Raw genomic sequence first — 57376 nt, forward strand, 5'->3', positions numbered from 1 at the left:
GGCGTCGATCCAGCGGCGGGCGATGCGGGTGAGGAAGTCCGGGTCGTACTCGGTGGCGGTGGCGGTCAGGGCGTGTTCCATCCGGGTGCTGGTCCCGGGGTCGGTGACGGGCCGGACCCGGTCCAGGGCCTGGCTGATGATCGTGGCGGACCGGGAACCAAGGACGCCCGCGGCGAGGGCGGCGCCGAGTTCCTCGTGCCGGGGTGCCAGGGGCTGGCCGGTGGTCCCGGTGCCGGGCAGCACGGTCCCGGCGAGAGCCAGCCGGCGGTGGGCTTCGGTGGCGCTGATATGCAGGCGGGCGCGGAGGAAATCCCCGGCCCGCCGGTACCCGTCATCCAGGACCGGGTCATGGGTGGCAGCGGCGTCGGTGCGGGTGCGTTCGACCGCTGCCGCAGCGATGAGTTGCAGGTACTCCACGGTCCGGGAGATCTCCTCGACCCGGGCCGCGAACTCCGCGGCCTCCCGCACCCCGAACAACGCGGCGTCCGCGGCCGCCGTGACACTCAACCCCCGCAAGTCCTCCAGCACACCACCCAACACCGCACCGCCGGCAAGCTCACAGCCCTGCGCACCGCGCCGATCACCGTCCGGCCCACCAGCCGGACGAAACGCGAGAGCTGCACCGCTTCCCATAAACCAAGTCTCCCAAGGGGGTACGACAAAATAGCGACCACCACCTACGCGAACCCGCCACCGAACACGCCGCGCCGCTGCCGCGCCGCCACCGAACACGCCGCGCCGCCACCGAACACGCCGCGCCGCTGCCGCGCCGCAGTTGCAGCAATCGAAGCACCCCCGCAACCGACCACCCGCCCGCTTCGCCATGGCCGCCGGCGTCATACGGACACAATCAACAACCCCGGCCCGAAAGCACGCGCCGTGCCCGGTGCCGCCAGGGATTTCTACCGCGGCCCACCAGCGGAATCAGTCGCCTAGGACCGTGCCGTATTTCAGATCGGTAACGCTAGCTCCTATGCTTAGCTGGAGCCTTTGTAAGGATTTGGGGGCGAGTAGTCGTGAGGAAACTGGTAAATGAGTAGTGTTCTGACAATCCGCGGAGGCGTCCCGCTGACCGGCCGCGTCACCGTTCGCGGGGCCAAGAATCTTGTCCCCAAGGCGATGGTCGCTGCCCTGCTGGGCAACGAGCCCTCCGTGCTGCGCAACGTGCCGGAGATCAAGGACGTTGAAGTTGTCACCAGCCTGCTCCAGCTCCACGGCGTCACAGTGGACAAGGACCCCGTCACGGGCGACCTGACCCTGGATCCGACCAACGCCAAGACGGCCTCGCACACGGCCATCGACGCGCATGCCGGCGACTCCCGCATCCCGATCCTGCTGTGCGGTCCGCTGATCCACGCCATCGGTGAGGCTTTTATCCCGGACCTTGGCGGCTGCAAGATCGGCGACCGCCCCATCGATTACCACCTCAACGTCCTGCGCCAGTTCGGTGCCGTCGTTGAGAAGCGCCCGGGCGGCATCCACATCTCCGCTCCGCATGGCCTCAAGGGCGCCAAAATCGCCCTGCCGTACCCGTCCGTCGGAGCCACCGAGCAGGTCCTGCTCAGCGCCACCCGCGCCGAGGGAATCACCGAGCTTTCCGGTGCCGCCACGGAACCGGAAATCGTCGACCTCATCGCCGTGCTGCAGAAGATGGGCGCCATCATCAGCGTCCAGACCGACCGCACCATCCGGATCGAAGGCGTGCAGGACCTGGGCGGCTACAACCACCGCGCCCTGTCCGACCGCAACGAATCGGCGTCGTGGGCCTCGGCAGCGCTGGTGACCCGCGGCGATATCTTCGTCGAAGGCGCCACGCAGCGCGACATGATGACCTTCCTGAACACCTACCGCAAAGTGGGCGGCGGCATGGACATCGGCGAGGACGGCATCCGCTTCTACCACCCGGGCGGCAAGCTGAACCCGCTGGTGCTCGAAACCGATGTACACCCCGGGTTCATGACTGACTGGCAGCAGCCGCTGGTGGTCGCCCTGACACAGGCCGAAGGCGTGTCGATCGTGCACGAGACCGTGTACGAAAACCGGTTCGGTTTCACTGACGCCCTCATCCGGATGGGCGCCAACATCCAGGTGCACCGCGAATGCCTGGGCAGCGTTCCTTGCCGGTTCGGCCAGCGCAACTTCCTGCACTCCGCCGTCATCTCCGGGCCCACGCAGCTCAAGGGCGCCGACATTGATGTGCCGGACCTGCGCGGCGGCTTCAGCCACCTCATCGCAGCCCTCGCCGCCACCGGCACCTCAAAGGTCACCGGCATCGACATCATCAACCGCGGCTACGAGCGCTTCACCGAGAAGCTCGCCGGCCTCGGCGCCGACTTCGACATCACGTCGGCCCGGTAGCGGGGACCACCGTGAAGGAAACCGCCAAGAGCCACATCACCTTTGTCATCACGGCCGGAATTGTCCGACCGGTGATGAACCTGCTGATGAACAAGAAGTGGGAGGGCCTTGAAAAGCTCCCCGCGGGCGGCTTCATCGCCGTGCCCAACCACTGCACAGAGATCGACCCCCTGGTGATCGGGCACATGCTCTACAACCAGAACCGGATGCCGCACTTCCTCGCCAAGGGCAGCCTGTTCAAGGTCCCGGTGCTGGCTTCGGTGCTGCGCAACACCAAGCAGGTCCCGGTGGAACGTTCGACGGCGGGTGCCAACCGTTCGCTTCAGGTCGCCAGGGAAGTCGTGGACGAGGGCGGAGCCATCATCATTTATCCGGAGGGTACGCTGACGCGTGACCCGGACCTGTGGCCGATGAAAGGCCACACGGGGGCGGCCCGGATGGCGCTGGAAAGCGGTATCCCCGTGGTCCCGATGGCCCACTGGGGGGCGCACGAGGTCTTCCCCCGCTACGCCAAGCGTTTCCACATCTTCCCCCGGAAGACGTCCCGTGTGCTGGTCGGCGACCCCGTGGACCTGAGCGCCTTTGCCGGCCGCCCGCTGGACAAAGCGACCCTCACCGAGGCCACCAACGTGATCATGGACGCCATCACTGAACTGCTGGCCACCCTGCGCGGCGGCCAGCCCCCGCTGGTCCGCTGGGATCCGTCGGCCCACAACCAGTCAGCCCACGGGCGCTTCGTCGAACGCGGCGGCAGCACCTCGAACAGCGCGGGCGCCGGCGCCGCAGCCACTGCCCCTGGGTCTGGTACCGCGCCGGAGACCGGCGCCGCGCCTGTCACCAACACTGCAACGGACGCCGACGCCGGTAGCGCCGCGGACGGTACCAAGTGACGGCCGGACACCACACAGACGCCACCGGTTCTGCCCTGAACGTCGCGGTCCTCGGCGCTGGTTCCTGGGGGACCACGTTCGCGAAAGTGCTCGCCGACGCCGCTGCTGCCTCCGGCGTCGACCGCCAGATCCGCCTCTGGGGCCGGCGCGCCGCCGTCGTCGACCAAATCAACACCGCGCACCGCAACGAGCAGTACCTCAAGGACATTGCGCTGCCCTCCAGCATCACGGCCTCCACCGACGTCGCCGAAGTCGTGGACGGAGCCGACCTCGTCGTTCTGGCCGTTCCCGCCCAGACGCTCCGGCTTCAGCTGCGCGAATGGTCGTCCCTCATCGGACCGGAGGCCATGGTGGTGTCCCTGATGAAGGGCCTGGAACTGCACACCGACGCCCGCATGAGCGAGGTCATCAGCGAAGAGCTGTCCATCCCCGCCGAGCGCGTCGCCGTCGTGTCCGGACCCAATCTCGCCATGGAGATCGCCCGGGAAGAACCGACAGCCTCAGTAGTGGCCTGCACCGATGACGCGGCCGCCGGCTGGATCGCCCGTACCTGCACGGCACCCTACTTCCGGCCGTATACGACGTCGGACGTGGTCGGCGTCGAAATCGGCGGGATCGTCAAGAACATCATTGCCCTGGCGGTCGGCATCTGCGAAGGCAAACGCATGGGGGACAACACCAAAGCCTCCGTCATTACCCGCGGCCTCGCCGAGACGTCCAGGCTGACGCTGGCGCTGGGCGGCGAAGCGCGGACCATGGCGGGGCTGGCAGGACTTGGCGACCTCGTCGCGACCTGCTCCTCGCCGCTGTCCAGGAACCACACGGCCGGCCGCCTGCTTGGCACCGGCCTGACCCTCGACCAGGTCACCGCCGAGATGACGCAGACCGCAGAAGGCATCAAATCGGCCCAGGCCGTGCACGAACTGGCCGGCAAGTCCGGCGTCGAGATGCCCATCACGGCCGCCGTCGTCGCCGTGCTGGCCGGAAAACTGTCCGTTGACGAACTGGGACCGCTCCTGTTGTCCCGGGACCTGAAATCCGAAGGCGATTACTAAGAGTGTCTGAGATCAACGCATCAACAGAAGCTTCCGCGAGCCGGTCGCGTCCCCGGGTGGCCGTGCTCTTCGGCGGCCGTTCCAGCGAACACGCGGTCAGCTGCGTCACGGCGGCCGGCGTCCTCGGCGCCATTGACCAGGCCAAATATGAGGTGATCCCGATTGGAATCGCCAAGACCGGCCAGTGGGTCCTCGCCTCCGGCGACACCGCCCAGTGGTCGCTGTCTGCGACCTCCCTGCCGGAAGTGGCCCCGTCGGACCAGACCGTGACCCTCGCGGAGATCGGCGGGGAGCACCAGCTGATTGTGGCCGCCCCGAACCAGGTGCCGCAGGAACTGGGCTCCGTGGACGTCGTTTTCCCGCTGCTGCACGGGCCGTTTGGCGAAGACGGCACGGTCCAGGGTCTCCTGGAACTGTCCGACACGCGCTACGTCGGCGCTGGCGTCCTGGCCTCGGCCGTCGGTATGGACAAGCACTTTATGAAGGTGGTCTTCGAGTCCGCCGGGCTGCGGGTCGGGCCCTACATCGCCGTCACGGACCGCCAGTGGCTCACCGATCCGGAACTGGTGCGGAAACGTGTGGACGCCCTCGGGTTCCCGGTCTTCGTCAAGCCCGCCCGGGCCGGCTCCTCCATGGGCATCTCCAAGGTCGATTCGCTCGAGGGCCTCGATGCCGCAATCGAGGCGGCCAGGGAGCACGACCCCAAACTCGTCATCGAAGCCGGCATCGTCGGCCGGGAAATCGAATGCGCCGTGCTCGAAGGCCGGGGGACCGACGCCCCGCGGACGTCAATGCCCGGGGAGATCTCCGTGGCCGGCGGCGGCCACGACTTCTACGACTTCAACGCCAAGTACGTGGAGGACGACGCCGCCGCGCTGAGCTGCCCGGCCGACCTCCCCGATGAGGCAATCGCCCGGGTCCGCGAGCTGGCCGCTGTAGCGTTCGACGCCGTCGGCGCCGAGGGCCTCAGCCGGGTGGACTTCTTCTACACCCCGGACGGCGAACTGATCATCAATGAGATCAACACCATGCCCGGCTTCACGCCGAAGAGCATGTACCCGCAGATGTGGAAGGCCTCGGGCCTGGGTTATGCGGAACTGATCGACGAACTGATCCATCTGGCCCTGCACCGCCGGACCGGACTGCGCTAGTCCCCACCGGCTCCCTAACCTCGCTCCGCTTCGGCCAGGGAACCCTGCCGGCGTGGGCCCCACCGGCAGCTAATGCTCGCTCCGCGTCGGCCAGGGAACCCTGCCGGCGTGGGCCCAACCGGCGCCTAAGGCTCGCGCCGCTTCGGCCAGGGAACCCTGCCGGCGTGGGCCCAACCGGCGCCTAAGGCTCGCCCCGCTTCGGCCAGGGAACCCTGCTTTACTTGCCGGTCGGCAGGTTCGGCAGGTCTTCCTGGCCAACGCACTTGCGCGCGGCCTTGATCTTCGACGCCGGCGAGGCGAGCTCCGCCAGGACCGTCGCCGAGCTGATCTTGTTCGGGTCCATGAGGATTTCGGTGGCGGGTTCGCGCCCGAACGTGGTCAGTGTCCACACCGGGTTTCCCTCTTTGATGACCCAATCGACGCCGTTGACGCTTACACAGCGGTCAGTGGTGGGGCCGGGGACATTGACGCCGCAACGCAGGACGACGACGGACGGGTCACCCCACGCCGCGGTGGCCTGGCTGTTGGTCTTGCGCAGCTTCGCGTCGCCGAGGCTGTCCGGCAGCGCCAGCATCATGGGCGCGCACGCGGCGTTCGCCGCGTCCTTGGCCGGAGTGACGTCGACGACGGGGGAGCAGGCACTCAGGACGAGCCCGGCAGCGGCCGCCGTGGCCAGGAAACGAAGCGGACGAAGGAAGCCGGACGGGCGGAACTGCTGCATCCATCCAGCCTATCCCGGCCGGGGGAGCCGTTTGGCCGCCGCGGAGCTGCAGCCCGCCGTCGTTGTCGCCCCCTCGCGGTAGCGTAGGGCTGTGCCCGAACCACTGACGCAAAAGTCCCCAAAGCCCGAAGAGTCCGGGTCCCTCACCGTGGCCCAGCTCTCCGAGTCGGACCTCCTCGCCCGGATCTTCCCGCGGCTGCACGGCGGAGACACCAGCGCCCTGTTGCTGGGTCCCGGCGACGACGCCGCCATAGTCGCGGCGCCGGACGGCCGGACTGTGGTCAGCATCGACACTCAGGTGGCCGACCAGGACTTCCGGCTCAAATGGAACAACGGCTACCGCACGTCCGGCTACGACGTCGGCTGGAAGGCCGCTGCCCAGAACCTCAGCGACATCAACGCCATGGGCGCCCGCGCCACCTCCATGGTGGTCAGCCTCACCATGCCCCCCGAAACACTCGTGTCCTGGGTCGAGGACTTCGCGGACGGCCTCAGCGCGGGCATCCGCGAACTCGGCGCGCCCGGCTGTGCCGTGGCCGGCGGAGACCTGGGCCGTGGCCGCGAACTGGCCGTCAGTGTCGCCATCCTGGGCACCCTCGACGGGGCCGCCCCTGTGCTGCGCTCCGGTGCCGCCGCAGGGGACACCTTGGCACTCGCAGGTACCGTGGGGCGCGCCGCCGCCGGCCTGGCCCTGCTGGAATCCGCCACCCCGGTGGCCGAGCTGACCGCAGAACAGCGCGGCCTGATGGACAGCCAGTGCCGCCCGGCGCCTCCGCTCGCGGCCGGTCCGCTGGCCCGCGAGGCCGGCGCCACTGCCCTGATGGACATCTCCGACGGACTGGTCCGCGACGGCCAGCGGATGGCAGCAGCCAGCCACGCCGTCCTGGACCTGGATCCGGCCGCACTAAAAGAACTCGGCGACGACCTGCTGCCCGCGGCCGCACTGCTGGGCGCGGACCCGATGGCATGGGTGCTCGGCGGAGGAGAGGACCATGGCCTGCTTGCAGCCTTTCCAGCCGGCATTCAGCTGCCTCAAGGTTTCACTGCGATAGGCTCGGTAGTGGCCTCTGCACCAACGGACAGCACGGGCGTCACGATAGCGGGCCGGCCCGCGGACACCGTGGGATGGGATCACTTTGCAGACTAAAATTGCCGCCAACGCGCAAGCGATGAAGCGGTGGTTGGGCAAGGCGGAGACAACGCTTGGAAACCACAGCGACCGCCTGAACGCCATCAATATCTTTCCCGTCGCCGACGGTGACACCGGCACCAACCTCTACCTGACGGTGCGCGCCGCTGCCCGGGCCCTGCAGGACGTCCCTACTGAGACTGCCACGCTGCCGCAACTGAACCCGGGCACCCCGGTCCACGTGGCCGGTCCGCCGGACGCGGTCCAGAACGACGTCGGCGCCGTCCTGGCCAAGGCGGGCCAGGCAGCCATTGAGCAGGCACGCGGTAACTCCGGCACCCTCTTCGCCGTTTTCCTGTGTGCCGCGGCGGAGCCCCTGGCCGGGCACCCGCGGCTCAGCTCGCCCCTGCTGGCAGCCGCTCTCAACCGCGCCCAAATCAGGGCCTGGTCGGCGCTAAGTGACCCGGTACCGGGCACCATGCTTTCCGTGATGGAGGCAGCGGCCCGGGCGGCCGCCGCTGTGGACGCGGAGCACGACGGCGACGACAGTAACCACACGCTGGGGCTGGCGCTCGACGCCGCGGTCGAGGCCGCCCTGGCCGCCGTCGTCCGCACCGAGGATCAGCTCGAGGCCCTGCACTCCGCCCGCGTGGTGGACGCCGGCGGCGTCGGGATGCTGCTGGTGCTGGACTGCCTGCGCTCCGCCGTGCTGGGCGAGGAACTGCAGGACCAGCTGCTGGACGGACTGCACGGGTACGACGTCCAGGACCCCCACATCCACACGGACATGCCCCGGGACGACGGCGTGGAAGTCATGTGCACCATCACCCTCTCACCCCTGGACGCCGCCACCATGCGGCAGCGGCTCGATGAAATGGGGGAGTCCGTCATCATGAGCCAGGTGGGTGGCGAGGCCGACGCCAACGGCGCCTACCGGTGGCGGGTCCACGTCCACGTGCCCGACCCGGCGCCCGCCGTCGCCCTCATCCGCTCGCTGGGTGAACCCTCGGACTTCAACGTCAGCGACCTCGCGTTGCCCCGGGACCCCTCGGAGAGTTCCTCGGCGGGAATCCCGGACCAGGGTCCTGATACCGGGCCCGGCACCACGGACCTCGACGGACATGAACGCTGAACTTGAGCTGGGCCTGGAGCGCCGGATCGGCAAGCGCTCCGCAGCCGTCATCGAAAAGCACCTTGGCATCAGCACCGTCGGCGGCCTGCTGAACTACTTCCCCCGGCGCTACCTGAGCCGCGGCGAACTGACCCCCATCAGCGAGGTCCCGCTGGACGAGGAAGTGACGCTCATTGCGCGGGTGGTCTCCAACAGCACCCGCGCCATGCGCGCCCGCCGCGGTTCGCTAACCGACGTCGTGATTTCCGACGACGCCGGCACCGGCGTTCCCGGAACCCTCAAGGTCAGCTTCTTCAACGGCTTCCGGGCCAAAGCGGAACTCCAGCCGGGCCGGCGCGCGATGTTCTCCGGCAAGGTCACCCGCTATGCAGGATCGCTGGGCCTGACCAACCCGGACTTCCTGCTGCTCGACGAGGACCCCGACACTCCCGGGATGGACCCGGAAAAGCTCGCCGCCATGCCCATTCCTGTGTATCCCGCGACGGCGAAACTAACCAGCTGGTCCATCCAAAAGGTGATCACCACGCTGCTGGACACCGTGGAGCTCGGGGATCTGGATGACCCCCTCCCTGCGGACATCGCGGCCCGCGAGAAGTTCCTGCCGGTGGCCGACGCCTACCGACTCATCCACGCCCCGCAGTCGCCCGCCGACTGGCAGCGCGCCCGCGACCGCTTCCGGTACCAGGAAGCCCTCGTCCTGCAGTCCGCCCTGGCCCGGCGCCGGGCCCAGCTGGCGGCCGAGGAGGCGACGGCCCGCCGGCCGGCCACCGACGGCCTGCTCACGGCTTTCGACCGGCAGCTGCCCTTCACCCTGACCGCCGGCCAGGCCGCCGTCGGCAAGACCCTGGCCGGGGAACTGGCACAGGACTCGCCGATGAACCGGCTGCTCCAAGGCGAGGTGGGTTCGGGAAAGACGATTGTTGCCCTGCGCGCCATGCTGCAGGTGGTCGACGCCGGGGGACAGGCCGCACTGCTGGCGCCCACCGAAGTGCTCGCGGCCCAGCATTATGAATCCATCCGCCGCACTTTGGGCCCGCTCTCCCGGGACGGGCTGCTGGGCGGATTCGGCCCCGACGCCGTCCAGGTCACGCTGCTGACCGGCTCGATGCCCACGGCCGCCCGGAAACAGGCCATGCTCGACGCCGCCGCCGGGACCGCCGGGATCGTGATCGGCACGCACGCCCTGCTGAGCGACAACGTCTCTTTCTACGACCTCGGGCTCATCGTGGTGGACGAACAGCACCGCTTCGGAGTCGAACAGCGCGACGCGCTCCGCGCCAAGGCCAGCAAACCGCCGCACCTGCTGGTCATGACGGCCACGCCCATCCCGCGCACCGTGGCCATGACCGTGTTCGGTGACCTCGAAACCTCCATCCTCGACGAACTGCCGGCAGGCCGTGCGCCCATCTCCACCCACGTGGTGGGCCTGGCCGAGCATCCGGCCTGGGCCACCCGGATCTGGTCACGTTCGCGCGAGGAGATCGACGCCGGACACCAGGTCTACGTGGTCTGCCCCAAGATCGGAGCGGACGACGACGGTGACTTCAGCCCGGGGGAGGCCGAACCCACCGATGCCGACCTCGCGGAGACCGGAGGCCGGGAGCTCGCGTCGGTTACCGGCGTCGTCGAACTGCTTGGCGACGAACCGGCCCTCGCCGGGGTGCCCGTCGCGCCGCTGCACGGCCGCCAGGACCCGGTCCTCAAATCCGAAACCATGGCCTCATTCACGGCAAACCAGACCAAACTGCTGGTCTCCACCACCGTGATCGAGGTAGGTGTGGACGTGCACAACGCCACACTGATGGTGATCCTGGACGCGGACCGCTTCGGTATTTCCCAGCTGCACCAGCTCCGAGGCCGTGTGGGCCGCGGCGGCTTGCCGGGAACGTGCCTGCTGGTCACCACCCTGGAACCGGAGCATCCCAGCCGGCGCCGCCTGGACGCGGTGGCGGCGACCACGGACGGCTTCGAGCTCTCGCAGGAGGACCTCAAGCTCCGCCGCGAAGGTGACATCCTCGGCGCTTCGCAGTCCGGCGGCAGGTCGACGCTGAAGCTGCTGCGGGTCCTGGAGCACGAGGACGTCATCGCCCGGGCGCGGCAGGACGCCCAGGCCATTGTGTCCGCCGACCCGAACCTGGCCCGGCACAGTGTGCTCGCCGCGGCAATCGACGACTACCTCAATCCGGAGAAGGAGGCGTTCCTTGAACGCGGCTAGAACACAAACCATGGGCGGCGCTGCCCCGGCCCGGCGGGACGTACTGGCATGAGCCGTATCATCGCGGGGGCCGCCGGCGGCACACCGTTGGTCAGCGTCCCGGGTTCCCTAACGCGCCCCACCACGGACCGGGTCAAGGAAGCACTCTTCTCCCGGCTGGACGCCTTCGAGGTCATCGCCGACGCTCGGGTGCTGGATCTGTATGCAGGTTCCGGCTCCCTCGGCGTGGAGAGTGCCAGCCGTGGCGCGGCCGCCGTGGACCTGGTGGAGTTCGACGGGAAAGCTAGCGAGGTCTGCCAGCGCAACGCCGACCTCGTCAACACCGTCGCGCGGCGCAAGGTGGTGTCCGTGCACCGCTCCAAGGTCGAATCCTTCCTGGACCGGGCCGCCGACGCGACGCTCTGGGACCTGGCGTTCCTGGACCCGCCGTACCCGCTTGATGACGTGGCGCTGGCGGCCGTGCTCACCAAGCTGCTCCCGCACCTGGCCCCGGGCGGCGTCGTCGTGGTGGAACGGTCCGCCCGGACGCCGGAGCCTTCATGGCCGGAGGGTATGGAGCGTTTCGCGGAGAAGAAATACGGCGAGACCCGGCTGTGGTTCGCCGAACCCGGCGTTGATGAACCCCAGGCCGTGTCGGCACCGGACCCGGCGGGGGACAAGGACTAGTCCGACAGCACGTCCAGTTCGACACCGGCCAGCACTCTGGCAGGGTGCGGACCCCGAGCCGTGAGGGCCGCAGTCCACGCGGCGGGCCAGGGGACCTGCGTGCCGGTCAGGATGATGTTGCCGGGATGCCGGCCGGCGAACATACCGGTCTCGGCGAAGGCAGCCACATCCGCCATCGCTCGGCGCAGCGCGGCCACCTGGCTGCGCACCAGCGTCAGCCCCGGTTCGTCGCCGACGTTGACGATCAGCACCCCGCACGGGGTCAACCGGGCGGCCGCCTCCCGGTAGAAGTCAGTGCAGGCGATGTGCTCCGGCGCTTCCGGTCCGGAAAAGATATCCAGGATCACGACGTCGAAGCGCAGCCCCGCAGGCAGCTCGGCCAGGGACTCCCGGGCGTCGCCGATCAGGGTGTGCAGCTCGGTGCCCTGCGGCATCGGCAGCTGCTGGAGGACGAAATCCAGCAGCTCCCGTTCAAGCTCCACCGCGTACTGGACGGAGCCCGGCCGGGTCGCCTGGATGTACCGGGCAAGCGTGAGGGCACCGGCACCGAGGTGCAGGGCCGTAATGGGTTCACCCCACGGCGCAGCAAGATCCACCACGTGGCCGATCCGCCGCAGGTACTCGTAGAAGATGTCATCCGGCTCGGCCAGATTTACGTGGGATTGCTCGGCCCCGCCGATGCTCAGGACGAATCCGCCGTCGGTGAATTCGTCCGGCTCGATCACGGCGTGCTGACCGGTGGTGCGCAGGAACCGGGTGGCCGTGGGGCCTCCCGCCGGAGCTCCAGCGTTCCCGGCCGGACTGGCCGCCGCGTCCCCGGCGCTCACAGCCTGTCCCGGAGGGTGGAGAGCCGTTCGGCGGCTTCTTCGAGCACGTGGGTCTTTTTGCAGAAAGCGAAGCGGAGCAGGCTCCGGGTCCGCTCGGCGCCCTCCGCATGGCAAAAGACCGGCACCGGGATGGCCGCAACGCCCACCAGTTCGGGCAGACGGCGGGCCAGGTCCACGGAATCGGAGATCCCCAGCGGGGCAGTATCAACATTGACGAAGTAGGTCCCTTGCGGTGTGTAGACCTCCAGCCCCGCCGCGCGGAGCCCCTCGCTGAGGATGTCCCGCTTGAGGCGCAGCGTGTCGGCAATCCCGGTGTAGAACTCCTCCGGCAGGCCCAGGCCCACCGCGATGGCGCTCTGGAACGGGGTGCCGGAACTGTAGCTAAGGAACTGCTTGACCGTCCGGGCCGCTGACACGAGGTGCTCGGGGCCGCTGAGCCAGCCGATCTTCCAACCGGTGAAGGAGAAGGTCTTTCCGGCCGAGGAGATCGTCAGGGTCCGTTCCGCCGCGCCCGGCAGGGTGGCGATGGGCACGTGCTCGGCGCCAAAAGTGAGGTGCTCGTACACCTCGTCGGTGATGATGACGGCGTCGTGCCGGGCGGCGAGCTCCACCACGCGTTCCAACACCTCACGGGGGAAGACCGCGCCCGTGGGGTTGTGCGGATTGTTTACCAGCACCACCTTGGTGCGGTCGCTGAACGCCGCAGCCAGCGCGTCGAGGTCCGGCATAAAGTCAGGGGTCAGCAGCGGCGCTGTCACGTGCCGGGCGCCGGACAGCCCAATGATGGCGCCGTACGAGTCGTAGAACGGCTCGAAGGTCAGCACCTCATCCCCGGGCCCCACCAGCGCCAGGAGGGCGGCCGCGATCGCCTCCGTCGCGCCCGTGGTGACGACGATTTCCGTCTGCGGATCGGGAGTGAGGCCGTAGAACCGCTGCTGGTGCAGGGCGATGGCTTCCCGGAGCTCAAGAATCCCCTTGCCCGGGGCGTACTGGTTGGCGCCGGCGGCGATCGCAGCCTGGGCGGCATCCTTGATCTCCGCCGGGCCGTCCTCATCCGGGAAGCCCTGGCCAAGGTTGATGGCGCCGGTCTTGAGCGCCAGCGTGGTCATTTCCTCGAAAATGGTCACGCCGAGATCGCCCGAGGGCGAGAGCAGGTTCGCGCCGGTGGCTGCGCGCTGCCAGGGCGACAGCGGCTGCCCGCTCACAGGGTTTCCGCCTTACCGGTCCGTCCGGTGAATTTGTCCATGGTGGTGTAGATGCCGAAGACCGTTCCGCCGACGAAGTCCCAGGCCCGGACCGGCAACAGCCCGCGCAGTACCTTCCCGAGTTGAGCCATCGCCGGTGCGATCAGCTGCGGCCGGCCGGCCACCATGGCACCCCAGGCGCGCTCGACGGCGTCGTCGGGGTTCATCAGCGGAGTCAGCAGCGGACCCCGAGCCCCGGCGAACATGCCGGTGGAGACGTAGCTGGGGCAGAACGTGGTGACCTTCAGATGGTCATGGCCCTGCTGTTCCAGTTCCAGCCGCAGGGAGTCGCTCCAGCCGATCACCGCCCACTTGGAGGCGGCATAAACGCTCATCCGCGGATTGGAGACCGTACCGGCGGCAGAGGCGATGTTCAGGATCCGGCGCGGCCGGCCGCCGTCGGCCATCATGGCCGGAAGGAAGGCGTGGGTGACGTACATCGGGGCGAGCGCGTTGATGTCCATGGTCAGGGCGATGTCACGCTCTGGGTCGTGCTCCCAGAAGAGGGCGCCCCGCACAATCCCGGCGTTGTTGACCAGCAGCGTCAGCGGGCCCTCGGACGCTGCCTCGGCGGCGGCCTCCATAATGGACTCCCGGCTGGCCAGGTCCACACGACGGACGACGGCGCGCGCCCCCAGCGCGGTGACCTCGCCGGCCGTGCTGGCCAAGCCGTCGGCGTCGACGTCCCAGAGAACCACGACGGCGGCCCCCTCCCGGGTGGCGCGCAGGGCGTACAGGCGGCCCATGCCCATGGCGGCACCGGTCACGAGGACCACGCCTCCCGAGACAGTGAAGGGCGCGGAAGGAGAATTCCCGGAAGCTGACATTCCGCCATGCTATCCCGGCCCGCAAGTCCCATGCGGTAGGTTCGGAGCATGAGACGCGCTGTATGCCCTGGCTCCTTTGACCCTATTCACAACGGCCACCTGGAAGTCATCGCCCGGGCGGCCAGCCTCTTTGACGAGGTCATTGTGGCCGTGTCCACGAACTACGCCAAGAAGTACCGGTTCGGCCTCGAAGAGCGCCTCGACATGGCGCGGGAGACCCTGGCGTCCCTGCGTGGAATCGTGGTCGAACCCGTGGGGGAGGGCCTCCTTGCGGAGTACTGCCGGCAGCGCGGGGCATCGGCGATCGTCAAGGGCCTTCGCTCGTCCTCGGACTTCGACTACGAACTGCCGATGGCCACCATGAACCGGCAGCTCACCGGCGTTGAGACCGTGTTCATCCCGGCCGAGGGCCACTACCTGCACCTGTCCTCCACGCTGATCAAGGAAGTCTTCACCCTTGGCGGTGATGTCTCGGAGTTCGTGCCGAAGTCAGTACTGAAACGCCTCCGGACCGGCGAGCCGGGCCAGGATCCGTCCCGCAGAGGGTAAGCTTGATCGGTACTCGGCGGCCTGCTGCCGGGAACGCGGCCCCCGCCGGGCCGGATCGTGGCGCCGAAACGCGCCCTGCCGCCCGGTTTGAGTCCGTCCGGAAGTTCAGGCTAAGATGGTACGTCGGTCATATGTTCAACAGGAGTTCTCATTAAACGAGATGCTAGTTCGCCCCTGGCGTTCGACGTCAAGGACCTCGGACGCAGTCCGGGAAGCATGCGGACACTGACGGAACATGTACCCGCACCAAGTGACCTTGGTGTGGCGCTCATTGGTGTGCAGGAAGGCTCGGATGTCGAGCTGGATCTGCGCCTGGAGGCCGTACACGAAGGAATTCTGGTATCAGGTACCGCGAACGTCGAAGTAACCGGCGAATGCGGTCGATGCCTGGATCCCCTTGCGTATGACCTTGAGGTCAATGTGCAAGAACTTTTCTTCTACGGGGATGCTGAATTCCCGGATGAGGAAGACGAACAAGAGCAACGTCGAGTCGAGCACGATCTGATCGATCTTGAGCCGGTGTTGCGGGACGCAGTTGTTACCATGCTGCCGTTCCAGCCGGTGTGCCGGGAAGACTGCCAGGGCCTTTGCTCCGAATGCGGAGTACGCCTGGAAGACGAGCCGGGGCACCACCACGAGGTCGTAGATCCTCGCTGGGCTGCCCTAGCTGATCTGGCTAAGCCTGACCGGCAAAACTGATTTGTAAGTGTTGGACTAGAGAGAAATGAGTTAGCCGTGGCTGTTCCCAAGCGGAAAATGTCTCGCTCGAATACCCGCGCCCGCCGCTCCCAGTGGAAGGCAACCGCCCCCCACCTGGTGAAGACCGTGGAAAACGGACAGGTTGTTTACAGCCTGCCGCACCAGGCAAAGGTCGTTACCGACTCGGCTGGCACCGCGCTGTTCCTTGAGTACAAGGGCCGCAAGGTCGCAGACGTCTAATCCGCCAACAGGCTGACTAAGATGTCTTCAACTGAAGAGCTTCTGAAGCGTCTCGGTGTCACTATTGACGCCGGGACGCTTCGTCTTGCTCTGACACACCGTTCCTACGCCTACGAAAACGGCGGCATCCCCACCAACGAACGGCTTGAGTTCCTGGGTGACTCCATCCTAGGCTTTTCCGTCACCGACGCCCTGTACCGCGACAACCCTGATCTGCCGGAGGGGGAACTGGCCAAGCGCCGGTCCGCCGTCGTCAGCACCAAGGCGCTTGCCGGCGTCGGCCGCAGCATCGGCCTGGGGGAGTACATCTACCTGGGCCAGGGCGAGAAGCTGACCGAAGGCAAGAACAAGGCCTCCATCCTCGCGGACACCATGGAAGCGCTCATCGGCGCGACCTACCTGTCCAACGGACTGGAGACTGCACGCCAGCTGGTCATGCGGCTTGTTGGGCCGCTGCTCAAGGACGCCGCTGCCCTCGGTGCCGGCACCGACTGGAAGACCAGCATCCAGGAGCTCGCGGCCAGCCGTCAGCTCGGCACGATCAACTACGCGGTGGAGGGCTCCGGCCCGGACCACGCGCGGTCGTTCGAAGCCATCCTGCGGATCGGCGGCAACGACTACGGCACCGGCTCGGGTAACTCCAAAAAGGAAGCCGAGCAGGAAGCCGCGGCCGACGCCTGGCGCCGTCTCTCGGCACCCGAGCCCGCCGCGCAGTCCCAGACCGGCAGCTAGGTCCTTCAGTGCCTGAACTGCCTGAGGTGGAGGTGGTCCGGCGCGGCCTGGTCAACTGGGTGCGCGGCCGGACCATCACTTCCGTCGAGGTGCTGGATCCCCGCTCGATTCGCCGGCACGCCCTCGGCACCGAGGACTTCGCCGGCAACCTCGACGGGGCACGGGTGCTGGACGTGGTCCGGCGCGGCAAATTCTTGTGGCTCCCGCTCTCCGACAAGCCTGACGCTGCCGGAGGCACTGAGCCCGCGCCGTCGGTGGCCCTGATGGCCCACCTCGGTATGTCCGGGCAGCTCCTGATGCAGGACGCGGCCGTCGCGGACGAGAAGCACCTGAAGGTCCGGCTGCGGCTGAGCCCGGCGACGGGCATGCCCGAACAACTCCGCTTCGTCGACCAGCGGATCTTCGGCGGCCTGTTCCTCACCACCCTCATCCCCACCGCGGACGGCGGCCCGGGCGGCCTCGCGGAGACACCGCTGCCGTTGATCGCCGAAGAGGCCTCACATATCGCCCGGGACCCGCTGGACCCGCGGTTCTCTTTCGACGAGTTCTTCCGACGCCTCCGGGCCCGCCGCACCGGCCTCAAGCGGGCCCTGCTGGACCAAGGGCTCATCTCCGGGATCGGCAACATCTACGCGGACGAGGCCCTCTGGCTCGCAAAACTCCACTATGCGAGGCCCACCGACACCCTCCGGCGTTCCGAAGCGCACCGGGTGCTCGACGCCGCCCGCCAGGTCATGACTGATGCCCTCGCCGCCGGGGGCACCAGCTTCGACTCCCTGTACGTCAACGTCAATGGCGCCTCCGGCTACTTTGAACGCTCACTCAACGCCTACGGGCGCGAAGGACAGGAATGCCGGCGCTGCGCCGGGAACGGAATCGTCAGCGTGATGAAGCGGGAACAATTTATGAACCGTTCCTCCTACACCTGCCCCGTCTGCCAGCCGCGACCACGGAACGGCCGCTGGTAGCGCGCACGTCCGCGAACCAGGGCACCGCACTCCTCCCACCCCGTCGATTGCTCCTTAAGTCCCGTGTGAGGCCTCAAATGGGCAGTTACGGAGCAGCGGATGCCGGAAGGGGCCCCGGGAGCCCAAATCCGCGGGATTCCGCCAAGCCACAGTAGATTTAGGGTAGGAAACCCCGCCATGCCGCCATCCAGGAGACCCGGAACACTTTGCACCTCAAAAGCCTGACCGTCCGCGGATTCAAGTCGTTCGCCTCCGCGACGACGTTTGAATTCGAACCCGGCGTCACCGCCGTGGTGGGTCCCAACGGCTCCGGCAAGTCCAACGTGGTGGACGCACTGTCCTGGGTGATGGGCGAACAGGGCGCCAAGACACTGCGCGGCGGCAAGATGGAGGACGTCATCTTCGCCGGCACCTCGGGGCGGCCCCCGCTGGGCAGGGCCCACGTCTCGCTGACCATCGATAACAGCGACGGCGCCCTGCCGATCGACTACAGCGAAGTCACCATTTCCCGCACCCTTTTCCGCACCGGCGGCTCGGAATACGCCATCAACGGGGTCGGTTGCCGGCTGCTGGACATCCAGGAGCTGCTCTCCGATTCCGGGCTGGGCCGGGAAATGCACGTGATTGTCGGGCAGGGCCAGCTGGACAAGGTCCTGCACGCCACCCCCGAGGACCGCCGCGGCTTCATCGAGGAAGCCGCCGGCATCCTCAAGCACCGGCGCCGCAAGGAAAAGACGGTCCGCAAGCTCGAAGCCATGCAGGCCAACCTCGCCCGGCTCAGCGACCTCACCGGGGAAATCCGCCGTCAGCTCACGCCGCTGGGCAAACAGGCCGAGGTGGCCCGCCGGGCCCAGACCGTCCAGTTTGAGGTCCGGGATGCCCGGTCCCGGCTTCTCGCCGACGAACTCGTCCAGCTTCAGGCGGTCCTTGACCAGGACGTCGCGGACGAGACTGCGCTCAAAGCCCGACGCGGCGTTGTCGAAAAGGAACTCGACAGCGGACGCCAGCGGCAGGCGGCCCTCGAACAGCTCGCGGCCGAGGCTACCCCTAAGCTCAATGCCGCCCGCGACAACTGGTACCAGCTCTCCTCCGGCCGCGAACGGCTGCGATCCCTCGGATCTCTCGCAGAGGAACGCCGCAGGCTCCTCGGGGCCTCCGACGAGGCGCCGGACACGGGCCGCGATCCCGAGCAACTCGACAAGCAAGCCGCAAGGGTCAGGGCGGAACAGGCCGTGCTGGAGCAACAGATCGAGCAGAAGGGCCACGCCCTGGAGGCCGCCACTGCCGCCAAGCAGGAGGCTGAAAGCGCCTCCGCGGCGGAAGACAAGCGCCTCGCCACACTGCTCCGGGCCGCAGCGGACCGGCGCGAGGGCCTGGCCCGGCTGGCCGGGCAGGTGGGAGCCGCGCGGTCCAGGGTGGAGTCGGCGCAGGCGGAACTCGGCCGGCTCCGGGAGTCCCAAAGCGCCGGCGAGGAACGGCGCAGGGTTGCCCAGAGCGAATTCACCGCCCTCGAATCGCAGGTTGCCGGGGTCGAGGACGGCGAGGAAACGCTTGACGCCGAATACGAAGCAGCCAGCGAGGCCCTCGACGCCGTCATCGCCGACATCGACGCCCTCAAAGCGGCCGAACGCGACGGCGAACGGGAACGCGACGCGCTGGTTGCCCGGCGGGACGCCCTCCAACTTGGCTTGAACCGAAAAGACGGCTCCGGACACGTGCTGGCCGCCGGGCTGCCGGGGGTGCTGGGCGCTCTCGCCGGCATGCTGACGGTGGAGCCGGGCTACGAGGCCGCCGTCGCGGCGGCGCTGGGCGGCTGCTCGGACGCTGTGGTGGTCGACGACCCCTCCGCGGCCTCAGCGGCCGTGCAGCTGCTGAAGGACGACGACGCGGGGCGCGCCTCGCTGCTGCTCGCCGTCACGGACCTCCAGCCGGCCGTGGAGCCCGACGGCGATCTTCCCGCCGGTGCCCGCTGGGCGGCCTCACTCGTCACCCCGGTCGGTGACGCGCAGCCGGGTGCCGCCGGTCTTCCGCTGGGGCTCCTGCTGAATGGCGCCGTCGTCGTCGAGGACCTCGACGCGGCCGCCCGCCTGGTCGCCGCCCGGCCGGAACTGACCGCGGTGACCCGGACCGGAGATGTCTTTACGTCCCTGAGCGTCACCGGCGGCTCGGCCACGGCGCCGTCGCTGCTGGAAGTCCAGGCCGCCGTCGACGAGGCCTCGGCACGGCTCGCCGACGTCACGGCAGGGCTGGAACGGAACCGCTTCGCCCTGTCCGCCGCCGAGTCGCGACGCGCCGCAGCGCAGGAGCGGGCCGACACCGCGCTGGACAAGCTGCATGACTCGGACGCCCGGCTTGCCGCCGTGGCCGAGCGGCTTGGCCACCTGAACTCGGTGTTGCGCAGTGCCGTCGGCGAAAGCGACCGCCTCGCGGCGTCCCTGGCGCGCGCCGAGGCGAACATCCTCAGCGAGCAGGAGACGCTGGCCGCCGTTGCCGCGCGGCTGGCTGCCGCCCAGGAAGCACCCACGGAGGACGAACCGTCGTCGGAACACCGCGACGCCCTGGCCCTGGCCGCCTCGGCAGCGCGCTCTGCCGAGATGGAGGCCCGGCTCACCCTGCGCAGCGCCGAGGAACAGCTGACCGCAACCCGGAACCGCGCGACGTCGCTGGAACGCGCGGCCGCCACCGAACGGCGCGCCCGCGAGGAGGCCGCCGAACGCGCCCGCCGCCGCCGGCTCCAGGCCGCCCGCGCCGCCGCCGTAGCCGCCGCCGTCGGGCAGGTGACCGGCTTCGTGGACGTATCCGTGGAACTGGCCCGCCGCGAACGGGACAGCGCCGAGGAGCGCCGCGAGCAGATGGAACGCGAACTCGCCGAGGTCCGTACCGGCAACGACGCCCTGGCCCGTGAACTGGCCGAGCTGACCGACTCGGTGCACCGGGACGAACTGGCCCGCGCACAGCAGCGCCTCCGCATCGAGGCCCTCGAACTGCGCAGCGTCGAGGAATTGGGCCTGACCGCGGACCAGCTCGTGGCCGACTTCGGCCCGGACAAGCCGGTCCCCGTGCCGGCAGGGGAGACCGGTGACAAGTGGGCCGCGCTCCGGGCCGCCGTGGACGACGACGGGCAGGAGATCGTCGAGGGCAAGCCCTTCGTCCGCGAGGAGCAGGAGAAACGGCTCCGCAAGGCAGAACGCGACCTCTCCGCCCTGGGCCGGGTGAACCCGCTCGCGCTCGAGGAATTCGCGGCCCTGGAAGAACGGCACCAGTTCCTCAGCACCCAACTGGAGGACCTCAAGTCCAGCCGCAAGGACCTGCTGGACATCATCAAGGAAGTCGACGACCGGGTGCAGAAGGTGTTCGCCGAGGCGTTCGAAGACACCGCGGCGCAATTCGTCAGGGTCTTCGCCCGGCTCTTCCCCGGCGGCGAAGGGCGGCTGGTCCTGACCGACCCGACGGACATGCTGACCACCGGCATTGAAGTGGAGGCCCGTCCCGCGGGCAAGAAGATCAAGCGGCTTTCGCTGCTCTCCGGCGGTGAACGCTCCCTGACGGCGGTTGCGCTGCTGGTGGCGATCTTCAAGGCCCGGCCCTCGCCGTTCTACGTGATGGACGAGGTGGAAGCAGCCCTGGACGACACCAACCTCGGCCGGCTGATCACCATCTTCGAGGAACTGCGCGAGTCCAGCCAGCTGATTGTCATCACACACCAAAAACGCACCATGGAGGTAGCGGACGCGCTCTACGGCGTCACCATGCGCGGCGACGGCGTATCTACCGTCATCAGCCAGCGCCTCGGGGCCGACGTCTGAGCTCCTCCCGCGGGGCCGCGTTACTGGTGCGGCAGCGCTGCCCGCGGGGCATTTGGGGATTGTGAGAAGCTAGGGGAGTGAACGACATCCTCCCTATTGTCCTGCCCATCCTCGTTGCCCTGGTGGTCCTCGGCGCGCTGATTCCGGTGCTCATGAAGACCCGGAAGAACACCACCAACTACCCGTCGCAGCGCGACGCGAACGACCCCGTGCAGGGTGGCGGCGGCACGCTGCTGGAGGACCGCCCGGCGCCGTCCAGCGGCACAACAGTCCAGGATGACGTCGACGGCCTCGGGACCGTCGAGGTGCCTGACGACGTCGCGGGCCTTGAAACGGTCCCGGTCGAGACCCCGCTGCCGGTGGCGGGCCGCCTGACCCGGCTGCGTGAGCGGCTGGTCAAGTCCAACAACATCCTGGGCAAGGGACTGCTCGCCCTGCTGTCGGCAGACAAGATCGATGAGAACGTCTGGGACGAGGTCGAGGAAACCCTCCTGCTGGCGGACCTGGGCACCGAACCGACCATGCAGCTGGTGGACGCGCTCCGCGAACGCGTCAAGGTGATCGGAACGCGCTCACCCGAGCACGTCAAGGAGCTCCTGCGGGAGGAACTGGTCAAGCTCGTGGACCCGACCATGGACCGCAGCCTGAACGTCGAACGCCACGCTGACAAGCCGGCCGTGATGATGGTGGTGGGCGTCAACGGCGTCGGCAAGACCACCACGGTGGGCAAGCTGGCCCGCGTGCTCGTCGCCGAGGACAAGGACGTTATGCTCGGTGCCGCCGACACCTTCCGCGCCGCCGCGGCCGAACAGCTCGCTACCTGGGGCCAGCGCGTCGGCGTCCCCACGGTCAAGTCCGACGTCGATGGCGCGGACCCGGCCTCCGTCGCCTACGAGGCCGTCAAGGCGGGCATTGACCAGGAAGTCGACGTCGTAATGATCGACACCGCCGGCCGGCTGCAGAACAAGGTCGGCCTTATGGACGAGCTCGGCAAGGTCAAGCGCGTCATCGAAAAGCTCGCCGAGGTTGACGAGGTGCTCCTGGTCCTGGACGCCACCACCGGCCAGAACGGTCTGAACCAGGCCCGTGTCTTCGCCGAGGTGGTCAACATCACCGGCATCGTCCTGACCAAGCTGGACGGCACAGCCAAGGGCGGCATCGTCGTCGCGATCCAGAAGTCCCTCGGGGTGCCGGTCAAGCTGATCGGCCTCGGCGAGGGCGCGGACGACCTCGCGCCGTTCGAAGCCGAGAGCTTCGTCGACGCGCTGCTGAACTAGGCCGGCGCGTCCGCCGGGGTGGTCCTGAACGTTTCGCGGGCGAACATCCAGCCCGCGGCCGCGGCCAGGAGCACCCCGCCGGTCACGCCAAATGCCCAGCCGTAGCCAAGCCGGTCGGCCAGGAGCCCGGCGATGACCGGGCCCAGGATGGCGCCGCTGTCCGAGGTCATCTGGAATACCGCCAGGACCCGGCCGCCGGAGCGTTCGTTACCCACGACGTCGGCGATGGCCGCCTGCTGTGCCGGGCCCAGCAGCCCGGAGCCGACGCCGGCGATGGTGGACGCCAGCAGGAACCAGGGCAGCTCGTGGGTCAGGCCGATGCTGGCTGTGGCGAGGCCCGTGACCACCAGGCCGGCGAGCATCAGCGGCTTCCGTCCCAGGTTGTCCGCGAGCCGGCCGGAGAAGGTGAGGGCCGCCGCGTTGCCGGCGGCGAACACCGCCAGCGCCCAGCCCGCAGACGAGGACCCCGCGCCCAGGGCCACGACGGCGAAGAGCGGGACCGTCGCCATCCGGACGCCGAACGTGGCCCAGCCGTTGGCGAAGCTGGACGCCAGCCCGGCCCGGTAGGCGCTGTCCCGCAGGGCGTCGCGCAGTTGCATGGCCGGGGCGGTGGCGCCGGCCTCGCGGGAGCCCGTGGGGACGTGGGTGAGCTGGGTTTGCACCACTGCGGCGGCGAGGACCAGGGCGGCGGCGTAGGCCAGGAAGGGCACCCGCAGGCCGAAGCTGGCCAGCAGGCCGCCGACGATCGGGCCGCACACGTTGCCGATGAGGAAGGCCGACGCGTAGGCGCCGGAGACGCGCCCGCGGCTTTCCGGCGGCGCCAGCCTGACCACCAGCGCCATCGACGCCACCGTGAACATCACCGAGCCGGCTCCGCCGAGGCCGCGGAAGACCAGCAGCTGCCAGTAGTTCTGGGCGAACGCGCACGCCGCCGTCGAGGCCGCGACAATCAGGAGCCCGGCCACGTAGACCGGGCGTTCACCTAGCCGCACAATCAGTGCGCCGCCCGCCGGGGCGAACACGAGCCGCATAAACGCGAAAATGCTGACGATCACCGCGGCCGCCGTCGCGCCGACGTCGAACGTCGTGGCGAACTGGGGGAGCACCGGCGCCACGAGGCCAAAACCCAGCGCAATCAGGAACGCCGCGACCAGCATCACCTTGATGTCCCGGGGCAGGCGCGGCCTGCCGTGCGGCCGGAGGACGGCCATCGGCCCGGTGGGGGCGCCGGAACGGGTTGTTTTGCTCATGCTGCTGCCTTCGGTGTTGCGTGGGGTGCCTGGTGGGAGTCCGGGGCGGGATGGAACGCGTGAAACATAACCGTAACAAGCGTGAGATGCACCATTTACTTCCGGGAGGTTCTTGTAACAACCCGGCAATGTAAATCCTCAGCCGGTGAAACACGCCGCCAGCAAACTCTTCTTAGAACGCAAACCGCGTTGGGCAGGCGGACTATTCCGCACCTACGAGCAAGACACCTAAGAGCAAGAGAGGACGCAGACCATGGAACTCACCGCAGGTCTCGTTTGGCTCCTGGTCGCATCAGCCCTCGTGCTGTTTATGACCCCGGGCCTGGCATTCTTCTACGGCGGCATGACGCGCGCCAAGTCGGCTTTGAACATGATGATGATGAGCTTCGTCGCCATCGGAACCATCGGCATCATGTGGGTCCTGTGGGGCGCCTCGATGGCTACCAGCAACAAAGACAACTTCTTCCAGATCTTCGCCAACCCGTTCAGCCACTTCGGTCTGCACAACTTCACCGACCCGGCGGACCTGCTGAAGGTCGGCTACGCAGCCACCTTCGCGATCATCACCGTTGCGCTGATCTCCGGCGCCGTCGCAGACCGCGCGAAGTTCTCCGCGTGGGTTATCTTCACCCCGATCTGGGCCACGCTGGTCTACGCGCCGCTGGCGTTTATGGTCTGGGGCGGCGGCCTGTTCTCCAAGGACGGCTGGTTCGGCCAGACCTTCGCCCCGGTCATTGACTTCGCCGGCGGCACCGTGGTGCACATCAACGCCGGTGTTGCGGGCCTGATCCTCGTCCTCGTCATCGGCAACCGCAAGGGCTTCGGCAAGGACCCGAACCACCGCCCGCACAACGTCCCGTTCGTCATGCTCGGTGCCGCGATCCTCTGGTTCGGCTGGTTCGGCTTCAACGCCGGCGCCGCCGCCACGGTGGAGCAGGCCGGCCTGATCTGGGTCAACACCCTCGCTGCCCCGGCCGCGGCGATGCTCGGCTGGCTGGCCGTGGAACGCTTCCGTGACGGGCACCCCACCTCCCTCGGTGCCGCCTCCGGTGTGGTGGCCGGCCTGGTCGCCATCACCCCGGCCTGCGCCAACGTGTCCCCGCTCGGTGCGATCGCCCTGGGCGTCGTCGCCGGTGTCGCCTCGGCCCTCGCCGTCGGCCTCAAGTTCAAGTTCGGCTACGACGACTCGCTGGACGTCGTCGGTGTTCACCTCGTCTCCGGTGTCGTCGGCACCGTCGCGATCGGCTTCCTGGCCACCCCGGCCCAGGGCACCGCGGGTCTGTTCTACGGCGGCGGCAGCACGCAGCTTGTCGCCCAGGTCCTCGCGGCCGTCTTCTCGATCATCTTCACCGCCGTGATGACGTTCATCATCGCCTTCCCGATCCACAAGCTGATGGGCTTCCGGGTGTCCCAGGAGCAGGAAGTCGTGGGTGTGGACCTGAGCCTCCACGCCGAAACCGCCTACGAGTTCGGCGTCGGCGGCCGCGGCGGAAGCTTCCAGCCCCTGCATGAACTCATCACCGGCAAGCCGCTGGGCGAGGGCATCGAGGTACCGGCGGCCGAGACCGTGGATGTCACCTCAAACGGCAAGAAGTCCTCAGCTGGCAAGGAAAGCGTGGAAGCATGAAACTGATTACCGCAATCGTCCGACCGGAAAAACTCGACGCCATCAGGGAAGGCCTGGAAGCCTACGGGGTGCAGGGCCTGACGGTCAGCGCGGCCAGCGGCTACGGCCGGCAGCGCGGCTACACCGAGGTGTACCGCGGCGCGGAGTACAACGTGGATCTGCTGCCCAAGATCCGGGTAGAGGTCCTGGCCACCGACGAACAGGCGGACGACATCCTCGATGTCATCATCGCCAGCTCCAACACCGGCCGGGCCGGCGACGGCAAGGTCTGGACCATGGATGTATTCGAGGCAGTCCGGGTCCGCACCGGAGAGCGCGGCGCAGCAGCCATCTAGGCTGCAGCCCTCCAGCCGCAGCCGCGCCACCGCGGACCGCGATCGGGGGTTGCGACAGCGGGCCGGGCACCTGAAAAGGTGTCCGGCCCGCTTTTCGCTGTTCCGGGGCCGGCCGCTAGGCCGGCCAGCCCTCGGGTCCTGGCGTCCCGGCGGCGTATTCCTCCAGCGGCACGCTGTCCCGCGCCCACGCTTTGATGACGGGTTCGAGGATGCGCCAGCAGTCCTCGGCCGTGTCCCCGCGCACGGAGAGCAGGGGATCGCCGCTGAGGACGCCCTCGAGGACTTCGCCGTAGGGCAGCAGATCGGATGCGCTGAGTTCGGCCTTGAGCGTCGCCCGGTCCAGGCTGAGGACGTTGCCAGGGCCGTTGACGTCGACGTCGAACTGCAGCGTGTCCGGGCCGAAGCCGATCCGCAGCTGGTTGGGGGAGTCGACGCCGGTGAACCCCTTGGGCAGGTGCGGCACGGGCCGGAAAGTCACCACCGCTTCCTTGCGCATGGAACCCAGCGCCTTGCCGGACCGGAGGATGAAGGGCACCCCCTGCCAGCGCCAGTTGTCGATGGACACCTGGACCTCAGCCAGCGTCTCCGTGTTCCGGGAGGGGTCCACGCCCGCTTCCTTCGTGTAGTCAGGCACCTTCCGCCCGTCGATGGAACCGGCCGTGTACCGGGCGCGCCGCGTGTTCTTGGCATAGGGGGCCTTGATGCTGCTGGCACGCAGCAGGGTGGCTACGGCGTCCCGAAGGTCGCGTTCGTTTACCGAGGCCGGCGGTTCGATGGCCATCAGGGCCATGATCTGCAGCAGGTGGCTCTGGATCATGTCGCGGAGCGCTCCGGCGCCGTCGTAATAGCGTGCCCGGCCTTCCAGGGCGAGGTCCTCGTCGAAGATGATCTCGATCTTCTCGATGTGCTCCCGGTTCCAGACCGGCTCCAGGAAGGTGTTTGCAAAGCGCAGGCCCAGGATGTTCAGCACTGTTGCTTTGCCCAGGAAGTGGTCCACCCGGTGGATGTGGTCTTCCGGGACCAGGGCCGCCAGGGTCTTGTTGAGCTCGTGGGCGGAGACTTCGCTGGAGCCGAAGGGTTTCTCCATCACCAACCGGGTTCCGGCCGGCAGCTGTCCCGGGGTCAGCACTTCGCAGGCCTGCTGGCTGATCTTGGGCGGCAGGGCGAAGTACACGGCGACGGGGCCTTCGAGGGTGGCCAGCAGCCCGGCCAGTTGTCCCTCCGCTGTGACATCCAGCTGGTGGTAGCTGGTGTTCTCGCGGATCCGCTTCAGCTCGCGTTTGCCGCTGGTGTCGGCCTGGGAGTTGGCGTCCGCGAACGATGTCTCAAGCCGCTCGCTCCACTGGTCCGCCGTCCAGTTGTCGGACCCGGCCCCCACCAGGGTGAGGCCCGGCGCGTGGCCCCTGGCCACCAGCCGGGCCAGGCCCGGCAGCAGCAGGCGTCCCGTCAGGTCGCCGGACGCGCCGAGAATGAGCAGGGTCTTTACGGTGGGTTCACTGGTCACGCTAGCCAGCATGCCATCTTGAAGGCGCGTATTGGTACCCTAGATAGTCGAGTCCCGTTGTCGAGGCAATTCGTTCCGGCGAACAGTCACGACTCTGGCGCGCCGCACCGGCCGCCAGCTGTAGATCCACTGAAAGAAGTGCACGGCGCGTGTTCAATTCACTCTCTGACCGGTTGACAGCAACCTTCAAGAACCTCCGTGGCAAGGGCCGCCTCACCGAGGCGGACGTTGACGCCACGGTCCGCGAGATCCGGCGTGCCCTGCTGGACGCCGACGTCGCCGTTCCGGTGGTCCGTGAGTTCACCGGCCGGGTGCGCGAGCGTGCCCTCGGCGCTGAAGTCTCCGGCGCGCTGAACCCGAGCCAGCAGATCGTCAAGATCGTCAATGAGGAACTCGTCGAGATCCTGGGCGGCGAGACCCGCCGGATCCGCCTGGCCAAGACCGGGCCCACCATCATCATGCTCGCGGGCCTCCAGGGCGCCGGTAAGACCACCCTCGCCGGGAAGCTTTCGAAGTACCTCAAGGCCCAGGGCCACAGCCCCATGCTGGTCGCCTGCGATCTGCAGCGCCCGAACGCCGTGACCCAGCTGCAGGTGGTCGGCCAGCGCGCCGGCGTTCCCGTTTTCGCCCCGCACCCCGGTGCCACGTCCACCGAACTGGACCACCCCGCCGGTGACCCGGTCGCCGTCGCCCGCGCCGGCGTCGAGGAAGCCAAGCGCACCCTGCACGACGTCGTTATTGTCGACACCGCCGGCCGCCTCGGCGTCGACGCCGAAATGATGGAACAGGCCCGCCAGATCCGACGGGCGATCGTCCCCAACGAAGTCCTCTTCGTGATCGACTCGATGATCGGCCAGGACGCCGTCAACACGGCCATGGCCTTCGATGAAGGCGTCAACTTCACCGGCATTGTGCTGTCCAAGCTCGACGGAGACGCCCGCGGCGGTGCGGCACTGTCCGTCGCGTCTGTCACCGGAAAGCCGGTGATGTTCGCGTCCACCGGCGAAGGTGTGGACGACTTCGAGCTCTTCCACCCGGACCGCATGGCCTCCCGCATCCTCGATATGGGTGACGTGCTCACCCTGATCGAGCAGGCCGAGAAGTCCTGGGACAAGGACGAAGCGGCCCGGATGGCGAAGAAGTTCGCCGACCAGGAAGACTTCACCCTCGAGGACTTCCTCGCCCAGATGCAGCAGATCCGCAACATGGGCTCGATGAAGAAGATGCTGATGATGATGCCGGGTGCGCAGAACATCCGGCAGCAGCTCGAACAGTTCGACGAACGCGAGATCGACCGTGTCGAGGCGATCGTCCGCTCCATGACCCCGCACGAGCGGGTGGCCCCGAAGATCATCAACGGTTCCCGCCGCGCCCGCATCGCCCGCGGTTCCGGCGTCCACGTCTCCGAGGTCAACGGGCTCCTGGAACGCTTCGCCCAGGCGCAGAAGATGATGAAGAAGATGGCCGCCGGCGGTGGAATGCCCGGTATGCCGGGGATGCCCGGAATGGGTGGCGGCGGAGCCCGGAAGGGCGGAAAGAGCGCGCCGAAGAAGAAGGCCCGTTCGGGTAACCCGGCCAAGGCCGCGCAGGAGCTGAAGGACGCCGAGGCGCGCCGTGCCGCGGGCAACAAGGCGGTCCCGACCGGAGCCTCCTTCGGGCAGCAGGGCGGCGAGTTCGATCCGTCCCAGCTGAACCTGCCCAAGGGCTTTGACAAGTTCCTCGGCGGCAGCAAGTAGCCGGAGCCGGCCCGCCGAAAGGACGCTGCCGGCAGCAATGTCGTCGGTCTTAGTGACGGACCTGTGCCATAGGGTTAGACCATGTTCAAGCAGCGCGTAGTTTTCGTCCACGGGGCCGGCAGTTTTGGTGCCGCGGCGTGGCCGAAACAGCACGGCATGGCGCTGGCCTATGACGCGCTATTCCTGCGGCGGCACGGGTTCGACGCCGTCGCCGAACCGCTGGAAACCGATTTCGCCGCCGACGCGGGCATTGTGCTCCGTGCCCTTGCCGACGACGGCCGGGGCGCCGCCGGCGGCCACGTCGTGGCGCACTCGCAGGGGGCCATCGCGGCGATGATGGCCGCCGTCGAACGCCCCGACCTTGTGCACTCGCTCACCCTGGTTGAACCGGCGTGCCTCTCGCTCACGGCCGAACTGCCGGCGACCGCCGCGCACCGGGCGCTGATGCAGCCCCTGTTCGATGTCCGGCACAACCTCAGTGACGAGGACTTTCACCGCGAGTTCGTCCGCCGGGTCTTCGCCGCCCACGCACCCGTCCGCGGCAGTGTGGGAGCGCCTACGCCCGACGACGGCCGGGACATCCGCCGGCTGAGGTTGCAGGCCCCGCCGTGGGACGCGCCGCTGCAGATCGTCCCGGGCGTCCCGACGCTGGTCCTCACCGGAGGCTGGGAACCGCTGTATGAGGAGATTGCGGGCTACCTGCGCGAAACGGGCGCCCTGCACCGCACGGCCCCGGGCGGGCACCGTCCGCAGGATTCCAGGGAAGGCGACCGCACCATCCGCACCTTCATCGCCGGCGTCAGCCGCAGCCGGCAGCCGTACGCGTCCTGACACGGACGTACCGCGAATCCGAACAGCGACGCAGGGCGCCCGCCCTTGGCGGGAGGGCGACCTGCGGGGGCCGGGGTCCTAGTTACTCGGGCGAACCCACGGCCGGCTCGGGCAGGTAGACCTTGCCGCCAGCCGCGAGGAACTCCGCGCTCTTCTCCCGCATCCCGTCAGCCTGCCGGGCGATGGCAGCCTGGGTTTCCGCTGACCCGAACTCGTCCCGGATGTCCTGGCTGATCCGCATGGAGCAGAACTTAGGCCCGCACATGGAACAGAAGTGGGCTGTCTTGGCCGGTTCCGCCGGCAGCGTCTCGTCGTGGAAGGCCTCGGCGGTGACCGGGTCGAGGGACAGCGCAAACTGGTCCCGCCAGCGGAACTCGAAACGCGCCCTGGAGAGCGCGTCGTCGCGCTCGTGGGCGCCGGGATGTCCCTTGGCCAGGTCCGCGGCGTGGGCGGCGATCTTGTAGGTGATGACGCCGGTCTTCACATCGTCCTTGTTGGGTAGCCCGAGGTGTTCCTTCGGCGTGACGTAACACAGCATGGCGGTGCCGTATCGGGCGATCTCGGTGGCGCCGATTGCTGAGGTGATGTGGTCGTAGCCGGGTGCGATGTCCGTCACCAGCGGTCCCAGCGTGTAGAACGGAGCGCCCTGGCATAGTTCCTGCTGGCGCTCCACGTTTTCCCGGACCAGATGGAGGGGCACATGTCCGGGGCCTTCAACCATGACCTGCACATCGAACTCCCACGCCCGCTGGGTCAGCTCAGCCAGGGTATCCAGCTCGGCGAACTGGGCAGCGTCGTTGGCGTCCGCCGTCGAGCCCGGCCGCAGTCCGTCGCCCAGCGAAAACGAAACGTCGTACTTCGCGAAAATCTCGCACAGCTCATCGAAATGTGTGTAGAGGAAGTTCTCCCGGTGGTGCGCCAGGCACCACCCGGCCATGATCGAGCCGCCGCGCGACACGATACCCGTAACCCGGTTGGCTGTCAGGGGGACGTAACGCAGTAGCACGCCTGCGTGGATGGTCATGTAGTCCACCCCCTGTTCGCACTGTTCGATCACGGTGTCCCGGAAGATCTCCCAGGTCAGGGCATTCGCCTCGCCGTTGACCTTCTCCAGCGCCTGGTAGATCGGTACAGTGCCGATGGGGACGGGGGAGTTGCGGATGATCCACTCGCGCGTGGTGTGGATGTCGTCACCGGTGGAGAGGTCCATGACGGTGTCCGCACCCCACTGCGTGGCCCACTGAAGCTTGTCGACTTCCTCGGCAATAGAGCTGGTAACGGCGGAGTTGCCGATGTTGGCGTTGATCTTCACAAGGAACGCCTTGCCGATGACCATCGGCTCTGACTCCGGGTGGTTAATGTTGCTGGGGATGATCGCCCGGCCGGCGGCCAGCTCGCTGCGAACGAGTTCGACGTCGCAGTTCTCGCGCAGGGCGACGTAGCGCATCTCGGGTGTGACCGTTCCGTTCCTCGCGTAATGCATCTGCGTGACCGTCCGGCCGGCAACCGCGCGGCGAGGCTGCGGGGGCGCGCCGCGCCACTCGGCAGAGGCGGCGCCCCGCCGGACCGCGGACTTGCCGTCGTCGAGCAAGTTGCGTTCCCTGCCGCTGTAGGGCTCGGTGTCCAGGCGTTCGGTGATCCAGTCGCTACGGAACGGGGCCAGACCCACGACGGGATCGCTGCCCGGGCCTGCCGTCCGATACACCCGAAACGACGGATTTGCCGAGCCTCCGGGCGACGGCTCCAAGGCGATCTCCGTCACCGGTACGCGGATCCCGCCGGCTTCGACATACGCCAGGCCATGCGACTTCAGTGACTGGGTTACCGGCGGGGCAGCAACGGCGGCGGGGCCGTTCTGAACCGTGCTGTTCCCGTATCGGGCAGGGCTGTGCTGGGGATTTGTGGTGCTCAAAGGGTTACTCACTTCCTTCGCCGGCATTACCCGGACAGGTTCAACGGTCGCAGGCTGCGTCAGCCCGATCTCAGCCCCTGCAAGGGCACCCGTGTGGTCGTAGACGAAGCTACCACAGGCTGCTTGTAGTTGACGGTTGTCCCGGGGCGCCGGGTCGTTATGCGGATTAAGCTGTAGGCCATGAGCATTATCGAGTTCAGCGGCACGGTCCTCACCTCCCCGGATCAGGAGCGGCGCGGGTTGTGGGCGGTCGACGGCAAGCTGACTTTCGACCGTCCGCGGGCGCCGTCGGACCTCGTGCTGGACGGCTGGGTCATTCCCGGACTGGTCGACGCCCATTGCCACATCGGCCTCGGCCCGGAGGGCGACGTTCCGGAGGACGTAGTGGAACGGCAGGCGCAGACGGACCGCGACGCCGGGACCCTCCTGGTCCGCGACGCAGGAGCGGTGCATTACACCCGCTGGGTCCAGCAACGGGCCGACCTTCCTCGAATCATCCGCGCCGGCCGGCACATTGCCCGGACCCGCCGGTACCTGCGGGGCTTCGCCGTTGAAGTGGAGCCGGAGGAACTGGTCGAGACGGTCCGCAAGCAGGCCCGTGCCGGCGACGGATGGGTGAAGCTGGTGGGGGACTGGATCGACCGCGACGCCGGCGATCTCGCCGCCAGCTTCCCGGCGGCGGCCGTCATGGACGCAGTCCGTGCAGCCCACGACGAGGGGGCCCGCGTCACGGCGCATTGCTTCGCCGAGCAGACCCTGGACGACATGCTCGACGCCGGGATCGACTGCATTGAGCATGGAACGGGCCTGCTGCCCCGGCACCTGCCCCGCTTCATCGAACAGGGCGTGCCGATTGTGCCGACCCTGATCAATATTGCGACCTTCCCGGACATCGCGGCCCAGGCGCGGGACAAATTTCCCCGTTATGCAGCCCATATGCTCGGGCTCTGGGAACGGCGGGCCGAGCGGGTCCTCGAGGCGCACGAGGCCGGCGTCGTTCTATACGCCGGGACCGACGCGGGCAGTGTCATCAAGCACGGGCGGATTGCCGACGAGATCCAGGCCATGCACGCCGCGGGACTGCCCGCCCGGGCCGCCCTCGACGCCGCCGCCTGGGCCGCGCGGGCATGGCTCGGCGCAGAGGGCATCGCCGAGGGTGCCAGTGCCGATGTGCTGGTCTGCAGTGAGGATCCGCGCCGGGATCTCGCCACCCTGCAGGCACCACGGAGCATAGTGTTGCGCGGACAAGTGGTTCGGTCCGAGGTGCATTAGGAATAAATTGAAGCTTCAAGTAATTTAGCACTATGAAGGGTCACCGAAAGGCGGTGGCCACAAACCACCGGAGCGTTGCGATGACCGCAGAAACCAGCACCCAGGATCTCCTTCCGGCCGAACTCACCATGGGCACCGTGATGCTCAAGGTCGGCGACATGAAGGTGATGACCGACTACTACCAGCGCGCCCTTGGCCTCGACATCGTGGCCGAGCAGGACGGCGGCCTCTACCTCGGCCGCAAGGCCAAGCCGCTGGTCCACCTCGCGCCTGCGCCCGGACTCAACCTGCCCTCGCGCGGTGAAGCGGGCCTGTTCCACACCGCCCTGCTCTTCGATGACCAGGCTTCGTTGGCCGCCACTATCGCCTCCGCCGCCCAATACGAACCGCAGTCCTTCACCGGCAGCGCCGACCACCTGGTCAGTGAGGCGTTCTACTTCAACGATCCCGAGGGCAACGGCATCGAGCTCTACTGGGACCGGCCGCGCGACGCCTGGTCCTGGGAAGGAACGAACGTGGTGATGGATAGCCTCGCTCTGCCACCCCAGCGGTACCTTGAGCAGCACCTGACCGAGGCCTCACTGGCCGGACAGCGCGAGGCCGAGGCCGGCGTCGGGCACGTCCACCTGCAGGTCGGCGACGTGCAGTCCGCACACGACTTCTACGTCGGCACACTCGGCTTTGAGAAGACCGCCGGCTGGCACGGCCAGGCGCTCTTTGTCTCGGCCGGCGGCTACCACCACCACATGGCTATGAATGTCTGGAACAGTCGCGGGGCCGGACCGCGCCGCGACACCCTGGGCCTCGGCGAGGTCCTGATCGAAGTACCGTCGGGCGACGATGTCGGCGCCCTTGCCGACCGCCTCAAGACGGCCGGGGTCGAATCGCACCACACCGGCGCCGAGCTCCGATTCGACGACCCCTGGCGCAACCGCATCCGGGTCGCGGTCCGCTAACTGCCCTCGACGGACATGCCCGTTCCGTGGCCCAGGGATGGACATGCCCATCCTTTGGCGTCAGGGGCGGGCATGCCCGTTGGTTGCCGCGTTGGCGCACGGACATGTCCGCTCCTCGGGTCGGCGCATGGACATAACGTGAATATGTCCATTCGTCGGCGCCAGGGATGGGCATGTCCGTCCCGGGGGTGGCGTGCGAACAGTTAGGCTGAACTGACGCCACCACCGCGGCCTCGCCGCACTACACCGAAGGATGAGTTCATTGGGATTTGCTGAAATCTTCGTGGCCACCCATGATGCCGCCCTCAAGCGCGCGACGGCCCTCGACGGCGGCGCCGCAGCCGCCCCGGGCGCGGTCCGGATCCAGGACATCAGCGACTTCGAGGTCGAGCGGCTCGGCGACCTGGCCGGTACCGCGGTGCACGCTGCGGGCGCCGATTACGAACTCGCCATGGTGGACGTGGCCAGCGACTCGCTCCTGGGCGTCCCCGCCGCCATGGTCCGCGCACTCGCGGACCTGCTCAGCTACGAGACGGAAGGCGACGGCGACGTGCTCGCCGACGTCGCCGAAAGCTGGGCGGCGGAAGAGGATATGCCCTTCGGCGCGGACCAGGCGGCCCGCTATGTCCGCCAGCTCGCCGGGCTCGCGGCCGGCGTCGACCCGGCCACCCGGGCCGGACTTTACGTCTGGACTTCCTGACGCCGCGAACAAGGGCCGCCGCCCCATCACCCTGGTAAAAACCGGCCCCATCACGCCCGGCTGGGGTGTCAAGTCGAAATCCTCGCGGTGATCTGGCACAATGAACAGGTACTCGATCTGCGTGGCCCCTCTCTCCGCGTCCGGATCCTGTCCTTTAGAACCCCCAAGTACGGCCCGCCCCACGGGTGCAGAACGCCGGGCTCGACCCCGTTTCAGAAACAGGAGTGACCACAAAAGTGGCCGTAAAGATTCGCCTTAAGCGCTTCGGTAAGATGCGCGCACCGTACTACCGCATCGTCGTCATGGACGCACGCTCCAAGCGTGATGGCCGTGCCATCGAAGAGATCGGCAAGTACCACCCGACCGAAGAGCCCTCGTACATCGAGGTCGACTCGGACCGTGCCCAGTACTGGCTCGGCGTCGGCGCACAGCCGTCCGAGCAGGTTTCCGCGATCCTGAAGATCACCGGTGACTGGCAGAAGTTCAAGGGTCTCCCGGGCCAGGAGGGCACCTTGAAGACTAAGGCTCCCAAGGAAGCCTTTGTCACCCCGGAAAAGGGTTCCGTGATCATCCCGGAAGCCATCACCAAGAAGGCTAAGAAGGACGACGCAGCCGAGGCTCCGGCCGACGCCGAAGCAGAGACCACCGAGGCTGAGTAGATTGCTGGCAGAAGCGCTCGAACACCTGGTCCGCGGGATTGTTGACAGCCCCGAGGACGTCAAGGTCAGTGCCAAGAACAACCGCCGCGGGGACACCCTCGAAGTGCGCGTTCATCAGGACGACCTCGGACGGGTGATCGGTCGCCAGGGCCGCACCGCACGCGCACTGCGCACTGTGGTGGCGGCACTGGCGGACGGCGAGCAGGTCAGGGTCGACGTCGTCGACACCGACCGCCGCCGGTAGCGCGACCAGCAGTACTTATCTTTAGTCCGGCCCCTCCACCAGCTTATGGTGGAGGGGCCGGACTGTTTTGCGCAGCAAATGCACCAACACTTTCAAAACGAATCGAACAGAGGAACAGATGCAGCTTCAGGTGGCACGAATCGGCAAGCCCCACGGCATCCGCGGCGAGGTAACCGTTCAGGTGCTGACGGACGCTCCCGGTGACCGCTTCGTTCCCGGCACCCAGTTCGTGGTTGAGCCGGCCTCGTCCGGTCCACTGACCGTGGAAAGCGCCCGCTGGAACAAGGACATCCTGCTGCTGGCCTTCGAGGAAGTGGAAACCCGCAATGACGCGGAAGCCCTCCGCGGCGCCAAACTCTACATTGAGACCGAGGAGCTGGACGAGCACGACGACGAGGGCTGGTACGAGCACGAGCTCGTGGGACTGGACGTCCGCGTCGGCGATACCGTCGTCGGCAAGGTCTCCGGACTGCACACCATGCCGGTCCAGGACCTGTTGGTCGTAACGGACCGGGGCGGCAAGGAAATCCTGATCCCGTTCGTGGAGCAGATCGTCCCCGAGGTCAACGTCGCCGACAAATACGTCGTTGTCACCCCGCCGGCGGGCCTGTTTGAGGTCAACACCGAGGCGGGCGCTACCCCGGACGACGGCGACACTATCCGCCGCTCCCAGGGCGGCGACACTGTCGGCCGCTCCCAGGGCAGCGCGGAGGACAACACCTAAGATGCGGATCGACGTCGTCAGCATCTTCCCCGAGTACCTCGCCCCGCTGGAACTTTCCCTGATCGGGAAAGCCCGGCAGGACGGCCTGCTGGAGCTCAACGTGCACGACCTCCGGGATTTCACCACCGACCGGCACCGGACGGTGGATGACACCCCATACGGTGGCGGAGCCGGCATGGTCATGAAGCCCGAACCCTGGGCCCAGGCGCTCACTGCCGTGGCCGAGGCCGCGATAGAGACGGCGCCGCAGGCTGCGACCGAGGCAGCGCCCGAGAAGCCTGAGGACTCGGCGGTGCGCAAGCCGGTCCTGATTGTCCCGTCGCCGGCGGGGCAGCGCTTCAGCCAGGCCATCGCGCATGAGCTCGCGGAGGAGGACCAGCTGGTCTTCGCCTGCGGCCGGTACGAGGGCATCGACGAACGCGTCCTTGAATGGGCGTCGGAGCATTTCACCGTGCGGCCCATGAGCCTGGGCGACTATGTACTCAACGGCGGCGAGGTCGCCGTGCTCGCGATGGTGGAAGCCGTCGGGCGGCTGCTGCCCGGCGTCGTCGGCAATCCCGAATCGCTGGTCGAGGAATCCCACTCCGACGGCCTGCTGGAGTACCCGGTCTACACCAAGCCCTCCAGCTGGCGGGACCGCGAGGTCCCGGCGGTGCTGCTGAGCGGTAACCACGGCAAGATCGCCCAGTGGCGGCGGCATGAACAGTACCGCCGCACCGCGGAGCGTCGCCCGGACCTGCTCGAGGAGTTCGACGCCGGGGCCCTGCCCCGCGCGGACCGTACGGCGTTCGGTGACCTCGGGTACGACGTCGTCGACGGCCGGCTGCGCCGCCGCGGCGCCTGAAGCGGGCTGTTCGGACCGCGTAATTCACCAAATCACCGGTGAATGTGGCAAAATTAGTCCTTGTGCCTGCTGGGTGCGAACCTGCCACAGGGGGAGCGTCACCAACAGCGCGGCACCCCGGTCCCGTCGATTCCCGACGGAACCGGAAAGTCAAAACTTTCGGCGGCAATTTCCGGTGCCTTCAGCGCCCGGGCTTGGCCGCCGTGACCCAACGTGAATGACCTGTGGCGTTCACCAGGAGTGGATCAATGCATATCCTCGATTCCGTAGACGCAGCCTCGCTGCGCAACGATGTTCCCGAGTTCCGCGCGGGTGACACCATCAAGGTGCACGTGAACATCATCGAAGGCAAGAACTCCCGTGTCCAGGTCTTCCAGGGCTTCGTCCTGGGCCGCCAGGGCGACGGCGTCCGCGAGACCTTCACCGTCCGCAAGGTTTCCTTCGGTGTCGGCGTGGAGCGTACCTTCCCGGTGCACTCCCCGATCATCGACAAGATCGAGCTCGTCTCCAAGGGTGACGTGCGCCGCGCCAAGCTTTACTACATGCGTGCACTGCGCGGTAAGGCTGCGAAGATCAAGGAAAAGCGCGACTTCCAGACCGCCAAGTAAGTCCTCCGGACTTTCCCAGCGGATCCCCGGAGGGCTCCGGCAGTTGCCGGAACCACCCGCCACTGCGCCGTTCAATTAGAAAAGCGTTAGAGGACACGGATCATGGAACAGACAAAACGCCGGCCCAGGAAACTGGGCTGGCGTTTTGTGCTTTTGGGATTGGTGCTGGCCGTGGCCATCAGCGGCCTCGTCCGGTCCCTGTGGCTGGATATCTACTTCATTCCCTCTACCTCGATGGAGCCATTGCTTCGGGACGGGGACCGGATTGTGGTGTCCCGTACCGACTTCGCCCTTGACCCGGTCCGCCGCGGCGACATTGTCGTCTTCGACGGCCGCGGCTCCTTCGCCCCGCTCAACAGCGGCAAGGGACCAGTGGGTGATGTCCTGGCCGGCGCGGGGCACTGGCTCGGCCTGACCGGGAGCGATACCACTTACGTCAAGCGGGTTATCGGTCTGCCGGGCGACCACGTGGTGTGCTGCGGCGCGGACGGTCGGCTCACAGTCAACGGCCAGCAAGTTCCGGAACCCTATGTCTATGAGGGCGATGCACCCAGCCGGCTCAAATTCAACGTCCTCGTTCCGGAAGGACGGCTCTGGCTGATGGGGGACCACCGGTCCAAATCCGCGGACTCCCGGAGCCTGCTCGGCGCCCCCGGCGGCGGCATGGTCCCGCTGGAGCGGGTGATTGGCCGGCCGGTCCAGATCATCTGGCCGCTTGATAGATTTGCAGCAATACCGCGGCCCACCGGGGCCGAGACGACTACCACAAAGAACGGACAGTAGATGCCCGAGACCGGACCCCGGACTCCTGATCCGCGGGGGCACGACGAGCCCCGAGTGACCTCCGCACCCATCCCCGGCGGGGAACATCCGACCACGAGGATGCCGGCCACACCGCGGCCCGAGCCTGTGGCCGAGCCTGTGGGGGAGCCGGTGCAGGCGGAGAAAGCCGAGCGCCGGGAGGAGGCCCGGGTGCAGCCCGAACGGGCACTGGACGCTCCGCTGGCCGGCCCCTCGCACGCCGGACCGTCGTCGGCGCGGGCCCGGAAAGCGAAAGCCCGCGAGGGCCGCAACCCCATGCTGGCCTGGCTCAAGGAAATCGCCACGGTGGTGGTGATCGCCGTCGTCCTGTCGTTCCTGATCAAGACCTTCCTGTTCCGTGCCTTCTACATCCCGTCCGAGTCCATGATGAACACCCTGGACGTCAACGACCGGATTTTCGTGAGCCTGCTGGTACCGGAGCCGATCGCCATGCAGCGCGGCGACGTCGTGGTCTTCCGCGACACCAAGGGCTGGCTGGTCCCGACCGCGCAAAAGCCGGCCGGACCGCTCACCGGCGTGCAGGATGCACTGACTTTTGTCGGTCTGCTGCCGGATAACTCCGAGCAGCACCTCGTGAAGCGGGTCATCGGCCTGCCCGGCGACCACGTGGTCTGCTGCGACGGCAGCGGCCGCCTCACCGTCAACGGCACCCCGCTGGACGAAAAGTACGTCAACAAGGCCGAGGTCCCGCAGGTCCGCGACTTCGACGTTGTGGTTCCCGCCGGCAAGGTCTGGGTGATGGGCGATAACCGCAACCACTCCGCCGACTCGCGCGCGCACCAGGAAACCAACGGCGGCTTCATCGATGTGGCCGACATCGAAGGCAAAGCGGCAGTCATCGCCTGGCCGCTGAACCGCATCACGTCGCTCGACAATTACCCCGACGTCTTCCGCAACGTCCCGGCGCCGGCACGAAAGTAGCTACCGCTGTGTCCGTCGCGCCCACTCTCGACTACGAGCGCCGCTTCCGGGGCTCCGGCGCCCGCCTGCTCGCCGGAATCGACGAGGTAGGCCGCGGCGCCCTCGCCGGGCCGGTCAGCGTCGGCATCGCCGTCGTGGATCTGCACCAGCAGGGACTGCTCGCGGATGTCCGGGACAGCAAACTGCTCAAGGTGGCGGAGCGGGAACGGCTGGAACCGCTGGTGCGCGCGTGGAGCGTTGCCTCCGCCGTCGGCCACGCCAGCGCGGCCGAGATCGACGCCTTAGGGATCATCGGCGCGCTGCGCCTTGCCGGGAACCGCGCCTGGGCTGCGGTGCTGGCGGACGGCGTGACCCCGGACGTGGTGCTTCTGGACGGCAGCCACAACTGGCTCTCACCCGTGGCTCAGGCCTCCCTGTTCGACCCGGAGCCCGACGACGGCGCGCGCGAGCCCGGCTGCGACGCGCCGGTCCACACCCTCGTCAAGGCGGACATGCAGTGCCTCAGCGTGGCCGCTGCATCGGTGCTGGCCAAGGTCGAACGTGACCGCCAGATGGCGGCCCTGCACACCGAGTACCCTGCATTCGGCTGGGACGTGAACAAGGGCTACGGCACGGCGGCGCACAAGGGCGCCCTGCGCGCCGCGGGACCCACCCCGTACCACCGGGTCAGCTGGCAGCTGCTGGGCGACTAGGCCGGGCCGAGGCCCGCCGTGGCGCACGGCCGGCGCCCGATGGTGCAAGATGGAACCATGAGTGCCGAGGACCTTGAAAACTATGAAACCGACATGGAGCTGCAGCTCTACCGCGAATACCGCGACGTCGTCGGGCTGTTCAGCTATGTTGTCGAGACCGAACGGCGTTTCTATCTGGCCAACCACGTGGACCTGCAGGCCCGCAGTGCAGACGGCGAAGTCTATTTCGACCTGACGTTGCAGGATGCCTGGGTCTGGGACGTCTACCGCTCGGCCCGGTTCGTCAAAAGCGTCCGTGTCATCACGTTCAAGGACGTCAACGTCGAGGAACTCCCGCGCAATGAGGAGCTCGCGCTGCCGAAGGTTGAAGACCTGGGGAACTAGGTTTCCCGCCGGAGTTACCCACATAGCCAAAGTTCTGGCCGCGACCTTTCCGTGCTGCGCCCCACGCTGGAGGCATGAGAGCTAAGGACGTGCTGGGCCGGCGCGGCGAGGAACTTGCCGCCGGCTTCCTCGAAGGCCAGGGCATGCGGATCGTGGACCGCAACTGGCGCTGCGCCGAAGGCGAGATCGACATTGTCGCGCTCGACGGCGATGCCCTGGTCATCGCCGAAGTGAAGACCAGGAAGTCCCTCGCCTACGGGCACCCTTTCGAAGCCGTCGGTATCGACAAACTGGCCCGGCTGCACCGGCTGGGCTCGGCCTGGTGCCGGGACCACGAACTTCGGATGCCGCTCCGCCGCGTGGACGTCATCGCCGTGGTCGACAACGGCACCGGCGGCCCGGCCATCGAACACCTCAAGGGGGTGGGGTAGGTGGCGCTGGGACGGACCTACTCGGTGGCGCTCGTGGGGTTGAACGGCTATATCGTCGAGGTCGAGGCGGACATAGGCCAGACTTTGCCGGCCTTCGTGATCCTTGGCCTGCCGGACGCCTCGCTCAACGAAGCGAAGGAGCGGATCCGCTCCGCCGCGCACAACTCCGGCATCCCTCTGAGCCGCCGGAAGATCACCGCGAACCTCATTCCCGCATCACTGCCCAAACGCGGCTCGGGCTTCGACCTGTCCATCGCCATGGCGGTGCTGCTCGCGGCCAACGATGTCCGCTCCACCGGGCGGCACGTGTTCATCGCGGAACTTGGACTGGACGGACGGCTGCGTCCTGTCCGTGGCATTCTCCCCGCCGTGATGGCTGCGGTCCGCGCCGGGTACCCGGACGTGGTGGTGGCGCAGGCCAACGCCGCCGAGGCCGGGCTGGTCCCGGGCGCCAGAGTCAGCGGCTACCGGACGCTGGCCCGGCTGGCCCTGGACTTCGGGGCCGACCCGCAGGACCTGGCCCTCGACTTCGAGCCGGCTGATGAGAACCCCGACGACGCCGAGGAGTCCAATACCCCTGGTCTGGCACCGGACATGTGCGACGTCTCGGGCCAAGGCGAGGGCCGCCGTGCACTGGAAGTGGCCGCCGCCGGAGCGCACCACGTACTCCTGACCGGGCCGCCGGGTGCCGGCAAAACCATGCTCGCCGAGCGGCTGCCGGGCCTGCTCCCGGACCTCGGTGACCGGGAAGCCATTGAGGTGACCGCCATCCACTCGCTGAGCTCGCTAACCTCCGCCGCCGTGACGCTGCTGCGCCGGCCGCCGTACGAGAACCCGCATCACACCGCGACGGCGGCCGCCATCATCGGCGGGGGATCCGGGCTGCCCCGGCCGGGCGCAGCGTCCAGGGCGCACCGGGGCGTGCTGTTCCTGGACGAGGCCCCGGAGTACGAGCGACGGGTCCTGGACGCCCTCCGGCAGCCGCTGGAAAGCGGCGAGCTGGTCATTCACCGTTCTGCTGGCACCGCGGCCTATCCGGCCCGGTTCCAGCTGGTCCTCGCCGCCAACCCGTGCCCCTGCGGCAAGGCTTCCGGCAAGGGCGTGGACTGCACGTGCACGCCGATGATGCGCCGGCGCTATCTCGCGCGGATGTCCGGGCCGTTGCTGGACCGGGTGGACATCCAGCTGGCGGTGGAGCGCGTCGCCCTGGCGGATTTCGGGCAGGCCCGTCCCGAAGAAGGAACAGCCGACATCGCCGCGCGGGTGATGGCCGCCCGGGAGTGCCAACTTCAACGGCTGGAGCCGCTCGGGCTGGAAACCAATGCGCAAGTCCCGGGGCGGGTGCTCCGCGGTCCGCTGCGCCTCGCCGGTCCCACCACCCGGATCCTCGACCACGCGCTCGAACGCGGAGCCCTGACGGCCCGAGGCTATGACCGTGTGCTCCGGCTGGCGTGGACACTGGCCGACCTCGGCGGCCGCGACGGACCGGACGCGGACGACATTGGCCAGGCCCTCGGGCTCCGGCAGTCAACGTCGGTGGCGGCGTGAGTGCGCCGTCCGGGGCCGCCTGCGCCCGCTTTCCGTTGCGGACCGTCCGTTCGCCGCGCCGCAATTCTGCCCGCACGAAAAGGAGTCAACAGCAGCATGACTGAGAACGAACGCACTGCGCGGGCGGCGCTCTCCCGGCTCATGGAGCCCCAGGACGCCGCTGGACTGGCACTGGTACGGGCTGCCGGGGCAGAGGACGCCCTGAGGATCGCCACCGGGCAGCTCGCCCCCGGACAGGCCTTTGAGGAGGAGCTCTCGCAGCTGCTGGCGGAGAACAGCGCCGGCGGCGGATGGTCCGGTCTGGGGATGGCATTGAAACGTTGGGCGCCGAGAGTCCAGGACCTCGCGCCGGAACGCGACTTGGCCACCGTGCAGCGCCTCGGCGGGCGGCTCATCATTCCCGGCGATGACTTCTGGCCCGGGCAGCTCGCCGACCTCGGTCTGCAGGAGCCGCTCTGCCTCTGGTGGCGCGGCGTGGAGCAGGAGTTGCCGCCCCTGAATAGGTCCGTCGCCCTGGTTGGCTCGCGTGACAGCACCTCCTACGGTGCCGCCGTCACCGGGGATCTGGCCTACGGACTGGCCCAACGCGGGTTCACGATCGTCTCCGGCGGCGCCTACGGTATCGACGCCCACGCCCACCGTGCAGCCCTGGCCGGCGCCGCCGGGGGACTGCCCACCATTGCCGTGATGGCCGGGGGAGTGGACCGCTTCTACCCGGCTGGCAACGACGATTTGCTCCGCGCCGTGGCCAACCAGGGCGCCGTTCTGGCCGAGGTTCCGCCGGGATCCGCCCCCACGCGGTACCGCTTTCTGCAGCGCAATAGGCTCATTGCCGCGCTGGCGGCAGTCACGGTGGTGGTCGAGGCGCGATGGAGGTCCGGGGCGCTTAACACGGCACACCATGCCGAGAACCTCGGCCGTGCCGTGGGGGCCGTGCCCGGGTCGGTGCATTCCGCCAACTCGGCGGGCTGCCACCGGCTCCTCCGCGAGGGCGGTGCCGTCTGTGTTACGGATACCGGGGAAATCGCCGAGCTGGCCTCGCCCAGCGGTGAGTCGCTGCCGGAAGCGCGGTCAGGACATGTCGAGGCCCACGACGGGCTGACCCTGGAGGATCTGATCCTGCTGGACGCCCTCCCTCTGCGGGTTACAAGCTCCGTGGAGAAGCTCGCAGTGGTTGCGGGCCTGAGCACCGACTCGGTCAGGGCGGGCCTGGGCCGGCTCGGGCTGCTGGGTTTGGCCGAATCCCAGCGCGGCGGCTGGAAACGCTCCGCCGCCGCCGGATGACCCGCTGCCGGGCACGCTGCCCAGCGCCGCCGCCGTACCCGCCGCCGCCGTACCCGGCGCCGCCGTACCCGGCGCCGCCGGCGGTGCGCCCTTACCCGGCCCCATACGCCGGGACGTGGGGGTCCGGCGCGCCGTGGGGGTGCGCCGGAGCAGGGCACTTTGCTGGGAAAGTGGAAGCGTGTCAACAGATCATCTGCCATCAGCCCTGGCCGACGCTGCCCGCGGCTTCGGCCGGTACCTGGAAGCGGAGCGGGGCCGCTCCGCCCACACGGTGCGCGCCTATTTGTCCGATGTCGCGAGCCTGCTAGACCACGCAGCATCCGAAGGCGTCCTCACCCTGGCCGACCTTGAGCTCGGCACCCTGCGCCGCTGGCTCGGCGGCCAAAGCGAAGCGGGCATGTCCCGGGCCACCTTGGCGCGCCGCGCTGCAACGGCCCGGGCCTTCACTGCCTGGGCCGTCCGCGAGGAACTCATCACCGTCGACCCCGCCCTGCGGCTCAGGGCGCCGAAGCGGGAGAAATCCCTGCCGGGCGTCCTGCAGCAAGGGCAGGTGCGGCGGCTGGTGGAGGGCGCCGAATCCGCTGCGGCGGAAGGGGAACCGATGGCCTTGCGGAACCGCGCCATGCTGGAGCTGCTCTACGCCACCGGCGTCCGGGTCGGTGAGCTCGCAGGCCTGGACATTGACGATCTCGATCCGGACCGCCGGACGTTGCGGGTGCTCGGCAAGGGCAACAAGGAGCGGACGGTGCCATACGGACTGCCCGCGGCCCTGGCCGTGGACGACTGGCTGCGCCGCGGACGCCCGGCCCTCACTGCCGACGGCTCGGGCCCGGCGCTCTTCCTCGGTGTACGCGGGAAGAGGGTGGACCAGCGCCAGGTCCGCAGCGTCGTAAAGAGGCTGCTGGACGGTTTGGGCGACACGTCCGCGACGGGCCCACACGCGCTGCGGCACTCGGCCGCCACACACCTGCTGGATGGCGGGGCGGACCTCCGGGCCGTGCAGGAGATCCTGGGCCACAGCAGCCTTGCCACCACCCAGATCTACACCCACGTCTCCGTCGACAGGCTCCGGCAGAGCTATCAGCAGGCACATCCCCGCGCCTGAACACGGCCGCCGTCGTCCCGTAACAAAGTCCGCCACGACGCGCCGGTAACGACGCGCCGAATTGCACTGGCGTAATTAGGCGGGGTACGGCAGAATAAGACTCACGCCCGGCAACTTTCAAGTGGTGCTTGAAGCTCTTGAGCATCGTTCCACCACCTGAGATCCGGACCTATTTTTTGCAGCACTAGAAACTGAATAGTCTGGCAGGGGCATCCGCCCCGCACGCGGATTCACGCAGCAGACAGACATCCAGGCAGAGGTCGTTGGGGAAGACGTACCTATAGCTATGGAGGATGGAATGTCTGTTGCACTAACCCGCGGTGTCCTGTTCGTTCACTCGGCCCCGACCGCCCTGTGCCCCCACGTTGAGTGGGCCATTGGGTCGGTCGTGGACAAGCGCACGGACCTTGAGTGGACTGCCCAGCCCGCCGCGCCCGGAATGTTCCGGGCCGAGCTGTCGTGGACCGGAACACCGGGCACGGGGGCTCAATTGGCGTCTGCGCTCCGCGGCTGGGCGCACCTGCGCTACGAGGTCACCGAAGAGCCCAGCCAGGGCGTCGACGGTGGACGCTGGTCGCACACCCCGGAGCTCGGCATCTTCCACGCCGTCACTGACGTCCACGGCAACATCATGGTCTCTGAGGACCGCATCCGTTACGCCTACGAATCAGGCGCCGGCGACCCCTCCGCGGTCTACCACGAGCTCTCCCTGGCTCTTGGCGAGGCCTGGGACGAGGAACTGGAGCCCTTCCGCCACGCGGCCGAAGGCGCCCCCGTGCGCTGGCTGCACCAGGTCGGCTAGGCAACCCCGCAAGCCACCCCCGCAGGCGAACCCCCGCAGGGTCAGCACACAACCACGGCAGCACACTCCATAGCAACGCCAAATGACAGATGGCGGCAATGTTCACGAAGAACATTGCCGCCATCTGTCATTTCAGCGTGCGGGCCGGAGGCCTTTGGCGCTAGATGCTGCGGATTGCAATAACGGCGTTGTGGCCGCCGAAACCGAACGAGTTGCTCAGCGCCACAATGCCGCCCTCGGGCAGCTTGCGCTCGGAGGTGACGACGTCGAGCGGGATCTCAGGATCCTGGTTCTCGAGGTTGATGGTCACCGGAGCCTTGCGCTCATGGACGGCCAGGACGGTCAGGACGGCCTCTACGGCGCCGGAGGCACCCAGCAGGTGGCCCATCTGCGACTTGGTGGCGGAAACCGCCACGTTCTCCACGTGGCTGCCCAGGGCGGCCTTCAGGGCGGCGTACTCGGGCTTGTCGCCCACCGGCGTGGAGGTGGCGTGCGCGTTGACGTGCACCACGTCCTCGGCCTGGATCCGGCCGTCGAACATGGCGGCTTTCAGGGCCCGGGTGGCGCCGAGGCCCTCGGGGTCCGGGGCCGTGATGTGGTACGCGTCGGCGGTTACGGACGTGCCGGCGAGCTCGGCGTAGATCCGGGCGCCGCGGGCCAGGGCGTGCTCCTCGGCCTCGAGGACCAGCGCGCCGGCCCCTTCACCCATGACGAAGCCGTCACGGTCGCGGTCGTAGGGGCGGGATGCGCGCTCGGGATCGTCGTTGCGGCGTGAGAGCGCCTGCATCGAGGCGAAGGCGGCGATCGGCATCGGGTGGATGGCGGCTTCGGCGCCGCCGCAGACGACGACGTCGGCCTTGCCGGATCGGATCAGGTCCAGGCCCACGTGTACGGCCTCGGTGCCGGAGGCGCAGGCGGAGACGGGGGTGTGGGCGCCGGCGCGGGCACCCAGGTCGAGGCTGACGGCCGCGGCAGGGCCGTTGGGCATCAGCATCGGCACGGTCATGGGCAGCACACGGCGGGGACCCTTTTCGCGCAGGGTGTCCCAGGCGTCCAGGAGGGTCCAGACACCGCCGATGCCGGTCGCGAAGGCGACGGCGAGGCGGTCGTGGTCGATCTCGGTGATGCCGGAGTCCGCCCAGGCCTCACGGGAGGCGACGACGGCGAACTGCGTCGACGGGTCCATGCGCTTGGCCTCGACACGGCTCAGGACCTCGGTTGCGGGGTTGGAGGCGCGTGCGGCGAAGTGCACCGGGAGCTCGTACTTGGCTACCCAGTCGTCCTCAAGCGTGTGCGCGCCGGAGACGCCCTTCAGCGCGTTCTTCCACATCGTGGGGACATCGCCGCCAATGGGTGTTGTGACACCCAGACCGGTAATGACTACTTTGCGTGCCATGGGATCACTCTCTGTCGGTGCGCCTGCCGGATCCGGAACCTGGGAAAGGCTGCCGCGGCGTGCGTAGGGAAAACTCGGTGGTCTTGCGGAAGGTCATGCAAAAACGGGATGCTGCGGTGGTGTTCCGGTCCGGGGCGCCGTTGGGCGTCCCGGACCGGCCACGGGCCGGCGTCTCGCCGGCCGAACCAAAGGTCAGGCGGAATTAGGCCTGGGCGTTGGCGATGAAGCTGACGGCGTCGCCGACGGTCTTGAGGTTCTTGACCTCTTCGTCGGGGATGCGGACGCCGAACTTTTCCTCAGCGTTGACCACGATGGTCATCATGGAGATGGAGTCGATGTCCAGGTCCTCGGTGAAGGACTTGTCCAGCTCGACAGCCTCGGGGGCCAGGCCGGTCTCTTCGTTGACGATTTCAGCCAGGCCGGCCAGGATTTCTTCGTTGCTAGCCATTGATGGCTCCTTTTCTTGTTGGTGCCGTCGGCTTCCGGTGGTTGTGCCGGGAGAGTCTGGCGAAATGATTCAAACCGAGGGTTCGGCTTGGTGTGGGAATCCGTGCTGTTGAGCAACGCTCCAGCCGGGGGAGTGCGGTGTCCGCCTACGGAAGCACAATCACCTGGGCGCCGAAGACCAGTCCTGCGCCGAACCCGATCTGCAGGGCCAGTCCGCCGCTTAGTTCAGGGTTTTCCTGCAGCAAACGGTGGGTGGCGAGGGGGATGGAGGCTGCCGAGGTGTTACCCGCCTCGGCGATATCCCGGGCGACCTTGACGGTCTCCGGAAGCTTGAGCTGCTTGGCCATTTCGTCGATGATGCGCATGTTGGCCTGGTGCGGGATAAAAGCGGCGAGGTCGTCGGCGCTGACGCCGGCGGCGTCGAGGGCCTGCTGCGCCACCTTGGCCATCTCCCAGACCGCCCACCGGAACACCGTCTGGCCGTCCTGCCGCAGCGTGGGCCACAGGGCAGCCTCGGTCACGGCGGCTTCACCTTCGCTGAGGGCCGGGTCTTTCTTGCCGGCGGCGGCGAAGTCCCGGATGTCTAGCATTGAGTGGGTCATGCCGATGGCGTCCCACTTGCTGCCGTCCGAGCCCCACACCGACGGCCCGATGCCGGGAGTGTCGGAGGGGCCGATGACGACGGCGCCCGCGCCGTCGCCCAGGAGGAAGGAGATGGTGCGTTCGGTGTTGTCGATGACGTCGGAGAGCTTCTCGGCGCCGACGACCAGGACGTACTTGGCCGCGCCGGAACGGACCAGCGCGTCCGCCTGGGCAATGCCGTAGCAGTACCCGGCGCAGGCGGCGGAGATGTCGAAGGCCGGTGCCGGGGTGGCGCCGAGACGGTCCGCCAGGCTCGCTGCGGCCGACGGTGTGGCGTACGGGTGGGTGACGGTGGAGACGATCACGGCGCCGAGTTCGGAGGCCTCAATGCCGGCCTTCTGCAGGGCTTCGCGGGATGCGCCTTCGGCCATGTCGATGACACTGACGTCGGCAGGAGCCCGGTGGCGGGTGATGATGCCGGTGCGCTGGCGGATCCACTCGTCCGAGGAATCGATCCACTGGCACACGTCCTCGTTCGTAACGATGACGTTCGGACGGTAGGCGCCGAGACCCAGGACGCGGGTGTTTTCCTGCAGTGCTGCCTGCTTCAGAGCGGGAGCGCTCATTTGCCTCCCTCCAGTTCTGCGAATAGGGCCAAGGCGGCGGAGAGGTCGTCCGGGGTCTTGACGGTGACTGTCTTCACGCCGGGCATTCCACGTTTGGCCAGCCCGGCCAGTGTACCGGCCGGGGCCAGTTCGATAACGCCGGTGACGCCGCGCTTGACCATGGTGTCCATGCAGAGGTCCCAGCGGACGGGGCGGGAGACCTGGGCGATGAGGCTGTCGACGGCGGCACCGCCGTCGGTCACCTCGGCGCCGTCGAAGTTGGACAGCAACGGCACCTGCGGGTTCCGCGGGTGCAGCGAGGGCCGGAGGGCCTCCAGTGCAGCGACGGCGGGCGACATGTGCGAGGTGTGGAACGCGCCGGCGACCTTCAGCGGGATCACGCGGGCCTTGGCCGGCGGGTTGTCGGCGAGGGCCTTCAGCTGCTCCATGGTGCCGGCGGCGACGGTCTGGCCGGCGCCATTGACGTTGGCCGGGGTCAGCCCGCAGGCTTCGATTGCGGCCAGTACCTCGGCGGGGTCGCCGCCGACGACGGCGCTCATGCCGGTGGGCGTGGCAGCTGCGGCAGCGGCCATGCCGTTGGCACGTTCGCGGACAAACGTCATGGCTTCGGTTTCGGTCAGCACACCGGCCAGGGCCGACGCGGTGATTTCGCCGACCGAGTGGCCGGCGAGGACCACGGGGAGCGCGCCGAGTTCGACGTCGAAGAGTGACTGGGCGGCAACGAGTCCGGCGGCGACGATCAGGGGCTGCGCGACGGCCGTGTCCTTGATGGTCTCCTCGTCGGAGGTGGTGCCGTGGGCGGTGAGGTCGATACCTGCTATTTCGCTAAGTGAGGCCAGGTGGCCTGCGACGGGAGGCAGTTCCAGCCAAGGGGCCAGAAAACCAGGGGTCTGGGAGCCCTGTCCAGGGCAGACGATTGCAAGCACGTATCCAGCTTTCCAAATTGCCGCGTGATTCATCGGTACTTTCATGCACCAAGCTCACTGGGTCAGTTTGTAGGAAGTCTACAACGGGTCAGGAGTTGTTACGGGACGGCTGGCGTTCGGTGGAGGGCCTCGGCGGTGCCGAGAGGCGGCCCACCACCAGCGCCGCCTGAAGCACAAATGCCTCGCGGGGGATCAGCGGATCCCAGCCGGTGACGTCGCAAACACGCTTGAGCCGGTACCGCACGGTGTTGGCGTGGACGAAGAGTTCGCGGGCCGTCGCTTCGAGGGAATGGCCCAGTTCCAGGTAGGTCCCCAGGGTCTCGACCAGACCGTTCGAGGCTGCGACCAGGGGCCGGTAGATGTTCTTCACCAGGGAACGGCGGGCGGCGTCATCGCCGGAAATCACCCGCTCCGGCAGGAGGTCATCCGCCGCCACCGGGCGCGGCGCGGAGGGCCATGCCCGGGCGGCGGTGAGGCCCGCGAAGGCGGACTGGGCGGAGCTGCTGGCCTCCAGCAAGGAGCCAGCCTCGGCCCCGTAGACCACCGGCCCCGGGGCGAAGAGCTCGCTGAGTTTCTGGCAGGCGGTCTCGCGGTCCTGCACGCCGCCCAGGATCAGGATGAGCCGGTCGCCCTGGATGCCCACCAGGGCATCCTCGGCAAATCGCCCGGCAGTGCGGCGGAGTTCGCTGACATAGCTGGCGCTGGGCTCCGACGGGGAATTTCCGACCATAACAGTGAAGCGTTCCTGCGCCTTCCAGCCCAGGGCCGCGATGCGGGAGCGCAGGGCGTCCGTGTTTTCGCCGCGCAGGATGGCGTCCACAATCAGGGCCTCAAGCCTGGTATCCCAGGAGCCCCGGGTCTCGGCGGCGCGGGCGTAAACGTCCGCGGCGGCAAAAGCCACTTCCCGGGAGTACCGCAGCACGGCCTCGCGGAGGTCCGCCTGGTCGGCCTCCGGGGCGATGATCGGCACCTGGTCCTCGACCACTTCCACCACAATCCGGATTAGCTGCAGGGCTTTCTGCAGGCTGATCGAGCGGGTCAGTTCGGTGGGTGCGGTCCCGAAGACATCGGAGAGGATCCACGACGGCGAGCTGGGCCGTTCGAACCAGGTGACGAAGGCGGCGATGCCGTTCTGCGCCACCATGCCGAGGGCGGAGCGCTCATCGGAGTTCAGCCGGCTGTACCAGGGCAGCGATTTCTCCAGCTGCCGCAGGGTGGTGGTGGACAACTGGCCCACGCTGGCCCGGAGCTTTTTGAGCGTCTCGGCCTTCTCCGGGGTGAGCGCCCGCACGGACGGTTTGCGTTTTGCGGGGGTGGTGGTGGGCTCTGCCATGCATCGAGCATACGGCGCCCGCCGTCCAAGCTCCATTTGTGCAAAGGCTACAAGACGCTTTGGGCTGCATCACAGCCTTCGCGGCGCAGGCCCGCGCGTGTCGGCGGGCCCCCTCCGGTCCGGACCCTACCGGTTAAACGCCCGACGGCGGCCCCCACCTGGGTGGGGACCGCCGTCGGGCGCTGGCTCTGTATCCTGCGCGGGACGCAGGTTACGAGTCGCCGCCGGCGTTGCCGGTGGTGCCGGCGTTGACGTTCAGGAGGCGGTACTTCTCGATCGCCTGGGCCGGGGCCTGGGCGTCGACCTCGCCGCGGCGGGCCAGCATCTGCAGGGAACGGACCACGATCGAGTGGATGTCGTTCTTGAAGAAGCGGCGGGCTGCGGCGCGGGTGTCCGAGAAACCGAAACCGTCGGCACCGAGCGAGGCGAACTCGTTCGGGATGAACTGGCGGATCTGGTCGGGGACGGCCTTCATGTAGTCCGAGACGGCCACGATGGGTCCGGTGGCCCCGGCGAGCTGTTCGGTGACGAACGGGACGCGTGCGGGCTGGCCGGGGTTGAGGAAGGCCTCTTCCTCGGCGGCCATGGCGTCGCGGCGCAGTTCGGTCCAGGAGGTGACGGACCAGACATCGGCGGAGACGCCCCAGTCCTCGGCCAGGAGTCGCTGGGCCTCAAGGGCCCACGGAACCGAAACGCCGGAGGCGAGGATCTGCGTGCGCGGGCCGTCGATCTTGGCCGGTGCCAGCAGGTAGATGCCCTTGACGATGCCCTCGACGTCGAGCTCCGCGGGTGCCGGCGGCTGGACGATCGGCTCGTTGTAAACCGTGATGTAGTACATCAGGTTCCGTGCCGGGTCGTTATCCGCAGGGCCGGGGCCGTACATCCGGTTCAGGCCATCACGCATGATGACGCCGATTTCGTAACCGTACGCCGGGTCGTAGGTGACCACGGCCGGGTTGGTCGAGGCGAGGATCGGGGAGTGGCCGTCAGCGTGCTGCAGGCCCTCACCGGTCAGCGTGGTGCGGCCGGCGGTGGCGCCGATGATGAACCCGCGGGTCATCTGGTCGGCGGCTGCCCAGAAGGAGTCGCCGGTGCGCTGGAAACCGAACATCGAGTAGAACACGTAGATCGGGATCAGCGGTTCGCCGTGCGTCGCGTAGGACGTGCCCGCGGCGGTGAACGCGGCAACCGAGCCGGCTTCGTTGATGCCGGCGTGGACGATCTGGCCGGCGATGGATTCCTTGTACGCCAGGACCAGGTCGCGGTCCACGGACAGGTAGTTCTGGCCGTTCGGGTTGTAGATCTTGGCCGTCGGGAAGAACGCGTCCATACCGAAGGTGCGTGCCTCATCCGGGATGATCGGCACGATCCGGGTGCCGAAGTCCTTGTCCCGCATCAGGTCCTTGAGCAGGCGGACGAACGCCATGGTGGTGGCGGCCTGCTGCTTGCCGGACCCGCGGTTGGCGACCTCGTACGCCTTGTCACCGGGCAGGGTGACGTCGGTGTGCTTGGAACGGCGCTCCGGGACGAAACCGCCCAGGGCGCGGCGGCGCTCCATCAGGTACTTGATCTCCGGGGCGTCGGCGCCCGGGTGGTAGTACGGCGGCTGGTACGGATCGGCTTCAAGCTGCTCGTCCGTAATCGGGATGCGCAGGTGGTCGCGGAAGGCCTTCAGGTCCGCCAGCGTGAGCTTCTTCATCTGGTGGGTCGCGTTGCGGCCCTCGAAGTGGGTGCCCAGGCCGTAGCCCTTGACCGTGTGGGCCAGGATGACCGTCGGCTTGCCCTTGAACTCGGTGGCGGCCTTGTACGCGGCGTAGACTTTGTTGTAGTCGTGGCCGCCGCGCTTGAGGTTCCAGATCTCCTGGTCTGTCATGTCCGCGACCATGTCCTTGGTCTGCGGGGTCTTGCCGAAGAAGTGTTCGCGGACGAACCCGCCGGATTCGGCCTTGTAGGTCTGGTAGTCGCCGTCGACGGTTTCGTTCATGATCTTCACGAGCGAGCCGTCTTCGTCCTTGGCCAGCAGGTCATCCCACTCGCGGCCCCAGACAACCTTGATGACGTTCCAGCCGGCACCGCGGAAGAACGCCTCAAGCTCCTGCATGATCTTGCCGTTGCCGCGGACGGGACCGTCGAGGCGCTGCAGGTTGCAGTTGATGACGAAGTTGAGGTTATCCAGCTTGTCGTTGGCCGCGAGCTGCAGCAGGCCGCGGGATTCCGGCTCGTCCATTTCGCCGTCACCGAGGAAGGCCCAGACCTGCTGGTCTGAGGTGTCCTTGATGCCACGGTTGTGCAGGTAGCGGTTCGACTGCGCCTGGTAGATGGCGTTCATCGGGCCGATGCCCATCGACACGGTGGGGAACTCCCAGAACTCCGGCATCAGGCGCGGGTGCGGGTAGCTGGAGAGGGCGTGGCCTTCCTTGGACTTCTCCTGGCGGAAGCCGTCGAGGTCCTCCTCGGTCAGCCGGCCTTCCATAAAGGCGCGCGAGTACATGCCGGGGGAGGCGTGGCCCTGGAAGAAGACCTGGTCTCCGCCGCCGGGGTGGTCCTTGCCGCGGAAGAAGTGGTTGAAGCCCACCTCGTAGAGGGTCGCCGCGCCGGCGTAGGTGGAGATGTGGCCGCCGACGCCGATTTCCGGGCGCTGCGAGCGGTGGACCATAACGGCCGCGTTCCAGCGCAGCCAGGCGCGGTACTTGCGTTCGATTTCTTCATCGCCGGGGAACGGTGCTTCCTGGTCCACGGGGATGGTGTTGACGTAGTCCGTGGTGGTCACCATCGGCACGCCTACGCTTTGTGCGCCCGCCCGCTGAAGCAGGCTGCGCATGATGTACTGGGCACGCTCGGTGCCCTGTTCCTGAATTAGGGTGTCCAGGGACTCCAGCCATTCGGCGGTCTCTTCGGGATCACGATCAGGCAGCTGGTTAGTCAACCCGCTGAGGATATGGGAGGTATCTTCTCCTGCAGCCACGTCCAACCTCTCTTTGAGCGCATTCATCGGCACCCTCAGCTCCGGCAGGGTAACTGCCTGGCGTGAACGCGACGTGTGCGACATATCGGTAACAGCAGCCCGGTCCTGTGTGCCGGGCTAGGTCCAATCACAACCATGCCCGCCTGTATCAGCGGCCTATGTCCGCGCAGGCATAGTCGTCATCAGCCACTCTAGCCTTGTGCGTCGGCGGATGCGTAGCCGCTGCATGGGGCCCGCTCCGTATTTCACGGGCATACTGGTTCTGTGACGCGGAGGCCTCCCAGGGCCCCCGTAAGCCGCGGTGTGACGCAGAATATGGCGGATCGCGGGGTTTACAGCTTGAAGCCAAGGCGCAAAGGGTGTTGGCTTGGAGTAATGGAAATCACTAGCAGTAACGGAACCACCCAGCAGTTCACCAGGACGCACAAAGAGCATAGGAGCAACACGTGAGCGAGGCCGACGCCGCCACTTCGGTAAATGTGGCGGAAAAATTGGGTTTCAAAAACGGAGACCTGATTCAGGAATTCGGTTATGACGACGACGTCGACTTCGACTTGCGTGACGACATTGAGGACCTCACGGGTTCTGAACTGTTCGATGAAGACGACCATGAGGTGGTCGACGCGGCCATTCTCTGGTGGCGGGACGGCGACGGGGACCTGGTGGACACCTTGGTTGACTCGCTGACGACACTGACCGAGGGCGGTGTGGTCTGGGTACTCACCCCGAAGAACGGCCGCGAGGGTTACGTTTCCCCGTCGGATATCCAGGATGCGGCCCCCACCGCCGGACTGCACTGCACCACCTCCGCCGGGGTCTCCCGCGACTGGAGCGCAACCCGGCTGGTCACGCGGAAGAACAAGTGACCCGTAGCTCCACGGAAGCTGCGGTCGTGGCTCCCGACGCCCCGGCTGTCGGCCAGGCCGCCCCGGACTTTGAGCTGGTCAACCAGTTCGGCGAACCGGTCCGGCTTTCCGGACTGCGCGGTCGCACTGTGGTGCTGGTCTTTTTCCCCTTCGCCTTCTCCGGCATCTGCACCGGCGAACTCTGCGAGATCCGCGACAACCTGGCGCTCCTTGACGACGCCGGCGCGGCCGTGCTCGGGGTGTCGGTGGACAGCAAGTTCACCCAGCGCGCCTATGCGGAAAAGGAAGGTTACGAATTCGACCTGCTGGCCGACTTCTGGCCGCACGGCGACGTGGCCCACCGGTACGGCGTGTTTGACGCCAAGAGCGGCATGGCCCAACGCGGCACCTTCATCATCGATGCATCGGGAATTATCCGGTACGTCGTGGTCAACCCGCGGGGCCAGGCCCGGGACTTTGCGGAATACCGGGCGGCCCTGGCGGCCCTCGAGGGAAACTGACGGCAGGGGCAGGAAGCATGAGGCAGCGGCGGCCGGGTATTGGCATGACGGGATTCGCCAGCCTGCCGCCGGTGACCGCCGTCGAACCCGCCCGCAGCGACCTGGAAGTCCTGCAGGACATCCACGGCGTCCTGGCGGGAAAGCGCTTTGCGCTGCTAACCGGTGCGGGCCTCAGCACGGATTCGGGGATCCCCGATTACCGCGGCCCGGGCGCTGCCCCGAGGGCGCCCATGACCTACCAGGAATTCATCGGCGACACGGAGAACCGGCGCCGCTACTGGGCGCGGAACCATATCGGCTGGTCGCACCTGCGCCGCGCCGGCCCCAACGACGGTCATGTTGCTGCCGCACGCCTGGAGCGGCGCGGGCTGATTACGGGCCTCATCACGCAGAACGTGGACCGGCTGCATGAGGACGCCGGGAGCGAAAATGTGGTGGATCTTCACGGCCGCTTCGACCGCGTGATCTGCCTGGCCTGCCACCGGCGCTACACCCGCTCACTGCTCGCCGGGGTCCTTGAGGAGCTCAACCCCACCTTCCTGGCCGACGCGCTGGCCGCCGGCGTCGTGGAAATGGCGCCGGACGCCGACGCCACAGTGGAGGATTCGGAACTGATTGCCGGCTTCGTCGTCGCGAATTGCCCGGCCTGCTGCGGAACGCTGAAACCCGATTTTGTCTATTTCGGCGAGAACGTTCCGAAGGACCGCGTGGAGCGCTCCTACGCCATGGTGGACGCCGCGGAGGCTCTGCTGGTGGCGGGATCGTCGCTGACCGTGATGAGCGGGCTGCGGTTCGTCCGGCACGCGGCCAAGCAGGGCAAAGCCGTGGTGATCATCAACCGGGGGCAGACCCGGGGCGATGACCTGGCCACCATCAAGCTGGAGGCCGGCGTCAGCGAATCCCTGACCTGGCTCGCGGCGGAGCTGCCCGCGGTTTGAGGTTCCCCGCCCCCGCCGCCGATTAGTGTTTCGCGCCAGGATTCGGGTAGAGTCATTGTTCGTTGGTTGACGCACTTGCGGTGTGGAAACAACGTTTTGGGTCTTTAGCTCAGCTGGTAGAGCGCCACGTTTACACCGTGGATGTCATCGGTTCGATCCCGGTAGGACCCACCAAGAAAAACCCCGTCACGGCAGGCTGAAACGCTTGCCGGGCGGGGTTTTTTGCTTTCCACCCTTATTCCCCCAGCGACCTAAATGGTATTGTTATCTTATTTATTGGGGGATATGTTGTTTGGTCTGCGATCTTTTTTTGCCAACTTTTGGGTGCCGAAATGCCGCCTGTGTGGGGTTCCTGTTCCGGACGCAGGGGTCCCTTACTGCAAGGAGCAGCACCAGACGGAATTTGAATCCGTCAATGCCTGGTAGCGCGAGGCGTCTGCCAAGACATACTGCCGGGGTTTTTTGCTTGGCTCGGCAGAATGTCGGTGCCCGGCCCTAGTGTCACGGGCATGGAACATGTGATGGTGAAAACCGGCCCGGACGGGCGCCCGGCTGCAGTTGTCCGGGCCGGCCGCGAGTGGGTGGTCGGGGCCGAGCCGGTGCGCTGGTTTGAGCGGGTGAGCTGGTGGGAGGCGGAGCGCCGGATGCCGAAAGGGCTCAGCCGGGTGGACGTCGAGGTGTGGCAGGTCCAGGCGAGGCTGGGCAGGAACGCCGGATCGGCGCTGACCACCATGGAGATCATCAGGGACGGCCTTGGCGGGGGCTGGAGGCTCCGCGGGGCGGTAGCGGACGCGGCGTAGGACTGTGCCGGCTCCGGAGCTCCGGCGCGGAAATCCGCCGGGAATTGGAAAAGCCTTCCACCGCGACTATTGGGGGATGCCGCGGTGGAAGGCTTGCTAGAAATATACCGTGAATGCGTCCAAATGTGAAACGCATTGCGGTTGAATTACGCCATCGTCAGGACAAATGGTGATTGTCCGTGAGGTGCCGGCTCAGGCCGGCCGCGGCTGCTGGACCGGAACAAAGACACGGGGCTGGTCCTTCCACGTGGGTTCCATGTCGGCAATCGTTTCGCGCATGATCTTGTTGGACGCCTCCCGGGCCGCCACCCCATTGCCCG

55 protein-coding genes, 1 tRNA gene and 1 riboswitch (1 of these 57 cut by a window edge) are annotated in these 57376 nt (G+C 67.8%); of the genes, 41 read left to right on the forward strand and 15 right to left on the reverse strand.

Annotated elements, in window-relative coordinates:
* Positions 1–507: DUF222 domain-containing protein (locus AC1DHY_RS05235; protein ID WP_476903269.1), on the reverse strand; the 507-nt coding region annotated here is incomplete at its 3' end.
* Positions 508–1032: 525 nt separating this feature from the next.
* On the opposite strand from AC1DHY_RS05235, the gene murA reads away from it, so the two are divergent.
* From murA to AC1DHY_RS05255, 4 genes are read left to right on the forward strand one after another with little or no spacing between them, the layout of a single operon-like run.
* Positions 1033–2358 carry a UDP-N-acetylglucosamine 1-carboxyvinyltransferase gene (gene murA / locus AC1DHY_RS05240; protein ID WP_476879970.1) on the forward strand — a complete coding sequence of 442 codons (1326 nt, stop codon included), beginning with the start codon at positions 1033–1035 and terminating at the stop codon, positions 2356–2358.
* A gap of 11 nt (positions 2359–2369) precedes the next feature.
* Positions 2370–3248 carry a lysophospholipid acyltransferase family protein gene (locus AC1DHY_RS05245; protein ID WP_476879971.1) on the forward strand — a complete coding sequence of 293 codons (879 nt, stop codon included), beginning with the start codon at positions 2370–2372 and terminating at the stop codon, positions 3246–3248.
* On the forward strand, positions 3245–4303 hold the full coding sequence (locus AC1DHY_RS05250; RefSeq protein WP_476903270.1) for an NAD(P)H-dependent glycerol-3-phosphate dehydrogenase: 1059 nt from the start codon (positions 3245–3247) through the stop codon (positions 4301–4303). The genes AC1DHY_RS05245 and AC1DHY_RS05250 overlap by 4 nt, the downstream gene beginning before the upstream one ends.
* Positions 4304–4305: 2 nt before the next feature.
* Entirely contained in the window at positions 4306–5454 is a 1149-nt protein-coding gene (locus tag AC1DHY_RS05255; RefSeq protein WP_476903271.1) for a D-alanine--D-alanine ligase family protein, read from the forward strand.
* Between the two features lie 217 nt (positions 5455–5671).
* Here the strand turns inward: AC1DHY_RS05255 and AC1DHY_RS05260 are convergent, their stop codons facing one another.
* Complete coding sequence (locus tag AC1DHY_RS05260; RefSeq protein WP_476903272.1) at positions 5672–6175, reverse strand: DUF3515 family protein; 504 nt, start codon at positions 6173–6175, stop codon at positions 5672–5674.
* Positions 6176–6266: 91 nt separating this feature from the next.
* Between AC1DHY_RS05260 and thiL the strand changes: the two genes are divergently transcribed.
* Genes thiL through rsmD form a run of 4 tightly spaced genes read left to right on the forward strand, consistent with a single transcriptional unit; the run spans position 6267 to position 11317 of the window.
* Positions 6267–7322: a thiamine-phosphate kinase gene (gene thiL / locus AC1DHY_RS05265; protein WP_476879974.1), complete on the forward strand. Its 1056-nt coding sequence runs from the start codon at positions 6267–6269 to the stop codon at positions 7320–7322.
* Between the two features lie 22 nt (positions 7323–7344).
* The gene (locus AC1DHY_RS05270; protein WP_476879975.1) at positions 7345–8436 is read left to right on the forward strand and encodes a DAK2 domain-containing protein; all 1092 of its coding nucleotides are present in this window, start codon (positions 7345–7347) and stop codon (positions 8434–8436) included.
* The gene (locus AC1DHY_RS05275; RefSeq protein ID WP_476903273.1) at positions 8426–10651 is read left to right on the forward strand and encodes an ATP-dependent DNA helicase RecG; all 2226 of its coding nucleotides are present in this window, start codon (positions 8426–8428) and stop codon (positions 10649–10651) included. Before AC1DHY_RS05270 ends, AC1DHY_RS05275 begins: the two co-directional genes overlap by 11 nt.
* 48 nt (positions 10652–10699) lie before the next feature.
* On the forward strand, positions 10700–11317 hold the full coding sequence (gene rsmD, locus AC1DHY_RS05280) for a 16S rRNA (guanine(966)-N(2))-methyltransferase RsmD (protein ID WP_476903274.1): 618 nt from the start codon (positions 10700–10702) through the stop codon (positions 11315–11317).
* Here the strand turns inward: rsmD and AC1DHY_RS05285 are convergent.
* The 3 genes from AC1DHY_RS05285 to AC1DHY_RS05295 form a co-directional block, all read right to left on the reverse strand.
* Positions 11314–12066, reverse strand: coding sequence for a spermidine synthase (locus AC1DHY_RS05285; protein WP_476879979.1), 753 nt, complete (start codon positions 12064–12066; stop codon positions 11314–11316). The genes rsmD and AC1DHY_RS05285 overlap by 4 nt on opposite strands.
* Positions 12067–12140: 74 nt before the next feature.
* Positions 12141–13349 (reverse strand): aminotransferase class I/II-fold pyridoxal phosphate-dependent enzyme, encoded by a 1209-nt coding sequence (locus tag AC1DHY_RS05290; RefSeq protein ID WP_476903275.1) that lies wholly within the window; start codon positions 13347–13349, stop codon positions 12141–12143.
* Positions 13346–14215: an SDR family NAD(P)-dependent oxidoreductase gene (locus tag AC1DHY_RS05295; RefSeq protein ID WP_476903276.1), complete on the reverse strand. Its 870-nt coding sequence runs from the start codon at positions 14213–14215 to the stop codon at positions 13346–13348. Before AC1DHY_RS05295 ends, AC1DHY_RS05290 begins: the two co-directional genes overlap by 4 nt.
* Positions 14216–14263: 48 nt before the next feature.
* On the opposite strand from AC1DHY_RS05295, the gene coaD reads away from it, so the two are divergent.
* From coaD to ftsY, 7 genes are all read left to right on the forward strand, one after another.
* Entirely contained in the window at positions 14264–14764 is a 501-nt protein-coding gene (coaD, locus tag AC1DHY_RS05300) for a pantetheine-phosphate adenylyltransferase (RefSeq protein WP_476879835.1), read from the forward strand.
* 174 nt (positions 14765–14938) lie between these two features.
* A complete protein-coding gene (locus tag AC1DHY_RS05305; protein WP_146337283.1) occupies positions 14939–15463 on the forward strand; it encodes a YceD family protein in 525 nt (174 codons plus the stop codon).
* A gap of 36 nt (positions 15464–15499) precedes the next feature.
* Positions 15500–15703 (forward strand): 50S ribosomal protein L32, encoded by a 204-nt coding sequence (gene rpmF / locus AC1DHY_RS05310; RefSeq protein ID WP_056738282.1) that lies wholly within the window; start codon positions 15500–15502, stop codon positions 15701–15703.
* Positions 15704–15724: 21 nt separating this feature from the next.
* On the forward strand, positions 15725–16435 hold the full coding sequence (gene rnc / locus AC1DHY_RS05315) for a ribonuclease III (RefSeq protein WP_476879834.1): 711 nt from the start codon (positions 15725–15727) through the stop codon (positions 16433–16435).
* 8 nt (positions 16436–16443) lie between these two features.
* Positions 16444–17403: a bifunctional DNA-formamidopyrimidine glycosylase/DNA-(apurinic or apyrimidinic site) lyase gene (mutM, locus tag AC1DHY_RS05320; protein WP_476879833.1), complete on the forward strand. Its 960-nt coding sequence runs from the start codon at positions 16444–16446 to the stop codon at positions 17401–17403.
* A gap of 206 nt (positions 17404–17609) precedes the next feature.
* Positions 17610–21209 (forward strand): chromosome segregation protein SMC, encoded by a 3600-nt coding sequence (gene smc, locus AC1DHY_RS05325; RefSeq protein WP_476879832.1) that lies wholly within the window; start codon positions 17610–17612, stop codon positions 21207–21209.
* 77 nt (positions 21210–21286) lie between these two features.
* Positions 21287–22486, forward strand: a complete 1200-nt coding sequence (ftsY, locus tag AC1DHY_RS05330) for a signal recognition particle-docking protein FtsY (RefSeq protein ID WP_476903277.1) — start codon at positions 21287–21289, stop codon at positions 22484–22486.
* Here the strand turns inward: ftsY and AC1DHY_RS05335 are convergent.
* Positions 22483–23736 carry an MFS transporter gene (locus tag AC1DHY_RS05335; protein ID WP_476880642.1) on the reverse strand — a complete coding sequence of 418 codons (1254 nt, stop codon included), beginning with the start codon at positions 23734–23736 and terminating at the stop codon, positions 22483–22485. The genes ftsY and AC1DHY_RS05335 overlap by 4 nt on opposite strands.
* A 253-nt stretch (positions 23737–23989) precedes the next feature.
* Here AC1DHY_RS05335 and AC1DHY_RS05340 point away from each other — a divergent pair, with 253 nt between their 5' ends.
* Both AC1DHY_RS05340 and AC1DHY_RS05345 read left to right on the forward strand, forming a co-directional pair.
* Complete coding sequence (locus AC1DHY_RS05340) at positions 23990–25363, forward strand: ammonium transporter (protein ID WP_476903278.1); 1374 nt, start codon at positions 23990–23992, stop codon at positions 25361–25363.
* Positions 25360–25698 carry a P-II family nitrogen regulator gene (locus AC1DHY_RS05345; RefSeq protein WP_136322366.1) on the forward strand — a complete coding sequence of 113 codons (339 nt, stop codon included), beginning with the start codon at positions 25360–25362 and terminating at the stop codon, positions 25696–25698. Before AC1DHY_RS05340 ends, AC1DHY_RS05345 begins: the two co-directional genes overlap by 4 nt.
* 115 nt (positions 25699–25813) lie before the next feature.
* On the opposite strand, the gene AC1DHY_RS05350 is transcribed toward AC1DHY_RS05345, so the two are convergent.
* A complete protein-coding gene (locus AC1DHY_RS05350; RefSeq protein WP_476878063.1) occupies positions 25814–27202 on the reverse strand; it encodes a glucose-6-phosphate dehydrogenase in 1389 nt (462 codons plus the stop codon).
* A 149-nt stretch (positions 27203–27351) separates the two neighbouring features.
* Between AC1DHY_RS05350 and ffh the strand changes: the two genes are divergently transcribed.
* Positions 27352–28938 carry a signal recognition particle protein gene (gene ffh, locus AC1DHY_RS05355; RefSeq protein WP_476878064.1) on the forward strand — a complete coding sequence of 529 codons (1587 nt, stop codon included), beginning with the start codon at positions 27352–27354 and terminating at the stop codon, positions 28936–28938.
* 81 nt (positions 28939–29019) lie between these two features.
* Positions 29020–29769, forward strand: a complete 750-nt coding sequence (locus AC1DHY_RS05360; protein WP_476903279.1) for an alpha/beta fold hydrolase — start codon at positions 29020–29022, stop codon at positions 29767–29769.
* 82 nt (positions 29770–29851) lie between these two features.
* Here the strand turns inward: AC1DHY_RS05360 and thiC are convergent, their stop codons facing one another.
* Complete coding sequence (thiC, locus tag AC1DHY_RS05365; protein WP_476903280.1) at positions 29852–31681, reverse strand: phosphomethylpyrimidine synthase ThiC; 1830 nt, start codon at positions 31679–31681, stop codon at positions 29852–29854.
* A riboswitch (TPP riboswitch) is annotated at positions 31677–31784 on the reverse strand. It overlaps the preceding gene by 5 nt.
* A gap of 77 nt (positions 31785–31861) precedes the next feature.
* Here thiC and AC1DHY_RS05370 point away from each other — a divergent pair.
* The 17 genes from AC1DHY_RS05370 (at position 31862) to AC1DHY_RS05450 (ending at position 45677) form a co-directional block, all read left to right on the forward strand.
* Positions 31862–32953: an amidohydrolase family protein gene (locus AC1DHY_RS05370; protein WP_476878067.1), complete on the forward strand. Its 1092-nt coding sequence runs from the start codon at positions 31862–31864 to the stop codon at positions 32951–32953.
* Between the two features lie 80 nt (positions 32954–33033).
* Positions 33034–33909: a VOC family protein gene (locus tag AC1DHY_RS05375; protein WP_476878068.1), complete on the forward strand. Its 876-nt coding sequence runs from the start codon at positions 33034–33036 to the stop codon at positions 33907–33909.
* A gap of 262 nt (positions 33910–34171) precedes the next feature.
* Complete coding sequence (locus AC1DHY_RS05380; RefSeq protein ID WP_476878069.1) at positions 34172–34609, forward strand: hypothetical protein; 438 nt, start codon at positions 34172–34174, stop codon at positions 34607–34609.
* A gap of 236 nt (positions 34610–34845) precedes the next feature.
* Positions 34846–35268 carry a 30S ribosomal protein S16 gene (gene rpsP / locus AC1DHY_RS05385; RefSeq protein WP_346960772.1) on the forward strand — a complete coding sequence of 141 codons (423 nt, stop codon included), beginning with the start codon at positions 34846–34848 and terminating at the stop codon, positions 35266–35268.
* Between the two features lies 1 nt (position 35269).
* Positions 35270–35512 (forward strand): RNA-binding protein, encoded by a 243-nt coding sequence (locus AC1DHY_RS05390; RefSeq protein WP_056632598.1) that lies wholly within the window; start codon positions 35270–35272, stop codon positions 35510–35512.
* Positions 35513–35630: 118 nt separating this feature from the next.
* Positions 35631–36236 (forward strand): ribosome maturation factor RimM, encoded by a 606-nt coding sequence (gene rimM, locus AC1DHY_RS05395; RefSeq protein WP_476878070.1) that lies wholly within the window; start codon positions 35631–35633, stop codon positions 36234–36236.
* 1 nt (position 36237) lies between these two features.
* Positions 36238–37080 (forward strand): tRNA (guanosine(37)-N1)-methyltransferase TrmD, encoded by an 843-nt coding sequence (gene trmD / locus AC1DHY_RS05400; RefSeq protein WP_476878071.1) that lies wholly within the window; start codon positions 36238–36240, stop codon positions 37078–37080.
* A gap of 248 nt (positions 37081–37328) precedes the next feature.
* A complete protein-coding gene (gene rplS, locus AC1DHY_RS05405) occupies positions 37329–37688 on the forward strand; it encodes a 50S ribosomal protein L19 (RefSeq protein WP_056738299.1) in 360 nt (119 codons plus the stop codon).
* A gap of 102 nt (positions 37689–37790) precedes the next feature.
* Entirely contained in the window at positions 37791–38471 is a 681-nt protein-coding gene (gene lepB / locus AC1DHY_RS05410; protein ID WP_476878072.1) for a signal peptidase I, read from the forward strand.
* Positions 38472–38525: 54 nt separating this feature from the next.
* On the forward strand, positions 38526–39431 hold the full coding sequence (gene lepB, locus AC1DHY_RS05415; protein WP_476903281.1) for a signal peptidase I: 906 nt from the start codon (positions 38526–38528) through the stop codon (positions 39429–39431).
* Between the two features lie 8 nt (positions 39432–39439).
* On the forward strand, positions 39440–40123 hold the full coding sequence (locus tag AC1DHY_RS05420) for a ribonuclease HII (protein ID WP_476903282.1): 684 nt from the start codon (positions 39440–39442) through the stop codon (positions 40121–40123).
* 57 nt (positions 40124–40180) lie between these two features.
* Entirely contained in the window at positions 40181–40507 is a 327-nt protein-coding gene (locus AC1DHY_RS05425) for a DUF2469 domain-containing protein (RefSeq protein ID WP_290257548.1), read from the forward strand.
* Positions 40508–40581: 74 nt separating this feature from the next.
* Complete coding sequence (locus AC1DHY_RS05430) at positions 40582–40938, forward strand: YraN family protein (RefSeq protein ID WP_476878075.1); 357 nt, start codon at positions 40582–40584, stop codon at positions 40936–40938.
* The gene (locus AC1DHY_RS05435; RefSeq protein ID WP_476878076.1) at positions 40939–42486 is read left to right on the forward strand and encodes a YifB family Mg chelatase-like AAA ATPase; all 1548 of its coding nucleotides are present in this window, start codon (positions 40939–40941) and stop codon (positions 42484–42486) included.
* Between the two features lie 96 nt (positions 42487–42582).
* Entirely contained in the window at positions 42583–43770 is a 1188-nt protein-coding gene (dprA, locus tag AC1DHY_RS05440; protein WP_476878077.1) for a DNA-processing protein DprA, read from the forward strand.
* A gap of 178 nt (positions 43771–43948) precedes the next feature.
* A complete protein-coding gene (locus AC1DHY_RS05445) occupies positions 43949–44875 on the forward strand; it encodes a tyrosine recombinase XerC (protein ID WP_476903283.1) in 927 nt (308 codons plus the stop codon).
* Between the two features lie 298 nt (positions 44876–45173).
* Positions 45174–45677, forward strand: a complete 504-nt coding sequence (locus AC1DHY_RS05450; RefSeq protein ID WP_136322385.1) for a DUF3145 domain-containing protein — start codon at positions 45174–45176, stop codon at positions 45675–45677.
* A 160-nt stretch (positions 45678–45837) separates the two neighbouring features.
* On the opposite strand, the gene fabF is transcribed toward AC1DHY_RS05450, so the two are convergent.
* The 6 genes from fabF to aceE all read right to left on the reverse strand — a co-directional run bounded on the left by fabF (position 45838) and on the right by aceE (position 53979).
* Positions 45838–47073: a beta-ketoacyl-ACP synthase II gene (gene fabF, locus AC1DHY_RS05455; RefSeq protein ID WP_476878079.1), complete on the reverse strand. Its 1236-nt coding sequence runs from the start codon at positions 47071–47073 to the stop codon at positions 45838–45840.
* 202 nt (positions 47074–47275) lie between these two features.
* The gene (locus AC1DHY_RS05460; RefSeq protein WP_175320862.1) at positions 47276–47521 is read right to left on the reverse strand and encodes an acyl carrier protein; all 246 of its coding nucleotides are present in this window, start codon (positions 47519–47521) and stop codon (positions 47276–47278) included.
* 145 nt (positions 47522–47666) lie between these two features.
* Positions 47667–48728 carry a beta-ketoacyl-ACP synthase III gene (locus tag AC1DHY_RS05465; RefSeq protein ID WP_476878080.1) on the reverse strand — a complete coding sequence of 354 codons (1062 nt, stop codon included), beginning with the start codon at positions 48726–48728 and terminating at the stop codon, positions 47667–47669.
* Positions 48725–49654, reverse strand: coding sequence for an ACP S-malonyltransferase (locus AC1DHY_RS05470; protein WP_476878081.1), 930 nt, complete (start codon positions 49652–49654; stop codon positions 48725–48727). The genes AC1DHY_RS05465 and AC1DHY_RS05470 overlap by 4 nt, the downstream gene beginning before the upstream one ends.
* An 88-nt stretch (positions 49655–49742) precedes the next feature.
* Positions 49743–50987, reverse strand: a complete 1245-nt coding sequence (locus tag AC1DHY_RS05475) for a PucR family transcriptional regulator (RefSeq protein WP_476878082.1) — start codon at positions 50985–50987, stop codon at positions 49743–49745.
* 211 nt (positions 50988–51198) lie between these two features.
* Positions 51199–53979, reverse strand: coding sequence for a pyruvate dehydrogenase (acetyl-transferring), homodimeric type (gene aceE, locus AC1DHY_RS05480; RefSeq protein WP_476903284.1), 2781 nt, complete (start codon positions 53977–53979; stop codon positions 51199–51201).
* Between the two features lie 419 nt (positions 53980–54398).
* Between aceE and AC1DHY_RS05485 the strand changes: the two genes are divergently transcribed.
* The 5 genes from AC1DHY_RS05485 to AC1DHY_RS05505 all read left to right on the forward strand — a co-directional run bounded on the left by AC1DHY_RS05485 (position 54399) and on the right by AC1DHY_RS05505 (position 57056).
* Positions 54399–54818: a DUF3052 domain-containing protein gene (locus AC1DHY_RS05485; RefSeq protein ID WP_476903285.1), complete on the forward strand. Its 420-nt coding sequence runs from the start codon at positions 54399–54401 to the stop codon at positions 54816–54818.
* A gap of 26 nt (positions 54819–54844) precedes the next feature.
* Positions 54845–55318, forward strand: a complete 474-nt coding sequence (locus AC1DHY_RS05490; RefSeq protein WP_476880580.1) for a peroxiredoxin — start codon at positions 54845–54847, stop codon at positions 55316–55318.
* 17 nt (positions 55319–55335) lie between these two features.
* Positions 55336–56256, forward strand: a complete 921-nt coding sequence (locus AC1DHY_RS05495; RefSeq protein WP_476880581.1) for an NAD-dependent protein deacetylase — start codon at positions 55336–55338, stop codon at positions 56254–56256.
* Positions 56257–56354: 98 nt separating this feature from the next.
* Positions 56355–56430, forward strand: a tRNA-Val gene (locus tag AC1DHY_RS05500).
* 335 nt (positions 56431–56765) lie between these two features.
* Complete coding sequence (locus tag AC1DHY_RS05505) at positions 56766–57056, forward strand: hypothetical protein (RefSeq protein ID WP_476903286.1); 291 nt, start codon at positions 56766–56768, stop codon at positions 57054–57056.
* Positions 57057–57248: 192 nt separating this feature from the next.
* Here the strand turns inward: AC1DHY_RS05505 and AC1DHY_RS05510 are convergent, their stop codons facing one another.
* Positions 57249–57376 carry the final stretch of a FadR/GntR family transcriptional regulator gene (locus AC1DHY_RS05510; RefSeq protein WP_476880405.1) on the reverse strand. 610 nt of this gene lie beyond the right edge of the window, so 128 of the gene's 738 nt are visible here — the last part of the coding sequence; the start codon falls outside the window, past its right edge; it ends in the stop codon at positions 57249–57251.

It is taken from the genome of Arthrobacter sp. 05L44 (assembly GCF_056397605.1).

What these genes read in the sequence shown, in the direction of transcription:
- murA (WP_476879970.1), top strand. Translation starts at nt 1,033, where the DNA reads ATGAGTAGTGTTCTGACAATCCGCGGAGGCGTCCCGCTGACCGGCCGC.
- AC1DHY_RS05260 (WP_476903272.1), bottom strand. Translation starts at nt 6,175, where the DNA reads ATGCAGCAGTTCCGCCCGTCCGGCTTCCTTCGTCCGCTTCGTTTCCTG.
- AC1DHY_RS05270 (WP_476879975.1), top strand. Translation starts at nt 7,345, where the DNA reads ATGAAGCGGTGGTTGGGCAAGGCGGAGACAACGCTTGGAAACCACAGC.
- AC1DHY_RS05275 (WP_476903273.1), top strand. Translation starts at nt 8,426, where the DNA reads ATGAACGCTGAACTTGAGCTGGGCCTGGAGCGCCGGATCGGCAAGCGC.
- rsmD (WP_476903274.1), top strand. Translation starts at nt 10,700, where the DNA reads ATGAGCCGTATCATCGCGGGGGCCGCCGGCGGCACACCGTTGGTCAGC.
- AC1DHY_RS05295 (WP_476903276.1), bottom strand. Translation starts at nt 14,215, where the DNA reads ATGTCAGCTTCCGGGAATTCTCCTTCCGCGCCCTTCACTGTCTCGGGA.
- coaD (WP_476879835.1), top strand. Translation starts at nt 14,264, where the DNA reads ATGAGACGCGCTGTATGCCCTGGCTCCTTTGACCCTATTCACAACGGC.
- rnc (WP_476879834.1), top strand. Translation starts at nt 15,725, where the DNA reads ATGTCTTCAACTGAAGAGCTTCTGAAGCGTCTCGGTGTCACTATTGAC.
- AC1DHY_RS05335 (WP_476880642.1), bottom strand. Translation starts at nt 23,736, where the DNA reads ATGAGCAAAACAACCCGTTCCGGCGCCCCCACCGGGCCGATGGCCGTC.
- AC1DHY_RS05340 (WP_476903278.1), top strand. Translation starts at nt 23,990, where the DNA reads ATGGAACTCACCGCAGGTCTCGTTTGGCTCCTGGTCGCATCAGCCCTC.
- AC1DHY_RS05345 (WP_136322366.1), top strand. Translation starts at nt 25,360, where the DNA reads ATGAAACTGATTACCGCAATCGTCCGACCGGAAAAACTCGACGCCATC.
- AC1DHY_RS05360 (WP_476903279.1), top strand. Translation starts at nt 29,020, where the DNA reads ATGTTCAAGCAGCGCGTAGTTTTCGTCCACGGGGCCGGCAGTTTTGGT.
- AC1DHY_RS05370 (WP_476878067.1), top strand. Translation starts at nt 31,862, where the DNA reads ATGAGCATTATCGAGTTCAGCGGCACGGTCCTCACCTCCCCGGATCAG.
- AC1DHY_RS05375 (WP_476878068.1), top strand. Translation starts at nt 33,034, where the DNA reads ATGACCGCAGAAACCAGCACCCAGGATCTCCTTCCGGCCGAACTCACC.
- rimM (WP_476878070.1), top strand. Translation starts at nt 35,631, where the DNA reads ATGCAGCTTCAGGTGGCACGAATCGGCAAGCCCCACGGCATCCGCGGC.
- trmD (WP_476878071.1), top strand. Translation starts at nt 36,238, where the DNA reads ATGCGGATCGACGTCGTCAGCATCTTCCCCGAGTACCTCGCCCCGCTG.
- rplS (WP_056738299.1), top strand. Translation starts at nt 37,329, where the DNA reads ATGCATATCCTCGATTCCGTAGACGCAGCCTCGCTGCGCAACGATGTT.
- lepB (WP_476878072.1), top strand. Translation starts at nt 37,791, where the DNA reads ATGGAACAGACAAAACGCCGGCCCAGGAAACTGGGCTGGCGTTTTGTG.
- AC1DHY_RS05425 (WP_290257548.1), top strand. Translation starts at nt 40,181, where the DNA reads ATGAGTGCCGAGGACCTTGAAAACTATGAAACCGACATGGAGCTGCAG.
- AC1DHY_RS05430 (WP_476878075.1), top strand. Translation starts at nt 40,582, where the DNA reads ATGAGAGCTAAGGACGTGCTGGGCCGGCGCGGCGAGGAACTTGCCGCC.
- dprA (WP_476878077.1), top strand. Translation starts at nt 42,583, where the DNA reads ATGACTGAGAACGAACGCACTGCGCGGGCGGCGCTCTCCCGGCTCATG.
- AC1DHY_RS05450 (WP_136322385.1), top strand. Translation starts at nt 45,174, where the DNA reads ATGTCTGTTGCACTAACCCGCGGTGTCCTGTTCGTTCACTCGGCCCCG.
- fabF (WP_476878079.1), bottom strand. Translation starts at nt 47,073, where the DNA reads ATGGCACGCAAAGTAGTCATTACCGGTCTGGGTGTCACAACACCCATT.
- AC1DHY_RS05460 (WP_175320862.1), bottom strand. Translation starts at nt 47,521, where the DNA reads ATGGCTAGCAACGAAGAAATCCTGGCCGGCCTGGCTGAAATCGTCAAC.
- AC1DHY_RS05465 (WP_476878080.1), bottom strand. Translation starts at nt 48,728, where the DNA reads ATGAGCGCTCCCGCTCTGAAGCAGGCAGCACTGCAGGAAAACACCCGC.
- AC1DHY_RS05475 (WP_476878082.1), bottom strand. Translation starts at nt 50,987, where the DNA reads ATGGCAGAGCCCACCACCACCCCCGCAAAACGCAAACCGTCCGTGCGG.
- aceE (WP_476903284.1), bottom strand. Translation starts at nt 53,979, where the DNA reads ATGAATGCGCTCAAAGAGAGGTTGGACGTGGCTGCAGGAGAAGATACC.
- AC1DHY_RS05495 (WP_476880581.1), top strand. Translation starts at nt 55,336, where the DNA reads ATGAGGCAGCGGCGGCCGGGTATTGGCATGACGGGATTCGCCAGCCTG.
- AC1DHY_RS05505 (WP_476903286.1), top strand. Translation starts at nt 56,766, where the DNA reads ATGGAACATGTGATGGTGAAAACCGGCCCGGACGGGCGCCCGGCTGCA.